Source organism: Bacteroidota bacterium, assembly GCA_016195025.1.
GTDB lineage: Bacteria > Bacteroidota > Bacteroidia > Palsa-948 > Palsa-948 > Palsa-948.
The window spans coordinates 1-43,960 of the sequence record JACQAL010000062.1 but is presented as its reverse complement, the minus strand read 5'-3'; the positions used below and the strand labels follow the sequence as shown (position 1 = coordinate 43,960).

The following is a 43,960-nucleotide window of genomic DNA, read 5'->3' as shown; positions in this document are numbered from 1 at the left end:
TGTGCCTTCGGCAGACCAGTTCAAATACATGGGCGATGCCAAACGCGGATTTTTCACGGTGCATTTTGAAGACAAGGATTTGCGCAAAGTGGCATGGCACAGCGCCCTCTACGAGGATTCTAAAGGAAACATTGGCGAACTATGCGCGCCCGTTCCGGTGGTGATTGGCTGAGCGGAATAAAAAAAAGCCGCCTCGAAATAGGGGCGGCTTTTTGTTTTAAGAAGGCAGGCGTCAGCGAATTCTATTTTCGAAATTCAGCGCCCCTTTGGCAGCAGGAGATGCGGTGTTCAAAGAAGCGAGATTGCTGATGATTGAACTCTTCGTGGATGCAGGAACATGCAGCCGCTCCATCAGGTAAGGTGAAACCTGCGAAGAAAGATTTGATTTCTCCTGTGAGGATTCTGTTTTCACTTTCGCCATTGCAATCCAGTCAACCGATAAATCGGAAGTTGCCATGGAGGCAGCCACTTTGAATCCCTGCGCGCTCTTCTCCGTTACGCTTAGTGTTACAGACGGATTATTGGAAGTAAGCGTGATGACAGGCAAGTTGCCGGAAGAAATTTTTCTGGCAAAGTCCTCAGAGAAATTAATCCATGTTTCAGAGCCGTTCAGGGTAGCATTTCCGAAATCACTTACGTTCACGCTGGAACTCATTCCCAGATAACTTTTGATTTCTTTGATTTCTTTCCTGTTATTTTTTACTCCCGCCAATGATAAGGTGGCAATTCCATAAATATCTACTTTATCAAATGCTTCGCCTAAAATATAATCGGGAGATTCATCTGCAATAACTCCCAAATGCATCTGGTGCCTGTATTTTACATCATTGTCAAGATTATCCTTCTCAGTAATATATTTATAGAAAGAAGGTTTTATTTTGTCAATGTCTTCCATCACCAATTCCGTTAATGCCGCATCGTCATTTACAGAATTAATATTTCTTTTTTGTTCACGCTTGGAAATCACCCAGTAATTATAGGCATTCATTCCCCACCATGCGTTAAAGAAAGGTGCGGCATAATAACCCACATACCCGGTTGCATTATTGGTGGGCTCAACAATGGGATCGGCTCCTCTGTACCAGCCAACCAACACTCTTGATGCGCCATTGGTTCCGAATGAACCGCCTCCTTGCAGAATAGTCCAGAAGTCATTTACAGGACCGTAAGTAGGATTTATGCCTGCATAGGTTCCGTCATCAAACAAGCGGCTGCAAGTTGCGCCTCCGTTATATTTTATAAGATAATTTGTAGTTGCGCATCCAACCGGACCGGTTGGACCGGTTGCGCCATTGGTTCCATTCGTGCCGTTGGTTCCGTTTGTTCCGTTTGTGCCGTTGGTTCCATTCGTGCCGTTTGTTCCGTTGGTTCCATTTGCTCCCGTAGGACCGGTAGGACCTGTTGCGCCATTAGTTCCATTGGTTCCGTTTGTTCCATTAGTTCCGTTTGTTCCGTTAGTTCCATTCGTTCCATTTGCACCGGTAGGACCCGTTACGCCATTAGTTCCGTTTGTTCCGTTAGTTCCATTCGTTCCATTTGCACCGGTAGGACCCGTTACGCCATTTGTTCCGTTTGTTCCATTGGTACCATTAGTTCCGTTGGTTCCATTCGTTCCGTTTGCACCGGTAGGACCCGTTACGCCATTTGTTCCGTTGGTACCATTGGTACCATTTGTTCCGTTGGTTCCATTCGTTCCGTTTGCACCGGTAGGACCCGTTACGCCATTTGTTCCGTTGGTTCCATTAGTTCCATTCGCACCGGCAGGGCCTGTATCTCCTGTGGGACCGGTTACTCCATTTGTTCCGTTAGTTCCATTTGCACCGGCAGGACCTGTATCACCGGTTGGACCCGTTGCTCCATTATTTCCGTTAGCGCCTGCTGCACCCGTGGGACCTTGCGGACCAGTGGCTCCGTTTGCTCCTGCAGGACCGGTGGGACCCATCGGGCCCATAGGACCGGCAGGACCAATTGCCTGCACCCATTGTGTTCCGTCCCAGTACCAGAAACCTAATCCTCCGTTCACCATAGCGGCATTGGTATTATATACCAGTAAACTTACCGCAGGGGAAGGAATAGTTACCACATCGGTGTTCGATAGCAGAGGAACTCTGGGAATCAGCAATCCCTTATTGGTGGAAAGAAGTTCCAGCAGCGCGCTGGCGTTGGGCGTGTTGGTTCCGATGCCAACATTATCCTGCGCGAATAATTTTGCGGTGAAGAAAAAATTCAGGGCGATGAAGAATACGGGTAAAAATTTTTTCATCCGGTGTTTTTTAAGAAGGTGTTTTGAGATACAAACAACAAAGGTAAAATTTATTTGAGATGAAACAAAAATATTTTGGAGAATAATTCTGCGAAAGAATTAAATTTTGTCTTCCATGCGCCTGAGGGTATGATAGAGCAGTTCGCGGGCGCGAAAAAGCTGGGCTTTCACGGTTCCTATGGGCAGTTTCAGTTCTGCGGCTATTTCTTCGTATGTTTTTTCCTGGAAATACCGCAGTTCGATTAACCTGCGGTAACGGAGCTGAAGTTTTTCCACAACTGTATGCATGAGTTTTATTTTTTGCTTCTTAATGGCTTTTTCTTCGGGGTTCAGGAAATTTGATGGCGGTTCAATGGAAACTGTGTTGCCATCCTTCGTTTCATACGTACGGTCAAGAGAAACTGCTTCTTTTCTTTTTCGGATAAAGTCAATGCAGTTGTTGGTGGCAATTTTAAAAAGCCACGTGCTGAAGGAAAAATCGGGAGTGTACTGGCTAAGATTCCGGAATGCCTTTCCGAATGCTTCAATGGTTAAATCTTCCGCGTCATCTTTATCGCGAATCATTTTCAGCAGAGTAAAAAAAATGGTATCCTTGTATCTTCCCATCAGTTCAGCAAACGCTTTCTGGTCGCCTTTTTTCAAGGCGCGCTGAATAAGTTTCCAGTCGTAAACTCCTTTGGCGGAAAGATTGCCGCTTATATTCTTTTCCATTTTTTTCTGCGGAAGAGCGCGTTTGAAATTGAAAGTGCCGGATAAAACACCAGCAAAAACAATTCTGCGAACAACGAAGTTAAGAATAAATCTTTCTCTTTTAATTGAGCAAGGGCGAACTTGAAAATTATCCATTGGGAAATTAACCGCAGCGCGAGCAATCCGAGAATAAGATATAAATCATATTCAAAAAACAGTTCATGTTTGTTCGCAATTAGTAACGCGATAAACGAAAGCCAGAAAATTGCCTGCGAAAACGGATAAAGCCCTAACCGGAATTTATCTGACAGTTTATATTCTTTCCATGTGGTGAGATGCCTTCGCTTTTGTTCAATCCAACCTTTCCAATCTTTTTTCACGCGCGATTCGGTATAACTTCCTTCCGAAAATTCCACCGCCACATTTTTTTCTGTTGCTGCTTCGTTGATGAACAAATCATCATCGCCCGATTCAATGTGGTAATGCGTGGCGAATCCTTTATGCCGGAAAAAAAGTTCTTTCTTGTAAGCGAGGTTTCTTCCGATTCCCATATACGGTTTTCCCGCCATGGCAAAAGAAAAATACTGAAGCGCAATGTGAAACGTATCGAAGCGGATTAGTTTATTCAGCAAGCCGGGAAGTTTTTCATACTTGCTGTAGCCGAGCATAATTTCTTTCCCTGCGGAAAATTTGCTCATCATTTTTTTCAGCCACTGGTTGCTGAGCGGTTTGCAATCGCCATCGGTGAGCAGCAGATAATCGTGCGAAGCGCCTTTAATTCCCACCATGAGCGCAAATTTTTTTCCGTGATAATGTTTGAGGTCTTCCTTAATCGTAATCACTTTCAGGTTGGAATATTTTTTTTCAAACTCGCGCAGCACATCGGGCGTGTTATCCCACGAGCAGTCATCTACGACCACCACTTCATACTCCGGATAATCCTGCGAGAGAATCAGCGGAAGAAATTCCGGCAGGTTATGGTCTTCGTTCTTGGCGCAAATGACAACAGAAACCGGTTGATGGTTGATGGTTGACGGTTGATGTTCCTTATAAAAAGCAAGACGCGCGAAGAAAAAAAAGTAATACCAGAGCAAAACCGCAATGGACAAACAGAAAATAATAAACACAACAAACTGCAAACTGAATTCAGGCACGGAAATATTTTTTTGGCGAAGTTAATTTCATCCGCTCTTGCGATGTAAATTATCTTTTACAGATTTTAACATTCTTCTTAACATTTTCCGGTAACGAATTAACGAATAGTTTTACGAATGTTACAAATCATACGCGAGTGAAAAAATCTTTAGATTCGTAAAATTCGTTACAGATTTGTCATTCGTAACCAGGAAAATGAAATTCAGAATTGAACATACCAATAAAGAAACAAAAGCGCGCGCGGGAGAAATAGAAACGGCTCGCGGAAAAATTCAAACGCCCGTCTTCATGCCCGTGGGAACGCGCGGCACCGTGAAAGCAGTTCACCAGCACGAACTGAAAGATGACATTGGCGCACAAATCATTTTGGGAAACACCTATCATCTCTATCTCAAGCCCGGCATTGATGTGATTGAAAAAGCAGGCGGGCTGCATAAATTCATCGGGTGGGATTTGCCCATGCTCACCGACAGTGGCGGCTTCCAGATTTTTTCGCTCGGTGATGAACGGAGAAAAAAAAATCCGGATGGTTTCAAATTGCCGAAACCAAAAATTTCGGAAGAAGGAGTAAAATTTGTTTCAGAGATTGACGGCTCCACTCATTTTTTCTCTCCCGAAAAAGCCATTGATGTTCAGCGCTCGATTGGCGCGGATATTATTATGGCGTTTGATGAATGCACGCCTTATCCCTGCGAATACACGTATGCAAAAGAAAGCATGGACATGACACATCGCTGGCTGAAGCGATGCAAAAAAAGATTTGATGAAACAGCCCCCCTCTATCCCCCCGAAGGGGGGAAGTTTGCTCAAGCGTTATTTCCCATCGTTCAGGGAAGCGTTTACAAAGATTTGAGAATTCAGTCCGCAGAATTTATTTCTTCCATGAACTTTGAAGGCAATGCAATTGGCGGTTTATCGGTAGGCGAAGAGGAAGAAGAAATGTTTTCCATGGCGGAAATTGTCTGCGGCATTCTTCCGAAAGAAAAACCGCGCTACTTAATGGGCGTGGGAACTCCCGCGCAACTTTTGGAATGCATTGCGCTTGGCATTGACATGTTCGATTGCGTGATGCCCACGCGCAACGCGCGCAACGGAATGCTTTTTACTTCGCAGGGAACAATTTCCATCCGCAATGCGAAATATAAAGATGACTTTTCTGCTATAGATGAAAACGGAACTTCTTTCGTAGATAAAAATTATTCCAAAGCATACCTGCGCCACTTAAACATGGCGGATGAAATGCTCGCTTCACAGATTGCCAGCATTCACAACCTCGCATTTTATGCTTCGCTCATGCGCGAAGCACGGAAAAAAATTATTGACGGAACTTTTTCGGAATGGAAAAATAAAACGGTGAAGCAGTTGAATTATAAATTATGAGAATATAAATAAAAGAAGCAACCGGAATTGCCGATTGCTTCTTCTGAAAGAATTATTTTTCCTACCGCACAATCAATCGCTGCGTAAACGATTTATCGTTTACAATTCCCTGCAGAATGTACATTCCATTCTGAAGTTTTTCATCAAACGGAAGCGTAAATTCTCCTACTGAAACAATTAGTTGCCTGGAGAAAATTTCCCTTCCGGTCATGTCATAAATTTTTACGCTCATTGCATTATCACCGGCAACCGAAAATTTTCCGTGAAGCGTAATTCCGTCAAAGGGATTCGGATAAACCACAAGAGAATTTTCCGCGGCAACTTCAACCGGAGAATTTTTTTCTTCTTCAGCAGTTGATGCGTCTCTTTGGGAAATAATGGGCGGAGCCGCAGGAATGCAGGAAGTAATTCCGCTTCCGCCAATGGCATTCAGTTTTGTGGAGCCGATGGAGTTGATTTGTGAAACAGAGGGAATGGTTCCCTGCCCGTAGCCGGAGTTCGGGAAAATCACATAGTCAATAATTCCCGATGAAGTTCCGCCCGTGCGCGCGTTGGAATTTATTCCGAGTTGATTCGCAAGATAAATGGAGCCCTCTCCCAATTTTCCGGAAGGACCGCCATCGGCAAAAATCGCGTAGCAACTTTTTCCGTTCGAAGTGTTGTACACATACGCCACATCGCCCAACTTCACGCCCATGGAAGTAATTGCCGAAGGAAGCACAAAAAACGGAACGACTTCGGAGTTTACATAGTGCTGGGTTTTTGTGGAAGAGTAGGCACTGTTCACAAGTGAAGTGGTGGAAACATATAATCCCGGATACGGGTCGCTCGAAGTTTGAATAATCGGGTTGCCGTATGAATCGGTAACAACTCCCCACCAGTTTCCGGGATAGCCGGCATTGGCGGTGTAATCCAAACCCGAATCATTCGGACCATAAGCGCGCGGGCTTCCATCGGCATCAATCGCCATCTTGGCGCGGAACATAATGGCTCCCGAGTTATGCTGGTACACATCAAATCCTTCAATCGTGGTCTTGTAAGTTTTGGTGCAGTTCACAGCGGGTGGCGGAGTTGAAGACGGAGCCGTTACGCACACATTAAAGGTGTTCGTTGTTGGAGAAGAAGAGCCGTAAGGATAAATGCGGATATAATAAGCAGAGCCAACCGTTAATCCGCTTGCAGAAATTTTTTCCGTTCCACCGGGACCGCCTCCGTTATCCGAACATCCGATTTGGCTTCCGCTGCAGGAAGTATATAAAGACAAAACCGCGTCCAAGCCGGAGGAAGGAGTGCAGGTAATTGTATGCGTAGTTGCTGTGGCGGTGAATTTATACCAAACATCTTTCAGCGAAGAATAACTGGAAGCATCGCAACTTGCTTTTGAAAGCCCGCTCACGGTTGCATTTGCAAGCGTTCCCGAAGTGGAAACACAACTGGTGTTGGGCGTGAGCGCAATGGCATTCGAACAATTATCATTCGAAGGAGCAGTGGATGCAGGCGGAGCAGTTATGCAGATATTAAATGTGGTAGTGGAAGGCGTGGATGAACCATAACTATACACGCGGATGAAATAGGTGGAGCCAACCGTTAATGCACTTGCAGAAATTTTTTCCGTTCCACCGGGACCACCGCCATTATCTGAACATCCGATTTGATTTCCGCTGCAGGAAGTATATAAAGAAAGAACGCCATCCATTCCTGATGAGGGAGTTAATGTTATCGTGTGCGTAGTTGCAGTGGCGGTAAATTTATACCACACATCTTTCAGCGCGGGAGTTCCAGAGTAAACATCGCAACTTGCTTTTGAAAGTCCGCTCTGCGTTGCGCCTGATACATCGCCCGAAGTGCTGACGCAAGTTGTGCCCGGAGTAAGCGTTTGCGCTGCGGAACAATTATCATTCGCGGGAGCAGTAGAGGGCGGAGGCGAAGAACCGTTCAGCAAATTATAATACGTATACCAGTTCCAGTTTGGTCCCGGGTCATCGTGGTTGGAATTGGGATAATGCTGATGGCCTTTTATTCTGTAAGAAGTGGAGAGGAGGCAGATTCCATTGCAGGAAGGACCGTTCCAGCAAGTGGCGGGATTGATTCCATAGCCGCTGTTGCAAATATCTTTTACAAGATTGGCGGAAGAATTATACATGGCAGTGGTGTACCAGCCGGTTTTCGCCTGGTAGCCCTCGTGTTCAATTCCGATGGTGTAACCATTTTCTGTTCCCACGTGCCACGCCTTATTTTTTTCCAGCACCATTTGCGTTACCTGCCCATCGGAAGAGCGCAGCACATAATGCGCAGAAACAGAGGACGAGCAATCCTGAAACCAGGCAATCGCGCCTGCGTAACTTCCCTCCGTGTCGTGAATAACTACGGCAGAAATTGCAACACTTCTTCCCACCGTATAATTGCAGCTTGCAGCCGCATTCCAGATGGCAGGAGCATAATCGGTGGATTGGGTTACCGGCAAATCATTTTTCAAATTATTCTGCGGAATAGAATTATCATATTCATATTCATTTCCGTTTTCATTGGTTATTTTATAATCGCTTGCTTTTATATGAGAGGAAGAAAGCACTTTGTAATTTTCTTTGCCGAAAACTTTTTCAAGATTGATGCTGTACTGCGGAAAATTATATTGCTTCGAATTATTTTTATCATTGAGAAAATTCAAAACGGAATATAAATTAGTATTCATCGTAAAATTATCCTGCAAAGAACCGCTGTTCGGAAGTTCACTTAAATAAATAATCACCGGAAGTTGTGATTCCACTGTTGATTTTCCATTGGGAAGATTGCCGTTGGGTGAAAAGTTGTTCTGCGCCTGCGCATAAGCCGCTGCATAGGCGAGAATATTTTTTTCCGCGTCATTCAGCATATCGTTCACTGCAATGCCCGACATCTGCGAAACAGTTACCAGATTGTTTCTGAAAACATTTTTCCCGTCTTTCACCAGTCCCATCACGCCATAATAATAAGGAAGCCCCGCGCAACTCTCCGCATCGCCCGGGTTATGCGTGATGTTCTGAATATGCGTGTTCGTGTATGCCACCGCTTCCAGCACTCCGCGCGGAATGGAAGGATACTGCTGGTACGCTTTTTCAAAATAAGCGCTGTAGTTTTCCGGAGAAGAAATTTTGTTTTCTGAAAAAGCGAGAATTGGCAGTGCCAGTAAGAAGAGTAATGCTTGTTTCATGTCAGTGGTGTTTAAAATTTGTAGTGTAAAGGAAAGGGTTCAAAAACCGAAAAGCAAATTTACCTGGTTCAAAACTTAGAAATCTAATTCAGGGAAAATAGGAAATCTTGATTCGCAAAATGATAACTTTCGCTGTTGAGCACTATCGTTGAATAATAATCTTCTTTGTAATAATTCCCTCTCTCAAATAGCTCACATCTATTTTTATTTACTATTGAGCAGGCGGAGCCACCTATGGTGGACAGTTGAAGAAAATAATTTTATTGAGTAGGAATAGGAGTGTTTTTAGGAACATAAGAAGCAGGCGCGGGTTGTGGCGGAGCAGTGCCTGTATAGAAGAAGGGATTTAAAGGGCAGTCCTGCACGTCAATCAACACGGTTGAATTATTATCAATGCTGAATCCTTCATTCAGCAATACATTAACAAAAAGAGTATCATTAGTAATTGACCACGGGTTTGTTGAAGGATTAGCCAACCATAATTCTCCGGCATAAGTCCCCGGCAAAGAATCAGCGGGCTGCATTTGGCTATAACAGCAGTAGGCAGTGGGCAGTAGGCAGTAGGCAATTAATACAAATACCTTTTTCATTTAATGCTGGATGATTATTTTTTTTGTTGCAGTTCCCTGCTCTGTTTTTACTCTGACGAAATAAATTCCATCACTTAAACCGCTCACAGTTATTTGCGTTAACTGATTGTTGCTTTTTACATTTTCAATTGCTTGCGTTCCGTAAACATCAACTAAATTGATTTCAATTTCATCTTTGTTTTTTGATGTTGTCTCTAAATAAAACTTATTTTGCACGGGATTAGGATATATGTTTAGGTCAGCATTTATTGAATAATCAGTTCCAATACCCGCATTTGAACAAAGCGAAGATTCGACTCCGCCCGTACTAACAATAGTTGCAGGTGAGGTTACAATTGTGGAAACATTTGTTTGCGTACTGCCAGCACTTACAGTAGTTACAGGAATGACTACAATAGTATTTGGTGAAGTTTCATTGCAATAAGAGTTTCCGTTAGAATCGGTTTTGATTAAATAAACATCAGTTAACCCAGAACCAAAATTTTCTGTAAACCCTGTTAAAACATAACCTCCATCACTGGTTTGCTGAGCAGAATAACAAAAATCATCACTTGTTCCTCCAAATGTTTTTGACCAAAGATTACTACCGTTAGCATCGGTTTTAAATAAATATACATCCCAACCGCCAAATCCAAAACTCCAGGTACGACCTGCCACAACAAATCCACCATCGTTTACCTCCTCAACGGAATAGCCAAATTCATTGCCTAATCCACCAAAGGTTTTTGCCCAGAGTGCGTTGCCATTTGCATCAGTCCTGATTAAATAAACATCTACATGATCTATATAATTTGGCACGGTTACAGTATCTCTGTATCCTACTATAATAAATCCCCCATCGCTCGTCTGCTTAACCATATTGCCTTCAGCATTTACCCATGTAGGTCCTCCAAATGTTTTGGTCCAAAGTTGATTTCCGGTAGCATCAGTCCTGATTAAATAAACAACATTGCCGGTATACCCTGTAGCAATAAAACCTCCATCGCTGGTTTGTTGTACTGAATAACCGTTGCCGTCACCATAGGTGCTTGTCCAAAGTATGTTCCCGTTTGCATCAGTATTTACTAAATATACTTGATAAAAAGAACCGCCAAAACTATCTGTATATCCCGTAACAATAAACCCCCCTCCATTGGTCTGCCGAACGGAATAACCTTCTTCATCAAGTGTTCCTCCAAAGGTTTTTGTCCAAAGCATGTTCCCGTTTGCATCAGTCCTGATTAGATAAACGTCTCTATTGCCATTGCCAAAACTCTCCGTAAATCCTGATACAATAAATCCTCCATCAGCTGTTTGTTCAACAGAATAACCCACATCGTCACTTGTTCCTCCATAAGTTTTTGTCCAAAGTGTATTGCCATTTGAATCAGCCCTGATTAAATAGACATCAATACCACCATTGCCAAAACCCCAAGTATATCCTGTCACTATAAATCCACCATCGCTGGTTTGCACAACAGAGCGCCCAACATCACTATCTGTTCCACCAAATGTCTTCTGAAAAGTAATTTGTGCAAAGCACATGTAAGAATTGACAAGCAAGAGGTAAGAAGAAAATACCTTTTTCATTTAATGCTGGATGATTATTTTTTTGCTTGCAGTTCCGTCTTCAGTTTTTATTTGTACAAAATAAATTCCGTCTTTCTGATTACTTAAGTCAATTGTAGTTGTTTCAGAATTAATACTTGCAAAGTATATCCTTTCTCCAAGTAGATTAAAAACTTTAATAGTATTTATTTCTTTCCATCCTTTTTGAATTACAAAAATGCCATTTGATGGATTGGGAAAAATTCTTAATTCTCTATTTAAATTGCTCTCTTCAACTCCTGCTGAGCAACTTCCATAAGAACAAGTCCCAAATGTTGTTTGAGTATTATCCGTGAAACAATCTAAATAAAAGGAGTCGCCAAACCCTACTAAATATGTAAGGCAGCCATAATCAGTGTACCATCCATATCTCATATCTCCTACGCCTTCAACCCAAGTAATATGCGGCTGTACATTATTATAAAAAGCACTAAAAAAAATTCTTTTCCTTTGCTTGCTCCCTAATGTAATAGTATCAACGCTGTCAATTGCACATTTATATGATGGTTGGGATAAGCAGTATTTCGTATAAAAAATAAAAGAATCTCCTTTTGCTAAATTGAAATCAAAAGTCAATTTCATTGAATCAGGATTATTTCCAATATAAACTTTGTTAGAATCATAGTAAATAAAATTCCAAAAACTATAACAAGATAAAGAAGAATCAAGTAAATGAGTATTTGAACTGTATAACCTGCCATAATTTTTACCGTTAATAACAGTGTCATTTTTTAATATAAACTGATAATAAGTAGTTACTAAGTGTGGTGGCGGATTTTGCCAAATGTCTGATTCTTGCAACCATTGAGAATTAGTAGGAGCAAATTGTCCTCCGGTAATTTGTGCTGCACAAAAATTTGCAGTTGCAATTGCTATTATACTTAATATCTTTTTCATCTCTCTACTATTTCAACAAAGTTACTTATTCTTCAGCATCTTCTTCGTATCAACCATTTTTCCGTTCACAATGAGCGAATAAGAATAAACGCCTGATGAAAGATTGATGGCTGAAATATTCAACTGCCCCATTCCTTTTTCTTCCACTTTAAATTGGTTGAGTTTGCTGCCGAACTCATCGAGAAAAATAATTCGCTTCCCCTTACCACTTACTAAAAAAATCCCGCCACTTATCATTTTGGTTCAAACTTTGTTTAGTGTTGTTCGTTGCAATAATAATAAAAGTTATACGTTGTTCTTTTTTAAATACCCATGATGGAAAAAGAATTGGCAAAAAAAATTTGCTATGGAAATGGAAAAGAAAATTCCGCTTCACGAACTCGGGCGCACCTCGTATGTTTTTCCTTCCTGCATTGAATTTATTGAAGCCGATGGCTCTTACGTTACCTTTCATTTTACAAACGGCAAACCTCCTAAAACAATCACCGCTACGCTGAAGCAGTATTGCCAGCTTCTGAAAGCGTGCGGATTATTTTGCTCCGTTCACCGTTCCTACTTTGTAAACGTGAATGAAATAGATGGCTTCGATAATTCTCATTACCTTATTATGAACAGCAAAAAACCCGTCCCCATTACCGAAGAAGGAAGAAAAAATCTTGCTCAAATGGGTTTTTCTCTATAGCAGCGCGCTTCTTATCCGAATCATTTCACAAACCGAAACATGCTTTTGGCAAACCTAAAGCGCAGTTTCACAAACTGCGCGTATCAATGTGTCTGTTTTTACGTTCAACTATATAGAATCAGAAACCAAACGGAAAAACAGAAATGAAAACACAGGCAACAGATACAAAAGACAAGAAAGGAGCAGACGCAAAAGTTGCTGATGCCCCGGATTCATCAGTTCAGCACGTGTACTCAGCGCCTGAGAACACGTCCTCAGTTCCTGAGTACACGTCCCCAGTACCGCAGCACACGTTCCCAGTACCGCAGCACACGTTCCCAATACCGCAGTACACGTTCCCAATACCGCAGTACACATCCTTAGTACCGAAGAACACGTTCTCAGTACCGAAGAACACGTTCTCAGTACCGCAGTACACGTTCTCAGTACCGAAGAACACGTCCTTAGTACCGCAGAACACGTCCTCAGTACCGAAGAACACGTCCTTAGTATCGAAGTACACGTCCTTAGTATCGAAGTACATGTCCCCGGAAGCGAAAATCGGGTCAATTTTACACTCATCTTATAAATATAGGACTTACGCAAAACGGTGTCATTCCGAGCGAAGCGAGGAATCTCCTTTGTGCCAAACATACGAGATTTCTCCCTATGGTCGAAATGACAATACTCACTAAACTTCTGCGTAAGTTCTGAAATAATCGAAAAATTAATCAAACATAAACCTTTAAATTTTTCAAAATGAAAAAAACACAATTTCAAGTAACTCAGATTCGGGATGAATTTGGTTACAAACACATCCTTCTGCTGGCAATTACTCCCGCTCTGCCTGTGGTAACCGAAAAACGGGCGGTGGCAGTATTGCACTTGCGTAAATTGAAAACCCTAAGCGGCTACCGGAACAAAATGGAACTCATCCGAACCAGCATGCGGGATAAGCCGGGCGTTTTTATTCCTGCTAATCTTCCCGTTGCGGTGGCAGATACCGGAACATTTGACAACACTATAAAGGCGTATGATGTGGCTGCAAACACTGCGCTGAGCAAGGCGAGGGGAACTGCCGCTGCGCGCACGGTGGCGAAAAAACCAATGACCAACCAGATGCACCTGCTCCAGGGCTATGTGCAGGGGCTGGCGGATGACCTCAACAACACCGAAAAAGCAGTGGCGCTGATTGAAAGTTCGGGCTTTGATGTGGAACTCCGCACCCCGCACAGCAAAGATGATTTCACGGCAACGAACACCAAGGTGAAAGGCACGGTGAAACTTGCGGTGAATGTGAAAAAAGTGATGCACGGGGAAAAACGCTTTTCCGTTCAGTGGCAGCTGACGCTGGATAAAATAACCTTCACCGATTTGCCCGTTACCACTAAAGGAACCACCAAAGTGCCGGGGCTCACGCACGCAACCACCTATTTCTTCCGCTTTCAGGTAACGCTCAAAGACGGAGCGCACGGCTGGAGCCAGTGGCTGGAACTGTTGGTGGATTGAGTGAAGTTGAGCGAATAAAAAATCCTTCTCTGCAAAAATGGGGAGGATTTTTTATTTCCGTATTTCCGCTCCGGCTTTTTCTTTATAGGTTTTCATTAATTTTTCCATCACGCTGTCCACTTCTTTGTCGGTAAGCGTGGCATTTTCATCCTGCAGAATAAAACTCAGCGCGTAGGATTTTTTCCCTGATTCGATTTTGTCGCCTTCATACACATCGAACAGGTTCACATTCTTCAGAAGATTTTTTTCGGTTTGGTAGGCGAGTGATTCCAGCAAATCATATTTCATGTTTCTGTCAACCACCAATGCCAAGTCCCTTCTCACTTCAGGGAACTTTGGAATTTCTTTAAATTGAATGGAAATATTTTTTGACAAATCAAGAATAATATCCCAGTTGAAGTCAGCATAAAAAACATCCTGTTTAATATCAAACTTTTTTAGAAAAGATTTTTTTACAAAACCAAGTTCAACAATTTTTTTATTTTTTGATTCATAAGATAAACCGGAAGAAAGAATTTCCGAACTCATTTCAGAAACCTGCTCTGCTTCAATTCCGACTCTCTCCAAAACATTTTCCACAAAAGATTTCAGATGAAAAAAATCTATGCTCCCCTGCTGGGCATTCCAACTTTCATTTTGCTTTCTTCCGCAGAGAAATAATGCGAGATGATTTGTTTCGATAAAGTTTTCTTCTTCTTTTGACTTTTGATTTTTGACTTTTGACTTACTATACGTTTTTCCAAATTCAAAAAGTTTCAAATCAGAATTTTTTCTGTTCTGGTTGTACGCAATTGCTTCCAGCCCGCTGAAGAAAAGCGTGGAGCGCATCACATTTAATTCGGGGCTGAGAGGGTTGAGCAGTTCAATTGCATTTTCTTTTTCCGATGAAAGCAAATCAAGATAGCCGGAATTTGTGAGCGAGTTGGACATAATTTCCGTGAAGCCCATTCCGCAGAGTAAGTCAGAAATTATGTTGCGAAGTTTTTCCGCATCGGGTTTTGTGATATATGAAAGAGATGAGCGGACAGCCGAAGGAATTTTAATATTGTTGCATCCGTAAATGCGGAGAATTTCTTCTACAATGTCGTGCTCGCCTTCCACATCGGTTTTAAAAGTCGGAACTGCGAGCAGAAGCGTTTCGCCTCCTTCGGTTACAATTTCTATTTGCAGAAGATTTAAAATCCGTTTGAGTTGCGCGCGGTCAATTTGTTTTCCAAGCAGCGTGTCGCAGTAATGAAAAGAGAAAGCGATTTTCTTTTCTTCAATCGGTTTCGGATAAATATCTGCAATGTCGGAAGAAATTTTTCCTCCGGCAATTTCTTTAATGAGCAATGCGGCTCTTTGCAAAGCATAAACGGTAATGTTCGGGTCGGTGCCGCGCTCGAAACGAAAAGATGCATCGGTTTTTAGTGCGTGATGTTTTGCTGTTTTGCGGATGGAAGCAGGGGAGAAGTAAGCGCTCTCCAGAAAAATAGTTGTCGTTTCTCTGGTGATTCCGGATTTCATTCCTCCGAAAACTCCTGCAATGCACATTGGCTCTTTTGCGGAGCAAATCATTAAATCATCCGCAGTAAGTGTTCTTTCAATTCCATCGAGCGTTGTGAATTTTGTTCCGGCAGAAAGTTTTTTTACAATAACTTTTTTCCCGTCTATTTTATCTGCATCAAATGCGTGCAGCGGCTGGCCGATTTCGTGCAAAATAAAATTGGTTGCATCCACAATATTATTTATCGGTTTCAAGCCGATGGACTGCAATCTTTTTTTCAGCCAGTCGGGAGATTCTTTTACGGTTATTCCGCTTATTATAATTCCCGAATATCGCGGACATGCTTCTGCATCTTCAACCTTAACTTCAATTTTTAGTTTGTTATTTTCTGCTGCAAACTCATTCACCGAAGGCACATTCAATTCAAATTTATTTTCAGGAAGATTCCAATTTAATTTCGCGAACAAATCTTTTGCAACTCCAATATGCGAAGCGGCATCGGCACGGTTGGGCGTTAATCCGATTTCAAGAATGTAATCTGATTCTATTTTGAAATATTCTTTTGCGGGAGTTCCTACTTTCACTTTTGCATCCAGCACCAAAATTCCTTCGTGCGATTCACCAAGTCCGAGTTCATCTTCTGCGCAAATCATTCCCTCTGATATTGCTCCGCGGATTTTTGCTTTCTTCAACGTGATGGGTTCACCTTTTGTCGGATATAAAGTTGTTCCGGCAGTTGCCACAATTACTTTTTGTCCTGCGGCAACATTAGGTGCTCCGCAAACAATATTGAGAAGAGTTCCTGTGCCGATGTCAACAGTGGTGACGCTTAACCTGTCCGCATCGGGATGTTTTTCTTTTGTCTTCACTTCACCGATGATGCAACCTTCGAGTCCGCCTTTCACCGCTTCAAATTTTTCTACGCTTTCTACTTCCAATCCTGAATCGGTCAATAGTTCGGCAGTTTTCTCCGGGGAAATGTCAAGAGGAATATATTGCCTGAGCCAGTTGAAGGAAATTTTCATAAGATCAGCAAAAATAAAAATTTAGAGCGCGTAATGTATCAATTCCAATTCCTTAATCCGCCTGAAATCGCTGTCAGCAGAAATGAGCGGAAGTCCGAGATAAATAGCAGTTGCTCCTATTATAGCATCGGGAAGTTTTAAAGAAGAGTTTTTTCTGATTTCTACAGATTTCTTTTTAATGGAATCATTGATGTCAATGATTTTGCATTGAGAAAGAAATTGCTCGGCTTTAGCAAGGTCTGATTTGGAAAATTCACGAAAACTTAAAACCTCTAATTCGGTAATAAAGGATACATACACTTGTTTTTCGGAAAGTATTTCTGCAAGACGTTCGTCACCGTTAAACAAATACAGGATTATATTTGTATCGGCTACGAGATTATTCCCATTCATTTCTTAAATCCTTTTGGATTTGCAAGGCATCGCGTTTGAGATGAATTATTCCGCAATATTTTCTTGCGTTCAGCCCTTTTTTCTTTTTGCTGAAAAGACGGGAAAGAAGTTTTTCCACTTCCCTGAGAGATGAATTTTTATTTATTGTGAGAACCATGTTAAAAGTATTGTGATACAAAGATACGAAATGAAAATCTTACTGGAGAATTAATTTTCTTGTAACAACTCCCGCCTCTGAAATTACTTTAATGAAATAAATTCCCTTGGAGGTTTTGCTTAAATCAATTTCTGACTTGCTTGAATTTATTACCGATGAGTAAATTTTTTCTCCCAAGAGATTTGTAATTTCAACGGCTGTCACCTTGAGCAAAGTCGAAGGGTCTGCAAATTGAATGGTAAAAATTCCGGTTGTTGGATTGGGAGAAATAATAATTTCTTCACTATTAAAATAAGTTTGCACTCCCGTACATAAATCTACAAATACATGCGCGGTATCGCTGTTGGTACAGTTGTTTGCATCGGTGTAGGTGTAAATAATATTGTGCAATCCATTGCCTGCCATACTTGGATTAAAATTTCCAGCGCTTACTCCTGCTCCTGAATAAATCCCTCCGTTTGGTGAACCTCCTGTAAGGGCGTATGCTCCTGAACTTATACAAACTGTATCGGGGTTGAGGGAAAGGGAAACGGATGGTAAGGAATTTATTGTAAGTGCTGTTACAATAACACTATCACACCCATTCACCGTTTGCAAAGTATCATTGTATGTTCCTGCTGTTGTTTGATAATTACCTCCAACCAAGATGCTATCACCATTACAAATGGAAACATTTTGATTTGTAAGAACTGAAGGAAATTGTGAAATTGTAACACTGTCAGAAGAAGTACAGCCATTCGCATCTGTTACTGTTACCGAATAATTTCCTGCTGCCAAATTATTTGCTTGCTGAGTAGTTGCATTGTTGCTCCATAAATACGTATAGGGAAAGGTGCCGCCAGATACAGATGCGGTCGCTGTTCCTGTTGGAGAAGAGCAATTAGTTTGAGTGGTAGAAGTAGTTACGTTGGGATTAGATTTTTGTGTAACAGAAACAGTTGCTGTTTTTGTACAGCCATAGCTGTCAGTTACAACTACCGTATAACTGCCGGCAGCAAGTGCTGTTGCCACCGAAGTAGTTTGCCCATCGCTCCATAAATAAGTATAAGGAGAGGCGCCACCCAATGCGGTGGCTGCTGCTGTTCCGGTCGAAGGCGAGCAATTAGTTTGAGTGGCAGAAGTGGTTACATTGGGGCTGGGCTTTGGTGTAATATAAGCAATTGCATTTTTTGTACACCCGTTTGCATCCGTAATTGTAACGGTATAATTTCCTGTGCCAAGCCCTGTGGTCACTGAAGTTGTTTGGCCATTGTTCCATATAAAAGTATAAGGTGAAGTTCCACCCGAAGGAGAAGCAGAAGCAGTTCCTGTATTTGCGTTACATGCTGTTTGGACAGATGTCATGCTTATAATAAGATTGGGTTGTGTAATGGTAACGATACCCGTCTTTGAACAGTTACCTGCATCCGTTACAATAACTGTATACGTTCCAGCTGAAAGGCCTGTAACTGCAGAAGTAGTTTCTCCGCTGCTCCAACTATATGTATAAGGAGGTGTGCCGTTACTTACTGTGACAGTTGCTGCACCGTTGCCATTACCAACGCAATAAATATTTTGCTGAATAGAGAGTGAAACTAAAAACGGCAGCCCGTTTTGATCTTCATACGCACCCATATCTATCCTGCAAACTACTACGCGTGGATTTCCTCCTAAATCACTGGCAGGATAAAAACCGATTGTGTTGTTCGGATCTCCCATATCAATACAGGGAGAAGTAGTTTGAAGATGCCAGTTTGCAATAAGCCCGTTGAAACCTGTGCCAGCACCCGCTGAAGGAGCAACAAAAAGAGGAACAGAATCTATGTTGTTAGTATAAGAACCCGAATAAGTTCCCGAGTTATTATAAATAGCCGCGCTGCTTCCCTGAATATCACAATAAGAAAAAGATGGATTGCTCAAACTATCATATAAATAAATATTTGCTCCATTGCCGCTGGAGGCGGTGTTACCATATAGAATACAATTAATAAAATCCGGGTCAGAATTATTCTTGAAAAATAATCCTCCACCTCCTCCGCTTGTTCCAGTTGCATCATTATTTGCAATGGTACAATTAGTAACTGTAGGACTACCTAAAAAATAAATTCCTCCGCCTCCTTCACTTGAACTGAATGCGGTATTATTAATAATAGCACAATTTGTGATGGCACCAGAAGAAGAATAAACTCCGCCACCGTAAGAAGAAGAATTATTGCTGATAATACAGTCAGCAATGGTATCCATGCCTCCGTAAATACCGCCACCGTAAGAAAAAGAAGAAATAGAAAAATTGTTGCTGATTGTGGAATTAGTAATAGTACCACCATAGGAACTACAATCAATTCCGGCACCATAGCGCGAAGTGTTATTATTAATGATGCAATTAGTAATGACAGGGCCTGAGTGCAAAGAACCAAAATAAATCCCTCCGCCACCGGAAGAAGATGAGTTGTCTTGGATGGTACAGTTAGTAATAAATCCTCCTGCAAAATTAGAATACGCCCAAGAAGAAAAATAAATTCCTCCGCCATAAGAATAATAAGCATTCGAGCAAGTGTTGTTGCTAATGGTGCAGTTAGTAATAGTACCACCGGTGGGAGGTGGAAATGCGGCACTTAAATCAAAATAAATCCCACCACCATAAGAAGAAGAATAAAGAGAATTAGAAGAAAAAGCAGAGGCGGTGTTATTGCTAACGGTGCAGTTAGAGATAGTGGCTAAAAAAGAAGTTATAAAATAAATTCCTCCACCATAAGAATAAGAACCATAAGAATTAGAAGAAGACGAAAACACTGAGTTGTTGCTAACAGTACAGTTAGAGATGGTGCCCGAAAAAGAACTAAAATAAATCCCGCCACCGTAAGAATAAGTATTAGAATTGGCGGAAGAAACCGAGGCGGTATTATTGCTGACAGTACAGTTAGAAATGGTGCCATTAGAAGAATTAAAACAAATCCCGCCTCCTCCGGAAGAGAAATTATTTGTAATCATGCAATTTGCAATTCTGATTTTAGAAAAATTATTTACCATAATTGCTCCCCCATACAAATCATTTCCGGTTCCGGTGTTTGCTTTTCCATATTGCAGTTTACAATAAACAAAAAGAGAAGAGTCTTGGGTTACTAAAATGCTGTCATAACGCATTCCCCACCATCCAATCGATGTATCAGCAGCAGTAAAAACAACCGTATCGCTTGATGTTCCTGCCGCAAACACCCTGCCTCGCACATTAAATTTATAATGCCCTTGAAAAACAATATTCACTCCGGGTTGTATTGTAAGAGTAGAGTCTTTTGGAACAGTAATGTGTCCGCTCACATTATACGGAGAGCCAGCAAGCGTCCAAGCTCCATATACATTTCCTCCGGGAACATTTGTTTGTGCACCCGCACCTACATAGTAAAAAATAAAAAGAGAAAGTAATTTTGTTTTCAATAGAATAGGATTATACTGCTAAGATAACAAACTTCCAGAATAATCTTACTCTACTGTAACGCTCTTTGCTAAATTTCTGGGCTGGTCAACATTGCAGCCGCGCATTACCGCAATATGATAAGCGAGAAGCTGCAGGGGAATTACTGAAATCAGCGGGACAAGAATTTCATCGGTCTCCGGAATTTCAATTACATAATCTGCGTGCTGCTTCACAACTTTATCGCGCTCGGTAACGATGGCAATTATTTTTCCTTTGCGCGCTTTCACTTCCTGTATGTTGCTCATCACTTTTTCATACCATGCGCCTTTGGTTGCAATCACCACCACCGGCATGTCATCATCTATAAGTGCAATGGGTCCGTGCTTCATTTCAGCAGCAGGATAACCCTCCGCGTGTATGTAAGAAATTTCTTTCAGCTTGAGCGCGCCTTCCAGCGCAACGGGAAAAGTATATCCTCTTCCGAGATAAAGAAAGTTGTGAACGTCTTTGAAAACCTTTGCAAGTTTTTTTACTTCATCATTTTTCTTCAGCATTTTTTCAATCTTCGCAGGAATTTCATCCAGTTCATTTATTAATTCAAAATATCTTGATTCGGAAATGCTGCCTTTCTTTTTCGCAATGCGAAGCGCCATTAAAGTAAGAAGAGTGATTTGCGCAGTGAATGCTTTGGTAGATGCCACTCCGATTTCCGGTCCTGCGTGCGTGTAAGAACCCGCGTGCGTGGTGCGCGGAATTGTTGAGCCGACTACATTACAAATTCCGATAATGGTTGCGCCTTTTGATTTCGCGAGTTCGATGGCGGCAAGCGTGTCGGCAGTTTCGCCCGATTGTGAAATTGCAATCACCACATCGTCTTCGCCAATGATTGGATTTCTATAGCGGAATTCGGAAGCGTATTCCACTTCCACGGGAATGCGCGCGAGGTCTTCAAATAAATATTCTCCGACAAGTCCGGCATGCCAGGAAGTTCCGCAGGCGACAAAAATAATCCGCTTGGCGTTAATCATTTTTTGTTCGTAATCTTTTATTCCGCCAAGGTTCACTTTTACTTTTCCTTCTTTCGTCACCAATCGTCCGCGCATGCTGTCGCGAACCGAGCGCGGCTGCTCATAAATTTCCTTGAGCATGAAATGCGGATAGCCGCCTTTTTCCAGCGCTTCGAGATGAAGTTCGAGTTCATGTATGTAAGGAGTTTTCTTTTTATTGCGAATGGTTTTGATTTCCAATTTTCCTTTTCGCGGGACAACAGCAATCTCTTCATCTTCGAGGTACACAACATTTTTTGTGTACTCAACAATGGGAGTTGCATCCGATGCAATGAAAAATTCATTCTTGCCGATGCCAATTACAAGCGGGCTGGATTTTTTTGCGCAGATGAGTTCATCGGGATTATCTTTTGAAAGCACAACGATTGCATACGCGCCAATCACTTCGTTCAAAGCTTGCCGAACCGCTTCTGCCAGGTCAACGCTTTCGTTCACGTAAATATCTTCGATGAGATGAATTAAAACTTCTGTATCAGTATCGCTCTGGAATTTATGCCCGCGCTTCTGTAATTCCTTTTTCAGCGGTGCGTAGTTTTCAATGATTCCGTTATGAATGATGACTAATTTTTTTGTCTGTGAATAATGCGGGTGCGCGTTAATATCGTTTGGCGCTCCGTGCGTTGCCCAGCGTGTATGCCCGATACCGATGGTTCCGTGCGTGTCTTTTTTGTCTATGTGTTTTTCAAGGTCAGCAACTTTCCCTTTGCATTTATAAACGTGCAATTCCTTATTGAGAATGGCAACTCCCGCGCTGTCGTAGCCGCGATATTCAAGACGGTGCAATCCTTTAATGAGAATGGGATATGCTTCTTTGCTTCCGATGTATCCTACAATGCCACACATATTTCAATTTAATTTTTTGTTAGGTGAAGGTAACAAGAATTTATGAAGAATCTTTCTCAGTACATTCTTTTTTGCGAACGTAACGGAAATAATTGTGAATTATTTTAATCCCAGTTCTTTTTTCAACTTCCCGTCAATGTCAGATGGAGAATCCAGCATGATATCTCGTCCGGAATTATTTTTAGGGAAGGCAATGTAATCGCGGATATAATCTTCGTTGTTGATGACCATAGAGCAAAGGCGGTCAAAACCAAAAGCAATTCCTCCATGCGGAGGAGCACCGTATTCAAATGCGTTCAGGATGAAAGAAAATTTTCTTTCCGTTTCTTCTTTGGTTAAGCCAAGCACTTTGAACATTTGCTGCTGAAGTTCACGATTGTGAATGCGGATAGAGCCACCCCCAACTTCCACACCGTTAATCACAATATCGTATGCATTTGCCTTGGGAGAATGAGAATCTTTTTTCGTATAGCCGTTGAACATCCAGTCAATATCTTCTTTCTTTGGCGAAGTGAACGGATGATGCATCGCAAACCAGCGCTGTTCTTCTTCGTTCCATTCCAGCAATGGAAAATCAATTACCCACAAACATTCAAATTTATTTTTATCGCGAAGCCCAAGTTTGTTTCCCATTTCCAGGCGAAGTTCCGACAATGCTTTGCGTGTTTTATTTTTTTCTCCGGCAAGAATTAAAATCAGATCTCCCGGCTTTGCTTCGAATGATTCGGAAATTCCCTTCAATCTTTCTGCAGAGTAAAATTTATCAAAGGAAGATTTAACCGCTCCGTCAGCATTTACTTTTATATACGCCAATCCTCCTGCTCCAAGCTGCGGACGCTTTACAAATTCAGTAAGTTCATCCAGTTGCTTGCGCGAATATTCCGCGCAACCTTTTGCGCAAATGCCAACAACAATTTCCGATTCATCAAAAACTTTGAAGCCGGAATTTTTTTCATCGTGTTCCAACAGCGCACAGGCATTGGGAGAAATTTTTACATAGGTAAATTTCATTCCGAAGCGCAAATCAGGTTTATCATTTCCGTAATACATCATGGCTTCATCATATTTCATCCTCGGAAATTTTGGCAAATCCAGCCCGCGCACTTTTTTGAAAACGTGCTTCACCATTCCTTCAAACATATTCAGCACATCTTCCTGCTCCACGAAACTCATTTCACAATCTATCTGTGTGAACTCCGGTTGTCTGTCCGCACGTAAATCTTCATCGCGGAAACATCGCACAATCTGGTAATACCTATCGAAACCGGAAACCATCAGCAACTGCTTGAAAGTTTGCGGTGACTGCGGAAGCGCGTAAAACTCCCCCTGATTCATTCGTGATGGCACAACAAAATCGCGCGCTCCTTCTGGAGTAGATTTAATAAGGAAAGGAGTTTCCACATCGGCAAAACCGTTCGCATCAAAATATTCTCGCACTGCCTGCGCAACTTTATGGCGCTGCAATAAATTATTTCTTACCGGAGTTCTTCTTAAATCGAGATAGCGGTATTTTAATCTGAGTTCATCGCCACCGTCAGAATCATCTTCAATCGTGAAAGGAGGAGTTTTGGATTCGTTCAGCACTTCTAATTTATCTACGATGATTTCAATTTCCCCAGTAGGAATTTTCAGATTTTTATTTGAACGCTCTGAAACTTTTCCTGTTGCGCGCAAAACAAATTCACGTCCGAGTTTTCTCGCCTGCTCGCATAAATCTTTATTAGTTTCCATATTGAAAACCAATTGTGTGATTCCATAACGATCGCGCAAATCAATAAAAGTCATTCCGCCTAAATCGCGCGAACGAGCGAGCCATCCGCAAAGCGTAACACTTGTGCCGACATTTTTTATTGTGAGTTCACCGCAGGTGTTTGTGCGAAGCATAATTTCTAAGTCAAAAGTTTAAAAATCAAAATTCAAAAGTGAGAGCGAAGGTAAATGAATTTACAATTCGTAGTTCGTAAGTTCGTATAGATTCGTACTTCGGTACAATCAGGGAGCATATAGCATTATGATATGCGGAATTCCATCTTCATCGTATTCATTGCCTTCGCGCATAAAACCAAAACTTTCATAAAACTTTTGCAAATATTTTTGCGCGCCAATTCGTACAGGAACATTGCCGAATTCTTTTTTGATGAACTCCATTGATTTTTCCATCAGAATTTTTCCCGCCCCGGTTTTTCTTGCTTCAGTGGATGTAACCACTCTGCCAATCGATGGCTCTTTATAGGAAACATTCGCTGGAACAATTCTCGCATACGCAATCATTTTCCCATTTTGCTCTCCCCATAAATGAAAACATTTCAAATCTTTTCCGTCCGCATCCTGGTAAGGACAGTTTTGCTCAACTACAAAAACAGATAAACGCAAATGAAAAATTTTGTAGAGTTCTTCATTTGATAAATCCTTAAAGTGTTTGCAATGCCATGTTATTTTTTCCATCGTTCCAAAAATATAGATTCTTCGCTTCGCTCAGAATGACAATTCGTATTTTCGTATTCAGATGAGTAAGGATGATGAACATTTTATGCGTGAAGCGCTGAAAGAAGCGCGCAAGGCATTTGAACTGGATGAAGTTCCTGTGGGCGCAGTGATTGTTTGCGATGGAAAAATAATTGCGCGCTCACACAATCTTTCTGAAAAATTAACCGATTCCACTGCTCACGCAGAAATGCAGGCGTTCACGATGGCGTCTTCTTTTCTCGGAGGGAAATATTTAAATGAATGCACGCTTTATGTCACCATTGAACCCTGTCCCATGTGCGCGGGAGCAAGTTTCTGGACACAGATTGGAAAAATTGTTTACGGTGCAAAGGATGAAAAACGCGGCTATTCCATGTTCTCGAATAAATTAATTCATCCGAAAACAAAAATCATATCGGGGATTCTTGCGGAGGAATGCGGGGAGTTGATGAAAGAATTTTTTAAGAAGAAACGCAGCGAAAAATAATTTTACACCAACACCATCTCTCTCTTCCCAGCTAAAGAAAATTCTTTCTTCAGCGCATCCACATAATTTAATTCTTCCCAGGGGAAAAGTTTCACTTTCACTTTTTTCTCATCGCGCTTTCCTGCGTTAAAAGTTTTTGTTACTTCCACGGTTTCTCTTCCCATGTGACCGTAAGAAGCAGTTTCAAAATAAATGGGCGAGCGCAAATTGAATCTTTGTTCAATAGAGTAAGGACGCATGTCAAAAACTTTCAGAATGTGCTTTGCAATTTCTCCGTCATTCATTTTCACTTTGGAAGTTCCATAAGTAGTCACATTCAGTCCAACGGGCTGCGCAACTCCGATTGCGTATGCAACCTGCACGAGCACTTCATCGCAGATTCCTGCAGCCACCATATTTTTTGCAATGTGGCGCGTTGCATACGCTGCCGAGCGGTCAACTTTGGAAGGATCTTTTCCTGAGAAAGCTCCACCGCCATGCGCGCCTTTTCCTCCGTATGTATCTACAATAATTTTTCTTCCGGTAAGTCCAGTATCTCCGTGCGGACCGCCAATCACAAATTTTCCTGTGGGATTTACGTGATAGGTTATTTTATTGTTGAACAACGCCTGCACACGCTTCGGAAGTTTTTTCATCACGCGCGGAACAAGAATATTAATCACATCGGTTTTAATTTTCGCCAGCATTTTATCATCGTTCGAATCAAACGCATCGTGCTGTGTGGAAATAACAATTGTATCAATGCGCACGGGCTGGTTCTTGTCGTTGTATTCAATCGTTACCTGAGATTTTGCATCGGGGCGGAGATAGGTCATTGTTTTTTCTTCTCTGCGGATAATCGCAAGTTCACGAAGCAAAGTGTGCGCGAGTTCGAGCGGAAGCGGCATGTAATTATCTGTTTCGCGGCAAGCATAACCGAACATCATTCCCTGGTCGCCTGCGCCTTGTTCTTCTTTTTTCTTGCGCACCACGCCTTGGTTAATGTCGGGGCTTTGCTCGTGAATGGCAGAAAAAATTCCGCATGAGTTCGCCTCGAACATATATTCTGATTTTGTATAGCCGATTTTTTTTATTACATCGCGCGCAATATCCTGCACATCGAGGTAGGCATCCGATTTTACTTCGCCCGCCAAAACAACCTGCCCGGTTGTTACTAAAGTTTCGCAGGCAACTTTTGAATTTGCATCATAGGCGAGAAAATGGTCAATGAGCGCGTCAGAAATCTGGTCGGCAACTTTATCGGGGTGGCCTTCAGAAACGGATTCGGAAGTGAAGAGGTAAGACATAGTTTAAGTTTGAAGTTAGAGGTTTGAAGTTAGAAGTTGTGCGAATCGCGAAAGGTTCGAATATTCGAATTTACAAATGGAGCAGCAATTCGGATATTCGTATTCATTCGTGTTTCGTACAACGGAGGACGAAGTTAAAATTATTTTATGATAGGAGAAACGAGAAATTTACCCTGCCAATTCTTTAAAAATGTCTTCCAGTTTTTGTTCTTCCTTTTGAATGGTGAGCACGGCAAGATTATTTTTCACAGCGAAATTGAACACATCGGCACGAATATCTTTTTCCGAAGAAGAAATAATCTGCCACACGTTGCCAGAAATATTTTTTGCATCCTGAACGCCTGAAATGTTTGTGAGCGCTGAACGCGAAGTGGGTTTATCAAACTCAACAGTCACAATTATTTTATCAGAAGAAGATTGTTTTAATTCTTTCGTGGATTTATCCGCCACAATATTCCCTTTGCTGATAATAATTACTCTGCCGCACATGGCTTCCACCTCCTGCATGATGTGCGTGGAAAGCATGACGGTTTTTTCTTTGCCTATTTCTTTTATCACGTTTCTTATTTCCACCAGTTGAATCGGGTCAAGTCCTGAGGTAGGTTCGTCAAGAATTAAAACTTTCGGGTTGTGAATTAATGCTTGAGCAAGTCCTACGCGCTGTTTATATCCTTTCGACAGCGCGCCAATTTTTTTTCTCTGCTCAATTTCCAATCCTGTAACAGAAATAATTTCTTTTACTCTTTCAGCAATATTTTTTAGTTCGTGAAGTTCCGCAACGAAAGAAAGATATTCTTTCACATACATTTCATAGTAGAGCGGATTGCTTTCTGGAAGGTAGCCGACATTTTTTCTTACTTCGAGTGATTGCTCGCTCACATCAAACCCGCACACGCTTGCAGTTCCCGATGTTTGCGGAAGAAAGCAGGTGAGAATTTTCATCATGGTGGATTTTCCAGCGCCATTCGGTCCGAGGAAACCAACCACTTCTCCTGCGTTCACTTCAAACGAAACATCGTTCAATGCTTTTTGCTTTCCGTAAATCTTGGTGATGTTTTGTACTTTGATAGACATAATTTCATTGCTAATATACGAATGAATGCAAATGAACGAATAATACATTTATATATGGAAAAAATATTTTAATCTTGCACGCAATGAACTTCTCCGAAATAGCCCGCCTCAGCGTTCAACAGCGAATTGTTTTGATTGACGCCATCTGGGAAAGCATTACTGCCGACCGCAAAAAAAATCCTCTCAGCGAAGAAGCGATGGAAGAAATTCAGCAGCGGATTATTTCTGCGGAGAAGAAGCCATCGTATTTAAGCCAGTGGGAGAAAATGAAAAAATTACAATCAAGAAAAAAATAATTTATATGTCCTTTCAAAACCTCCTCACAAAAACCGAAAACGGTGTTCTCACCATCACCGTTAACCGCCCCGATAAACTCAACGCGCTGAACAAACTCACCGTGCAGGAAATCGGGCAGGCAATACAGGAAGCAAAAAATAATTCCGAGGTAAAAGCAATTATCATCACCGGTTCGGGAACAAAAGGATTTGTTGCGGGCGCGGATATTTCTGAGTTTATTGATTTATCGGTGGAAGAGGGGAGAGCAATGGCGAAAGCCGGGCAGAATGTTTTCAAATTAATTGAGGACTGTACCAAGCCGGTGATTGCTGCTGTGAATGGTTTCGCGCTCGGTGGCGGCTGCGAACTTGCAATGGCTTGTCATTTAAGAGTGGCAAGTGAGAATGCAAAGTTCGGACAGCCCGAAGTGAATCTCGGTTTGATTGCCGGCTACGGAGGCACGCAGCGATTGATTCAATATATAGGAAAAACAAAAGCAATGGAACTTCATCTCACTGCGGATATGATTACTGCGCAGGAAGCATTGCAATTGGGTTTGGTGAATTATGTGGTTGCACAGGAACAACTCATTCCAAAATGTTTGGAGTTAGCAGAGAAAATAAAATCTAAATCACCGAAAGCAATCGGCAGCGCCATCACTTCCATGAACGCTTACTTTGCTGAAGGCGTTGACGGCTTCTCGAAAGAAATAGAAGAGTTCTCCAACTGTTTTGCCACGGAAGATTTTAAGGAAGGGACTTCTGCATTTTTAGAAAAGAGAAAACCGAATTTTACCGGGAAATAATTAGTTTAATCTTTCCCCGATTTCCACATCTTTCTCCGGCTCCACTAAAATTGTTTCATTGTTTTTATCCGGCACGCCAAGCGTGAGCACTTCGGAAATGAATGGACCCACTTTTCTCGGAGGAAAATTTACAACTGCAAGAATTAATTTTCCTTTCAGTTGTTCTTTGGAATAGTTCTTTGTGATTTGCGCGCTGGAATTTTTAATGCCAATTTCTTTTCCGAAATCTATTTTCAATTTATAAGCTGGCTTTTTTGCTTCGGGAAAATCATTCACTTCGATAATTTTCCCCACGCGGATGTCAAGTTTTTTAAAATCGTCAATGGTTGCCATAAGTATTGCATTTTGTATTTCACTTGTCCCTTGTCCCCTGTCCTTTGTCCCTTGCAGTTTTGCAACTTGTTTTTGAATTACATCATCTTCAATTTTCTCAAATAAAAGTTTTGCCCGTTCGAGTTGATGCCCGCTTTTCAGAATGTCGTTTCTTCCGGCATCGCGCCAGTTTAATTTTCCAAGATGGAGAATAGAAAAAAGACTTTCAGAAGTGCGCGGAAGAAACGGCTCGCACACAATGGAAAGATTCGCGCAAAGCTGCAGACAAATATTCAGAATGGTTCCAATTCTTTTTTGGTCGGAAAGTTTCCACGGTTCGTTATCGGCTAAGTATTTATTTCCAAGCCGCGCAAGGTTCATCATTTCCGCCAGCGCTTCGCGGAATTTAAAAGCATCTAAAGCAGAGGAAATTTTTTTCGGATGTTTGGAAATTTCTTCCATCAGCAAAATATCTCCCTTTGTAAATTCTTCCGCTGGCGGAACTTTATTCTCAAAATATTTTTGAGTAAGCACCAATGTGCGGTTCACAAAATTTCCGAGAATAGCAACGAGTTCGCTGTTATTCTTCTGTTGAAAATCTTTCCACGTGAAATCATTGTCCTTTGTTTCAGGCGCATTTGCTGTGAGTACATAGCGCAGCATATCCTGCTTGCCGGGAAATTCTTTCAGGTATTCGTGCAGCCACACCGCCCAGTTGCGCGAAGTGGAAATTTTATCTCCTTCAAGATTCAGAAATTCATTTGCGGGAACATTGTCCGGCAAAATATATTCTCCGTGCGCCATCAGCATTGCCGGAAAAATTATGCAGTGAAAAACAATATTGTCTTTCCCGATGAAATGAACCAATCTCGTTTCTTTATCCATCCAATATTTTTTCCACTCGTCCCTTGTCCCTTGTCCCTTGTCCCTTTCAAAAAATTCTTTCGTTGCTGAAATATATCCGATGGGCGCATCGAACCACACATACAAAACTTTTCCTTCTGCATCGCGCAGCGGAACTTTTACTCCCCAATCCAAATCGCGCGTCATTGCACGCGGCTGCAATTTTTGGTCGAGCCACGATTTGCATTGACCGTACACATTTACTTTCCAATCCTTGTGCGTCTCAATATATTTTTCAATCTGCGGCTGCATTTTATCCAAAGGAAGAAACCAGTTTTTTGTTTTCTTGAGAACAGGTTTTTCTCCGGATAACGTTGATTTCGGATTTATCAAATCAGTCGGGCTCAGAGAACTTCCGCATCTTTCGCATTGATCGCCATACGCATTTTCATTTCCGCATTTCGGACAAGTACCCACTATATATCTGTCGGCAAGAAACTGATTTGCCTTCTCATCAAAATACTGCTCGGTGATTTCTTCCGTGAAATTTTTTTTATCGTAAAGTGTTTTGAAAAATTCCTGTGCGGTTTCATGATGAATTTTATTCGATGTGCGTGAGTAAATGTCGAATGAAATTCCAAATTCCGCAAAAGAATCTTTCATCATCTTGTGATACTTGTCCACCACTTGCTGTGGAGTAATTCCTTCTTTCTTCGCCTTAATGGTAATCGGAACTCCGTGTTCATCCGAGCCGCAAATGAATTTCACATCTTCGCCTTTGCTTCGCAGGTAACGCACAAAAATATCGGCAGGAATATAGCAGCCCGCCAGATGCCCGATGTGCAAAGGGCCATTCGCGTAAGGAAGCGCGGCAGTTACGGTATGTCTTTTGAAATTCAAGGCAGAAGTTTTGTTGATAAAAAACTATTAACGATTAACGATTAACGATTAACTGATTTATTTTAGCGGTAAAGATAAATAAATGAGCGCACCTCCTTTTTTAAAACGTGGCGACAAAATAGGAATTGTTGCTCCGGCACGAAAAATTTCCAAAGAAGAAATTCAACTGGGGATTGACACATTTGAAAAATGGGGATTGAAAATTGAATTGGGAAAAAATATTTTCGGAAATGAAAATCAGTTTTCGGGAAGAGATGAGCAGCGTGCAGAAGATTTTCAGACAATGCTCGATGATAATTCCATTCGCGCAATAATTTCTGCGCGTGGCGGCTACGGAACGCTTCGCATCATAGATAAACTTGATTTCAAAATTTTTTGCGAAAAACCAAAATGGATTATCGGTTACAGCGATATTACGGTTCTTCATTCACACATTTACCAGAACTTCGATATTGAAACGCTTCATGCCACCATGCCCATTAATTTTCATAAGGACGAAGAATCGGTTGGCACGCTGAAAAAAATTTTGTTCGGAGAAAAAATGAATTATAAAATTTCTTCTCACACGCTAAACAAAAAAGGAAAAGCCGAAGGAGTTTTAGTGGGAGGAAACCTTTCCTTATTATATGCATTGAAAGGAACCAAATCAGGAATTTCCACCAGCGGAAAAATTCTTTTCCTTGAAGATGTGGATGAATACCTTTATCACGTTGACCGCATGATGCTTTCCCTCAAGCGCGCAGGAAAACTTTCTCACCTCGAAGGATTAATTGTTGGAGGGCTGAGCGAAATGAAAGACAATCAAACCCCCTTCGGAAAAACGGCTGAAGAAATTATTTTCGATACAGTGAAAGAATTTGATTACCCAGTTTGTTTTAATTTTCCTGCAGGACATGATACAAAAAATTTAGCCCTTCCGTTTGGCAGAAGGGCTAAACTCAGTGTGGGAGAGAAGGTGACTTTGTCATGCTGAAAGAGATCCCTCACTTCGTTCGGGATGACTTTGCTTCGCTCGTCACTTCTGAAACTTCTGATAATCTTTCGGAATCTCAAACATGCTTGCATCCACAGTTTTTTTGTCAACCTTTGTTACTTCCATTTTCACTTCTTCTTCGTTCGTAGCAAGATTCACCTGGCTGGAAAGAAAAGGAAACGTTCCTTCAACACCGGTCAACTGTTGGAAATAAACTGCTGATTTATCTTTGCGGTTCAGGATTTTTAAAAGTTTTGAAAAGAAAGTATAGTTGCCGTTTGCGAGCCAGTAAGTAACCTGAACTTTTTCATCCGGATTTTTTACAACATACTCGGTGCAATTCTGACCCAGAACTTTTTTAGTGTTGCCGGTTTTCTTCACTTCCGGTTTTCCATTTACTACGGGCGGAGTTCCGGGCGCCTGCTCGATGTAAAGTTTGCGGTCGTGGCTGAGTGAAACCATGCTGCTTGTTTTTAAGTCAATCAAAAAACTGCCTTCCACTTTTTTTGATTTGCTTCCGATTTCATCAAGGCGCACTTTGTCGCCTTTCACATAGTAAACATAGTTCACCGTATCGGTGAGAGTTTTCTTTTTGAATTCAATAGTGCCTTCAAATGATTGCGAGAACAGATAAGAAGAAAGAAGGCAAAGAGCGATAGAAAAATTTTTTTTCATGTTGTTGATTTTTTAGTGGGACGAAAATAATCTTTTTTTAGAAACCCGAGGAGTAATTTCAACAATCATACCAAATCATCGAAAAGCGAAATGCGTCCCGATAAATCGGGATTCAAAGCAAAAAAATACGAAATGTATTTTTTCGTAGGTTCGTACAAATTCGTTTTTCGTTGATTCATGGCTGAACATAACGATACAGGCATTCAGGGCGAAGAACTCGCTTCGGCTTATCTGGAAGGAAAGGGTTACACCATTCTGGAAAAGAACTGGCGGTTCGGGCGGGAAGAAATTGATATTATTGCGCAGAAGGACGAAACCCTTGTGGTTGCCGAAGTGAAAACACGCAGCGGAAATTTTTTCGGAGAGCCCGAAGAATTTGTAAACCGCCAGAAGCAGCGCAACCTCATTAAAGCCATCAACGCCTACGTAGAAAAAAATAATCTCGATTTGGAAGTGCGGTTTGATATTATCGGAATAATCCTGACAGGAAACAATCATCGCGTTAATCACATAGAAGACGCATTTCACCCCATCGCATAGGTATGGCGCAACGAATATTATTAGTGGAAGACGAAAAAAACCTGCGCGATACTATTCGTTTGAATCTTGAACTGGAAGGATACCATGTAACCGAAGCACGCGATGGAAAAATTGCGTTCGATACTTTCCGCTCTGCGCATTTTGATTTGCTCATTCTCGATGTGATGCTTCCTGAAATGGACGGCTATACGCTTTGCCGGAAAATAAGAATGGAAAATACCGAAGTGCCGGTGCTTTTTCTTACCGCAAAAGGTTCAAGCGATGAACGCGTGCAGGGTTTAAAATTAGGAGCGGATGATTATCTCGCCAAGCCGTTCAACCTGCAGGAACTTTTGCTGAGAGTAAGCAATTTGCTGAAGAGAAAAACTAAAAGCAGCGAATCGAGAATTCAGAACCAGCAGTATAAATTCGGAGGGAATGAAATTAATTTCGCCACGTATGAAATAAAATCTTTCAGAGGAAAGAAACAAACTATTTCAAAAAGAGAAATTCATTTGCTGAAACTCTTAATCGAAAAAAAGAACGAAGTGGTTTCGCGGGAGGAAATTCTGAAAAATGTCTGGGAATACGATGTGTATCCTTCCACCCGCACCATTGATAATTACATTGTGAACTTCCGGAAATATTTTGAAAAAAATCCCCGCGAGCCGAAACATTTTTTTTCGGTTAGGGGAGTAGGATATAAATTTTCTGAATGAAATTTATTGCGTGGTTTTTTTAGTCAGATTCTCCCATGTAATTTTTAATTCATTCCGGTAAATAAGCAGTACAAAAATTCCGACAAGAATAATTTCTCCTGCAGAAACAAGAAGGATATAGTTGAAAGGAATAAATCTATCTGCAAGGATTACCAGCATTGAAAAAATTACCGGAAGCAACAGCAGTTTTGTTTTGTTAAACCGGAATTGAAAAATTTTCCGGCTCTCCAGCCAGAGAAAAAACACCTGCACCGGTTTTGTGAGCAAGCCCGCCCACACCACTCCCCATACTCCCCATTGCTTAATAAATAAAATCATGAGTGCAACCTGAATTACAGAAGAGAGAAAAAAAACTTTCGTGAGCACTTTTGTCTTTTTGAAAAAATAAACGGGAGCAAGATACATGTTGAACAATCCCCGGAAAACAAATCCAAGCGCGAGCAGCGGCAAATAATTAAATGCATCGTAATACTGCGGCTTGTAAACCAGCAGCGGAACTACAACCGGCATGATGAATACTGTCGCAGGAATTAACAATACAGTAATTGCAGTGAATGCATTGAAGTAGCGGTTCACTTCCACAGTGCTTTCGCTGATATTTTTTTCTTTCCAGATGGAAAAAATTTTCGGTTGAATGGCGTTGCTCAGCCCCATCTGCAAAAAATCAATTCCCAGCGTGCATTTCATCGCGAAATCATAAATGCCCACATCGGAAGTGGTGAGATAGTCATTAATAATGTAGCGGTCAATGTAAGAGACAATCCACATGAGGATGAAATACGCGGCAACCGGAAAACAAAAACTCCACATACCTTTCAGCAAGTCAATTTTGAAATGAATGCCGAACTCGCTGGCGAAAAAATAAAAGGCAAGCAGAAAAATTCCAACACCCGAAAGCAATCTTCCCCACATAGGACCAATCAATGAATGAGGATATAAGTACAATCCCGCAAGCGAAATTCCAATGGTGAGAATGAAATTGAAAAAGTTTACCCAGAAAAAAAGTTTCGGGCGCTGCTGCGTGATGAGAAGATTGGAATAGGTTTTGAAAAAACTGTTGAAGATGGCAGTAAGCACCGACATGAATCCGAATGGGAAAAAAGAAATTTCACTTCCGGCAAAAACTTTTTCAAATGCAAGATTCCCTGCGAGAAGTGAAACAGCAGTAAAAAAGATTCCGATGAGCAACAACAATGCAACCACTGTTCCTATGTATTCGCTCAGTTCTTTTTTATTTTCCCTGTATTCAAAATAATGCACCCCAATGGAAGTATCCAATCCGAAATTCACAACAACCTGGATGAGAAAAGTGAACCCGATATAAAGGGCAAGTTCGCCAAACTGAGAAATGGAAAGAAGATTCGTGTAGAACGGAAGCAGGATAATGCTGGATGCCAGCGGCAGCGCACCGATGAAAGTGTAAATAAAAGAAGAGGCAAGAAATTTTTTTGAAATCATTGAATCAACGAAAAACGAATGGGTGCGAATTTACGAATGAACTGCAAAATGCCATATTAAGATAAGTATCAGGTTTAATTTTTTGTGTATGTTTTTTTGCCAAGCAGTTTTGCCAGCCATTCCACATCCAGATGGAAAAAACTTAAAACATATCCCATGCCCGCGCGCAGCCGCCATGAGAACTGAGAAAAACCTTTATAACAAATCGCTTTCGCATAGTCCTTCCTTGCTCCTGCAAAATCTTTGGCAATGAGTTTATACCTTCCCGCCCTGGCGTAGCCGGTTAAAATAATTTTCTGAAAATAATTTTCCACTTCTGAAAAATTTATTTCCAGTTGCGGGCGGTATTTTTCATAATGCGCTTTTGCCGCTTCAAATCTTCCTTTTATTATTTCCACCGGGTAGGTTTTTGTAATTTGTTTTGCATACACCCTCCATTTGCCGAAATCATGATTATCGAAATAAAAATTTCCTTTCATGCTTAACTCCAGCAGCGTGGGTAAATCCACCAGCGGCAAACCGAATCCTTGTTTGAAACCGCCAATTTCTTCCAGCGTTTTTTTACGAATCATGAGGGTTAAAGCGCCCATGCAATTTTCAAAGTAAAGAAGATTGAGAATAGAACCAACGGGTTCGTTGTTATAATATTTTACTTTTTCAGGATTCTGAGATGGATACTCGCCAGGAATTTTTGAAATGTTAGCAGTAAACGGATATGATGGTCCCCATGTTAGTATAATTTTTTCATCGGTCTCCATTGTTTTTACCTGCCTTTCTAATTTATCTTTTTCCCATTTATCATCTCCTTCCAAAATTGTAATATATTTTCCCTGCGCTTTTGACAGCGCAAAGTTGTAGGTTTCCGCCAGGCGGAACACGCCTATATTTTTCTGATTGAAAACCTTTATGCGCGAGTCCTGCTTTGAAAAACTTTCTGCAACTTCCAGCGTTTTATCCATGCTTCCGTCATTCACAAGGAGCATTTCCCAACCGGAAAAAGTTTGCGCCTGCACCGAGCGGATGCAATCCGCAATATATTTTTCGTGATTATAAGTAGCCGTGATGATGGAGACAAGAGGGGAAGGCATTTTCAACTTAACTTTTTAATGCATAAAATTGAAAAAGCATGTTTGGGATTTTTATGAGTGAAGAGTTGAGTGAAGTAAGAAAAATATTTCCAGAAGATTCGCGGCTTGTATTGGATGGCTGCGCGCTCGCCACGCAGGGTTTTATATCCGCCAAAGCCAAGCACCTTGTAACCGCAGCCCTGCATTTCATTCCAATCCCAGCCCGATTTATGTTCCTGGTAAGGATTGTTATCGTAGGGCTGCTGGGGAACAAATCCGTTCGGAGTAAAGAGCACTACTTTCTTTTTCGCCACGCGCTCCATTTGCTGCATGAGCCATTTGCCTTCTTCTTTGGTGAGATGCTCAATGAGGTCGAGCGCCATCACGGCATCAAAACTTTGAGCAGGCAGTTCAGTCAGATATTTTTTAATGTCGGAGCAAACGTATTCGGAGTAGATATTTTCTTTTTTTGCTTTTTCCAAACTGGGCGCGTGGGCATCCACACCTACAGAAAAATTCATTGCCTGCGTAACTTTTTTCAGCGTGGGATAAAACCCGCAGCCAATATCGCAAAGCGTTTTGCAATCATTGGTTTCTTTTTTTATTGTATCGGTGAATTGTCTGTAAAATGGACCAAGGAGGAACTCGTCCAGATTTTTTTTAAGGTTGTACATAATTCATCTGCTAAAGTAAGAATCTGTACGAATGTGCATGCGGAGGATTGGAAGGTTGGAATAATGGAAGGATGGAAGGAAGAGTGATTCATTTTTTGTTTTTACTTTTGGCGCGGAAAAAAAAATGTACATTAGCATAAATTTATATTTATAGTATGTCATGAGTCAAGATATAAGATGGAAACAACGGTTCGAAAATTACTGCGCAGCATTAAAAACACTCGAAGAAATTATTCCGCGATATAAAGAGTTGAGTGAATTGGAAAAAGACGGCTTGATTCAGCGGTTTGAATTCACATTTGATTTGGCATGGAAACTAATGCAGGATTACCTGAAATTTATTGGCTACAATGATTTAAAGGGACCAAGACCCGTCATTACCCAAATGGCGCAGGATGGAATGTTAGACCCGTTTATTTGGGAGGACTTACTGCTTGCCAGGAATGAACTCAGCCATATTTATAATGAAAAGAAAAGCAGAACTTATTTGGATAAAATTATTTTTGATTATTTTCCTGCTTTGAACGAGTTAAAAAATAAAATGGCGGCAAAAAAATGATTACATATAATACAAACTCGTATGGCTTGCGCGAAAAAGATATGCAATACATCCAACGCCTTTTCGCTGAAATTCCTGAAATTGAAAAAGTAATTATTTATGGAAGCCGTGCCACGGGCAATTTTGAAAAGGGCTCCGATGTGGATTTAGCCATTGTTGGAAAAAAAGTAACCCATCAGAATATTGCTCACCTGCATTTTATGTTTGAAAACGAAAGCCCTGCACTCTTATGGTTTGATGTTTTGCATTACGACACGCTTGATAACAAAAAATTAAAAGAGCAGATTGACAGGCAGGGCAAAATAATTTATGAGCGAGGCGCCAACATCGGCATCGCTGTTGAACCCGTTGTCAGGTACAGGAAAAGTTAATCTTTTCTCCTATTTGTTTCAGGGCTTACGCAAAAATTCAATTTTACCACTAAGGCACAAAGAACACTAAGATTCACAAAGAATTTCTTAGTGTTTCTAAGTGGACTTAGTATCTCAGTGGTGAAAATGCGTAAGTCCTGCTTCCTTATCATTCTGAAACCTGATTTCATTTAGTGTAGTAAATTAGCCGATGAAAATAGTAACATGAACATTCTCTTCCTCACCTGCTGGTATCCCACCAAAGAAATTCCGAGCAAAGGAATTTTTATTAAAGAACATGCGAAGGCGATTCACAGCGCGGGAAATAAAATTGTGGTGGCGGCTCTGAATGTTTGCTGGGGGAAAAGTTTTTTTGAAAAGGAAATTGAAAAATTTACAGATGAAAACGGAATTGAAACGCATATTATTCATATACGTTCCCTGTTTTATAAATGGATTTATGTTAATCCCTTTCATCTCTATAAAATTTTGAAAACATATTGTAAAAAAAATATTCTTGCTGATTTTTCTCCCGCTCTTATTCATTCCAATATTTTGAGCCCCTGCGCCATTCTTGGCGACTGGCTGGCAAAGGACTTGAAAAAGCCGCACGTGATTACCGAGCATTGGTCGAAAGTAGATAACTACATGAAGAAAAATATTTTTTCCCGCTATGGAAAACGCGCGTATCAAAATGCGAAAGCCATTACCGTAGTTTCAGGTTTTCTGAAAAAGAATATTGAAAAATATGTGAATGATGCTTCTAAAATTAAAATCGTTCCCAATGTGGTTGATACAAAAACATTTTTCTATAAACCTAAAATAAAATCCGACAAAGTGATTTTTACCGCAGTTGCCCACTGGAGACCTCCCAAAGAACCGATGTTGTTTATTGAGGCATTAAATAAAATGGAAAACAAAAATAGTATTCTGAATATGGTGGGCGAAGGAGAACAACTCGAAGCAATCAAAAAACTGAATTTGAATTTTGAAATTCACTATCATGGAAACATTCCCAGGACAAAAATTGCCGAACTGCTTTGGCAGAGTGATTTTTTTCTTCATGCTTCGCAGGTGGAAACATTTTCCATAGTGATAGCCGAAGCGCTTTCTACCGGAACTCCTGTGATTGCTTCCAATGTGGGAGCGATTCCTGAATTGGTGAATGAAACGAATGGGATTTTAACGAACAATAATCCCGATGACTGGCAAACCGCCATTGAGCAAACTATGAATAAAAAATTTGATTATGCCAGATTCAGCGGGGATATTAATAGCAGATTCTCGGTTGAAAAAATAGCAGGGCAATTTAATGAGATTTATTGTGCATGAATCATTTCGTATATGTATTTTTGAGTTAGAAACATTCAAAAATATTTCCCGTGTCAATTGTTAAAACAGTATCAAGGAAAATAATTTTTCCAACTATTACTATGATTGGAATAGAGAAATTTTTTTCTTCTATTGCCCGAAATAATTATTTGGTGTTATGTTATCATGGATGTTCTTATGCTCCTGATTTTTCAATCAACGGAAGACATATTTCCAGTAAGCAAATGGAAGAACATTTAATTTATTTCAAGAAAAATTTTAATATTGTTTCTTTATCCGAATGTTTTTTCTCTCTTAGAAATGGAATTGTTCCGAAGAAAAAAACAATCGCGTTAACTTTTGACGATGGTTATGTGAATAATTTTACAACATTATTTCCTCTTTTAAAAAAGATAAATATTCCAGCGACATTTTTTATTATTAGCCAATCTTTAGTAGATGATAATTTTATTAATTGGCCTGATATTTTAGATATTATTAAATCGTATTCTGGAACCAAAACTTTAGAAATAGGAGACGAAAAATTTAAGCTTAATGGAAATTTTTTTTCAAATAAACTTTCTCTATCGGCTTCCGACTACATAAAAAAAATGGGTTCTGATAGAGATGCAATCCTTAGAGATATTATGAATAAGTGTGGATTTGCAAAAATTATTCCAAGAGCAAATAGAGAATATTATAAAATGATTAATAAAGAACAACTGAAACAAATTTCGGAAAATGCCCTGATTGAAATTGGCTCTCATTCGCACAGTCATTATAACTTAGGAAATGTAAATAATGAATTAGCAAAAGAAGAATTAATTCAATCTAAAAAAATCATTGAAGAGGTTATTCAAAAAGAAGTAGAAACTATTGCATACCCCGATGGCAGTTATACAAATGAAACCAAAAGAATTTCAGAAGAAGCAGGATATAAAAATTTAGTAGCTGTTTCTTATCAATGCACAGATGATTTGCAGGATAAAAGAATACTTCCCCGCTTAACAATAAGCAACACTACTACTTTTGAATCAAATATGATTCAGGTAAATCTTGGTTTTGGCAAAAGAGGATTTTAATCAATTATAAATTTCCCGGAACCGATTCTTTTGCTGCCGCTTAAAACCTCATAGGCATATACTCCTTGCTGCAAGCTCTTTCTTGCGAAAGAATAATTTTTAGTATTTATATTTTCTTCTCGTACTAATTTCCCATTTATATCGAATACTTTTAAAAATGTATTATCCAAATTTTTATCTGATTTAATTATTAATTCTGCTTTGTCATTAATTATTGTTGGATAAAATGAAATCAAATTTTCAGATTCAAATTGTTCATTTGTTCCTGCATTATCACAGGTGTATTCCCACCAGTCATTATAATAATTTGTAAAATCATATCCTGTTCCACAATATCCAATTCCGTTAATAACAAAACTTGCCATTAGCCATCTGTTTCCTCCGCCAAAATTTGCTTTCTGTGTCCATGTATCAGTTACCGGGTCATATTTCCAAATATCCGAAAATGCTATACTGTTATTTTGTCCGCAACCGGCATAATAATTACCGCAACTTGCGAAGGCGACTCCATAACTTCTTCCTGTCAAAGGAAAGTTTGTTTTTTGTGTCCATGTATCGGTTGTTGGGTCATACTCATAAAAATCAGATGGCCAAGTCATAGTATTATCCAATCCAAATCCTAAATATCCTTTATTTCCAACTGCCCATCCCATGTGCGTCAAGCCATATCTCGGAGTTCCGGGGAAATTTGTTTTTTGTGTCCATGCATTTGCTGCCGGATCAAATTCCCAAAACTCATTTGTAAATGGACCTGAAGCGCTGCCTTCATTTCCGCATCCTACGTATCCCTTCGTTCCGATTGCAATACCCGATGCACCATATCTCGGGGTGCCGGGAAAGGTAGCTTTTTGTGTCCACGTATTATTGGATGGATTATATTCCAAAATATCCGTATAATAATTCCCGCTTGGAGGAATACCCATACATACATAACCGTAATTTCCTATGGAAAAAGCGCTTGCTGCTCTTCTTGCAGGAATGGATGCAATTTGGCTCCAAGTGTTTGAAGCAGGATTATATTGCCAGAAATCTCCGTAATTAGTTCCATTATTATATCCTGACCCAACATAACCCATTGTTCCAACAGAAAATCCAACTGCTCCCCATCTTGCAGTAAATGGAATGCTTGCTCGCTGTGTCCATACTCCTTGGCAATAGGAATTTTGATTTTGAGAAATTAAAATTGATAAAATAGAAAAGAGTAATAATTTTTTCATGTTGAATTGATTAGAATATCAAAGGTAATAAAAAATCAGAAAGTGTCAAAATCACCGCCAGTAAAAAGAATTTTGTCAAGATTTATGTTGCTGTTTAAATCAAGATATCCAATCGGCAAACCTTCAGAAGAAGAAAATTCTTTTTGCAATAAAACATCCCAGTAAGAATTAGGAGAAACATTTAAAATTATTTCCGTGCATCCAAGCCAAAAACATATTCGTTGCAATTTATTTAATGCTTTCTTGAACTGTTCAAGTGAAGATTTTTCAATATCGCCTATCCATAATTTTCCATCAAGCTTTATCCAGATATTAACCCCTTCCAAATCCAGGATAAAACTTTTCGTGTATGTTTTGTAATTCAAAAATAAATCATCGTGTAATAATCCCCCGTATTCAGAAGCAATCAAAGAATTAGAAAAAGATTTTTTTTTCGAAAGATATTTTTTCAGAAATGCAAATGCAAATGATTCATATAATGATTGCAAGTTAAACTTCTTTGCAATTTTTATTAAAGGCAAAGTATTTATTCTGAAAATATATGACTTCATATTTTCTTTATGAATCCAATTAAGTTTTTTTGTAAATCCGGGATATGAATTTTTATTTGGAAAACCAAATATGAATTGTATTCCTTCTTGTGCTGCCAATTCATAGGTTGCTTTTGCCAATTTTGTAAAAAGACCTTTTCCCTGGTGCAAAGGGTGTGTCATTGTATCGCCCGATTGAGCAGCTAATATTTTTTTATTCTGAAACTCAATCATACAAGGGAATACCCCATAATAGGCAGCAGGTGTTCCATCTTCCGCGAAAGCCATGTATCCGATATACTCGCATTCTGCAAAAGAGGTATTAAATTTTTTTTTAACAAAATCATCAGAAAGATATACGTTAAAAACATTTTTATATAAATCTTTAATGACAGGCAGCGTATCTTTTGAAATTCTATGAAAAGTGTATTTATTTTCTGAATGACCGCTCATTTTAATTTTTAATCTGATACAAGAATAGTAAAAATATTATCTTTATACGACAAACAATTTTTTCATTTGGTTTACAAGTAATAAAAAACTAAACTTCAAAAAATGAAAACAAAACTACTCATCTTCTCAATTATATTTTGTGGGACTGCAATCGCACAAAATCTTGTTCCCAATAATGGTTTTGAAACAAACACCGGCTATCCTTCCGCTGGTAATCAATTAAATCTCTGTGTAGGATGGTCAAATGTCAATGGAGTTTATTATCCTTCTTTCAATACCGGCAGTCCTGACTATTACCATACCAATGGAACCGGAGGCGTACAACTACCGAACGCAGGTTATGCTTATTTAAATGCAAATACCGGAAACGCTTGTGCTGGCTTTGTAACTTGGAATGATAACGCAACCGATTACCGCGAATATATTTCGATTAAGTTGAATGACCCGGGATTGGTTATAGGAAAAACGTATGATGTATCTTTTTACTTAACGAATGGAACCAGTTGCACATATATTTATCAGACAAATAATATTGGCACACGGTTTTCTAAAAACCCCTTAAGCCAAAGCGGATGGCAATTTATCAATGTTGTTCCGCAATTAGAAATTACAAGTGTTCTCAATATTCCGAGTTGGCAATTATTTTCTTTTCAGTTTACCGCTGATTCCGCTTATCATTATATTACCATAGGAAACTTCAGAACAGACGCTAATACCACACACATTCAATTTACTTCCGGAAGTAATCCTTATGGTAATTATTTTATTGATGATATTTCGGTATCTGATGTAACTGCAGTTCCTGATTATCATTCACAAAGTGACATTACTATTTCCCCCAATCCATTTTCTGATGAAGCAGCCATTTCCTTTAATGAAAATAAAACCTTTGAGTTAAAAATATTTAATATGAATGGTAAAATGCTTCGCGCAGTTCCTATTAAAAACAATGACAAACTTGTGCGTGGAGAATTATCAAGCGGAACTTATTTATTTGAACTTATAGATAAAAACAAAATTGTTAGTTCAGGTCAATTTATTATCAGGTAATTTTTTTCCCTTCATTAATGGCATTGCATTAGTCAAACCCTCTCCCCCAAAGGGAATGTTTCAATTCTAAAGTGACTATTATAAATATTCATAGTTTGCCATAATTGCACCTTCCAGCAGTAATAATTTTATAATTCTTATAGGAAAAACCAGTCAATGAGAAATTTTTGAAAATTACTTATTGCTGTGTTTCATTCGGAAAACTGTATTTTCAAAATTCTTCAAAAAAAATTCGGAGATCTTTTTCTTCAATTTTTCACCCTGAGAAAACAACATTTCTTTTTATAGCAATTTCAAAGCATTCTGACAAAAACAATATGCATCGGTCCCAAAAATGTAAACATAAAGTGAAAAAATGTCAATGATTTGCGGACAGACATTAAGATAAAGTGAAACAACCGTTACATTTTGCGGACAAACGTTACGATAATGTGGACTGACGTTAATGTGGTGCATTCAAGGCCTTAGCGCAACAAGGCGATTTTTGGTTTAGAGTTTAAAGTTACATTTTTTGTTTTAGAGCAACAGTATTAATGTTCAGAATAACTCGTGGCGAGTTATTACCGAACATTAACACTACATCATCA

General features: G+C 40.3%; 40 protein-coding genes. 15 read left to right on the top strand and 25 right to left on the bottom strand.

What is annotated here, in order from left to right:
• Positions 1 to 172: hypothetical protein (locus HY063_12700; protein ID MBI3502642.1), on the top strand; the 172-nt coding region annotated here is incomplete at its 5' end.
• Between the two features lie 60 nt (positions 173 to 232).
• On the opposite strand, the gene HY063_12695 is transcribed toward HY063_12700, so the two are convergent.
• The 3 genes from HY063_12695 to HY063_12685 form a co-directional block, all read right to left on the bottom strand.
• Positions 233 to 2,263: a collagen-like protein gene (locus tag HY063_12695; protein ID MBI3502641.1), complete on the bottom strand. Its 2,031-nt coding sequence runs from the start codon at positions 2,261 to 2,263 to the stop codon at positions 233 to 235.
• Between the two features lie 99 nt (positions 2,264 to 2,362).
• Positions 2,363 to 2,974: a sigma-70 family RNA polymerase sigma factor gene (locus HY063_12690; GenBank protein MBI3502640.1), complete on the bottom strand. Its 612-nt coding sequence runs from the start codon at positions 2,972 to 2,974 to the stop codon at positions 2,363 to 2,365.
• Entirely contained in the window at positions 2,959 to 4,107 is a 1,149-nt protein-coding gene (locus HY063_12685; protein MBI3502639.1) for a glycosyltransferase, read from the bottom strand. Before HY063_12685 ends, HY063_12690 begins: the two co-directional genes overlap by 16 nt.
• Positions 4,108 to 4,303: 196 nt before the next feature.
• On the opposite strand from HY063_12685, the gene tgt reads away from it, so the two are divergent.
• Positions 4,304 to 5,488 carry a tRNA guanosine(34) transglycosylase Tgt gene (tgt, locus tag HY063_12680; GenBank protein MBI3502638.1) on the top strand — a complete coding sequence of 395 codons (1,185 nt, stop codon included), beginning with the start codon at positions 4,304 to 4,306 and terminating at the stop codon, positions 5,486 to 5,488.
• 61 nt (positions 5,489 to 5,549) lie between these two features.
• On the opposite strand, the gene HY063_12675 is transcribed toward tgt, so the two are convergent.
• From HY063_12675 to HY063_12655, 5 genes are all read right to left on the bottom strand, one after another.
• Positions 5,550 to 8,678: an N-acetylmuramoyl-L-alanine amidase gene (locus HY063_12675; GenBank protein MBI3502637.1), complete on the bottom strand. Its 3,129-nt coding sequence runs from the start codon at positions 8,676 to 8,678 to the stop codon at positions 5,550 to 5,552.
• A 260-nt stretch (positions 8,679 to 8,938) separates the two neighbouring features.
• Positions 8,939 to 9,268 (bottom strand): hypothetical protein, encoded by a 330-nt coding sequence (locus HY063_12670; protein ID MBI3502636.1) that lies wholly within the window; start codon positions 9,266 to 9,268, stop codon positions 8,939 to 8,941.
• A complete protein-coding gene (locus tag HY063_12665; GenBank protein MBI3502635.1) occupies positions 9,269 to 10,837 on the bottom strand; it encodes a T9SS type A sorting domain-containing protein in 1,569 nt (522 codons plus the stop codon).
• Complete coding sequence (locus HY063_12660) at positions 10,838 to 11,752, bottom strand: T9SS type A sorting domain-containing protein (protein MBI3502634.1); 915 nt, start codon at positions 11,750 to 11,752, stop codon at positions 10,838 to 10,840. It lies immediately after the preceding gene.
• 21 nt (positions 11,753 to 11,773) lie between these two features.
• Entirely contained in the window at positions 11,774 to 11,989 is a 216-nt protein-coding gene (locus tag HY063_12655) for a hypothetical protein (GenBank protein MBI3502633.1), read from the bottom strand.
• 115 nt (positions 11,990 to 12,104) lie between these two features.
• On the opposite strand from HY063_12655, the gene HY063_12650 reads away from it, so the two are divergent.
• Positions 12,105 to 12,434 carry a LytTR family transcriptional regulator gene (locus tag HY063_12650; protein ID MBI3502632.1) on the top strand — a complete coding sequence of 110 codons (330 nt, stop codon included), beginning with the start codon at positions 12,105 to 12,107 and terminating at the stop codon, positions 12,432 to 12,434.
• A 220-nt stretch (positions 12,435 to 12,654) separates the two neighbouring features.
• Here HY063_12650 and HY063_12645 read toward each other — a convergent pair whose 3' ends face one another.
• Positions 12,655 to 12,957: a hypothetical protein gene (locus HY063_12645; protein MBI3502631.1), complete on the bottom strand. Its 303-nt coding sequence runs from the start codon at positions 12,955 to 12,957 to the stop codon at positions 12,655 to 12,657.
• Positions 12,958 to 13,172: 215 nt separating this feature from the next.
• Between HY063_12645 and HY063_12640 the strand changes: the two genes are divergently transcribed.
• Positions 13,173 to 13,922, top strand: coding sequence for a hypothetical protein (locus HY063_12640; protein ID MBI3502630.1), 750 nt, complete (start codon positions 13,173 to 13,175; stop codon positions 13,920 to 13,922).
• Positions 13,923 to 13,973: 51 nt separating this feature from the next.
• Here the strand turns inward: HY063_12640 and HY063_12635 are convergent, their stop codons facing one another.
• The 7 genes from HY063_12635 to HY063_12605 form a co-directional block, all read right to left on the bottom strand.
• Positions 13,974 to 16,433, bottom strand: coding sequence for a phenylalanine--tRNA ligase subunit beta (locus HY063_12635; protein ID MBI3502629.1), 2,460 nt, complete (start codon positions 16,431 to 16,433; stop codon positions 13,974 to 13,976).
• A 21-nt stretch (positions 16,434 to 16,454) separates the two neighbouring features.
• Positions 16,455 to 16,826: a type II toxin-antitoxin system VapC family toxin gene (locus HY063_12630; protein ID MBI3502628.1), complete on the bottom strand. Its 372-nt coding sequence runs from the start codon at positions 16,824 to 16,826 to the stop codon at positions 16,455 to 16,457.
• The gene (locus HY063_12625; protein ID MBI3502627.1) at positions 16,813 to 16,983 is read right to left on the bottom strand and encodes a hypothetical protein; all 171 of its coding nucleotides are present in this window, start codon (positions 16,981 to 16,983) and stop codon (positions 16,813 to 16,815) included. The genes HY063_12630 and HY063_12625 overlap by 14 nt, the downstream gene beginning before the upstream one ends.
• Before the next feature lie 39 nt (positions 16,984 to 17,022).
• Positions 17,023 to 20,397, bottom strand: a complete 3,375-nt coding sequence (locus HY063_12620; protein ID MBI3502626.1) for a right-handed parallel beta-helix repeat-containing protein — start codon at positions 20,395 to 20,397, stop codon at positions 17,023 to 17,025.
• Positions 20,398 to 20,442: 45 nt separating this feature from the next.
• Positions 20,443 to 22,287 carry a glutamine--fructose-6-phosphate transaminase (isomerizing) gene (gene glmS / locus HY063_12615; GenBank protein ID MBI3502625.1) on the bottom strand — a complete coding sequence of 615 codons (1,845 nt, stop codon included), beginning with the start codon at positions 22,285 to 22,287 and terminating at the stop codon, positions 20,443 to 20,445.
• Between the two features lie 99 nt (positions 22,288 to 22,386).
• A complete protein-coding gene (aspS, locus tag HY063_12610; protein MBI3502624.1) occupies positions 22,387 to 24,171 on the bottom strand; it encodes an aspartate--tRNA ligase in 1,785 nt (594 codons plus the stop codon).
• Between the two features lie 108 nt (positions 24,172 to 24,279).
• Positions 24,280 to 24,732, bottom strand: coding sequence for a GNAT family N-acetyltransferase (locus tag HY063_12605; GenBank protein ID MBI3502623.1), 453 nt, complete (start codon positions 24,730 to 24,732; stop codon positions 24,280 to 24,282).
• A 61-nt stretch (positions 24,733 to 24,793) separates the two neighbouring features.
• Between HY063_12605 and HY063_12600 the strand changes: the two genes are divergently transcribed.
• Positions 24,794 to 25,240, top strand: a complete 447-nt coding sequence (locus HY063_12600; GenBank protein MBI3502622.1) for a nucleoside deaminase — start codon at positions 24,794 to 24,796, stop codon at positions 25,238 to 25,240.
• 2 nt (positions 25,241 to 25,242) lie between these two features.
• Here HY063_12600 and HY063_12595 read toward each other — a convergent pair whose 3' ends face one another.
• Positions 25,243 to 26,526 (bottom strand): methionine adenosyltransferase, encoded by a 1,284-nt coding sequence (locus tag HY063_12595; GenBank protein ID MBI3502621.1) that lies wholly within the window; start codon positions 26,524 to 26,526, stop codon positions 25,243 to 25,245.
• Positions 26,527 to 26,694: 168 nt separating this feature from the next.
• Positions 26,695 to 27,600: a gliding motility-associated ABC transporter ATP-binding subunit GldA gene (gene gldA / locus HY063_12590; GenBank protein MBI3502620.1), complete on the bottom strand. Its 906-nt coding sequence runs from the start codon at positions 27,598 to 27,600 to the stop codon at positions 26,695 to 26,697.
• A gap of 83 nt (positions 27,601 to 27,683) precedes the next feature.
• On the opposite strand from gldA, the gene HY063_12585 reads away from it, so the two are divergent.
• On the top strand, positions 27,684 to 27,896 hold the full coding sequence (locus HY063_12585; protein ID MBI3502619.1) for an addiction module protein: 213 nt from the start codon (positions 27,684 to 27,686) through the stop codon (positions 27,894 to 27,896).
• A gap of 5 nt (positions 27,897 to 27,901) precedes the next feature.
• Entirely contained in the window at positions 27,902 to 28,681 is a 780-nt protein-coding gene (locus tag HY063_12580; protein ID MBI3502618.1) for an enoyl-CoA hydratase/isomerase family protein, read from the top strand.
• On the opposite strand, the gene metG is transcribed toward HY063_12580, so the two are convergent.
• On the bottom strand, positions 28,682 to 30,736 hold the full coding sequence (gene metG, locus HY063_12575) for a methionine--tRNA ligase (protein MBI3502617.1): 2,055 nt from the start codon (positions 30,734 to 30,736) through the stop codon (positions 28,682 to 28,684). It abuts the gene before it with no gap.
• Positions 30,737 to 30,818: 82 nt separating this feature from the next.
• On the opposite strand from metG, the gene HY063_12570 reads away from it, so the two are divergent.
• A complete protein-coding gene (locus HY063_12570; GenBank protein MBI3502616.1) occupies positions 30,819 to 31,709 on the top strand; it encodes an LD-carboxypeptidase in 891 nt (296 codons plus the stop codon).
• Between the two features lie 42 nt (positions 31,710 to 31,751).
• Here the strand turns inward: HY063_12570 and HY063_12565 are convergent, their stop codons facing one another.
• The gene (locus HY063_12565; GenBank protein ID MBI3502615.1) at positions 31,752 to 32,384 is read right to left on the bottom strand and encodes a DUF4412 domain-containing protein; all 633 of its coding nucleotides are present in this window, start codon (positions 32,382 to 32,384) and stop codon (positions 31,752 to 31,754) included.
• 177 nt (positions 32,385 to 32,561) lie between these two features.
• On the opposite strand from HY063_12565, the gene HY063_12560 reads away from it, so the two are divergent.
• Entirely contained in the window at positions 32,562 to 32,924 is a 363-nt protein-coding gene (locus tag HY063_12560) for a YraN family protein (protein ID MBI3502614.1), read from the top strand.
• A 2-nt stretch (positions 32,925 to 32,926) separates the two neighbouring features.
• Positions 32,927 to 33,622 (top strand): response regulator transcription factor, encoded by a 696-nt coding sequence (locus tag HY063_12555; protein ID MBI3502613.1) that lies wholly within the window; start codon positions 32,927 to 32,929, stop codon positions 33,620 to 33,622.
• A gap of 3 nt (positions 33,623 to 33,625) precedes the next feature.
• Here the strand turns inward: HY063_12555 and HY063_12550 are convergent, their stop codons facing one another.
• The 3 genes from HY063_12550 to HY063_12540 form a co-directional block, all read right to left on the bottom strand.
• Positions 33,626 to 35,080 (bottom strand): polysaccharide biosynthesis C-terminal domain-containing protein, encoded by a 1,455-nt coding sequence (locus tag HY063_12550; GenBank protein MBI3502612.1) that lies wholly within the window; start codon positions 35,078 to 35,080, stop codon positions 33,626 to 33,628.
• A 74-nt stretch (positions 35,081 to 35,154) separates the two neighbouring features.
• Complete coding sequence (locus HY063_12545) at positions 35,155 to 36,168, bottom strand: glycosyltransferase family 2 protein (protein MBI3502611.1); 1,014 nt, start codon at positions 36,166 to 36,168, stop codon at positions 35,155 to 35,157.
• Positions 36,169 to 36,170: 2 nt separating this feature from the next.
• Positions 36,171 to 36,821 carry a class I SAM-dependent methyltransferase gene (locus HY063_12540; GenBank protein ID MBI3502610.1) on the bottom strand — a complete coding sequence of 217 codons (651 nt, stop codon included), beginning with the start codon at positions 36,819 to 36,821 and terminating at the stop codon, positions 36,171 to 36,173.
• Positions 36,822 to 36,981: 160 nt separating this feature from the next.
• Here HY063_12540 and HY063_12535 point away from each other — a divergent pair, with 160 nt between their 5' ends.
• The 4 genes from HY063_12535 to HY063_12520 all read left to right on the top strand — a co-directional run bounded on the left by HY063_12535 (position 36,982) and on the right by HY063_12520 (position 40,123).
• Positions 36,982 to 37,380, top strand: coding sequence for a nucleotidyltransferase substrate binding protein (locus tag HY063_12535; protein ID MBI3502609.1), 399 nt, complete (start codon positions 36,982 to 36,984; stop codon positions 37,378 to 37,380).
• Positions 37,377 to 37,751 carry a nucleotidyltransferase domain-containing protein gene (locus HY063_12530; GenBank protein ID MBI3502608.1) on the top strand — a complete coding sequence of 125 codons (375 nt, stop codon included), beginning with the start codon at positions 37,377 to 37,379 and terminating at the stop codon, positions 37,749 to 37,751. The genes HY063_12535 and HY063_12530 overlap by 4 nt, the downstream gene beginning before the upstream one ends.
• Positions 37,752 to 37,955: 204 nt before the next feature.
• Positions 37,956 to 39,062 carry a glycosyltransferase family 4 protein gene (locus HY063_12525; protein MBI3502607.1) on the top strand — a complete coding sequence of 369 codons (1,107 nt, stop codon included), beginning with the start codon at positions 37,956 to 37,958 and terminating at the stop codon, positions 39,060 to 39,062.
• Between the two features lie 101 nt (positions 39,063 to 39,163).
• Positions 39,164 to 40,123 carry a polysaccharide deacetylase family protein gene (locus HY063_12520; GenBank protein ID MBI3502606.1) on the top strand — a complete coding sequence of 320 codons (960 nt, stop codon included), beginning with the start codon at positions 39,164 to 39,166 and terminating at the stop codon, positions 40,121 to 40,123.
• Here HY063_12520 and HY063_12515 read toward each other — a convergent pair.
• Positions 40,120 to 41,340: a T9SS type A sorting domain-containing protein gene (locus HY063_12515; GenBank protein MBI3502605.1), complete on the bottom strand. Its 1,221-nt coding sequence runs from the start codon at positions 41,338 to 41,340 to the stop codon at positions 40,120 to 40,122. The genes HY063_12520 and HY063_12515 overlap by 4 nt on opposite strands.
• A 35-nt stretch (positions 41,341 to 41,375) precedes the next feature.
• Positions 41,376 to 42,323 (bottom strand): GNAT family N-acetyltransferase, encoded by a 948-nt coding sequence (locus tag HY063_12510; GenBank protein ID MBI3502604.1) that lies wholly within the window; start codon positions 42,321 to 42,323, stop codon positions 41,376 to 41,378.
• 102 nt (positions 42,324 to 42,425) lie between these two features.
• Between HY063_12510 and HY063_12505 the strand changes: the two genes are divergently transcribed.
• Complete coding sequence (locus HY063_12505; GenBank protein ID MBI3502603.1) at positions 42,426 to 43,373, top strand: T9SS type A sorting domain-containing protein; 948 nt, start codon at positions 42,426 to 42,428, stop codon at positions 43,371 to 43,373.
• Positions 43,374 to 43,960: the final 587 nt, after the last annotated feature.

Coding starts and splice junctions, on each gene's coding strand:
- HY063_12640 (MBI3502630.1), top strand. CDS start 13,173: ATGAAAAAAACACAATTTCAAGTAACTCAGATTCGGGATGAATTTGGT.
- HY063_12625 (MBI3502627.1), bottom strand. CDS start 16,983: ATGGTTCTCACAATAAATAAAAATTCATCTCTCAGGGAAGTGGAAAAA.
- HY063_12550 (MBI3502612.1), bottom strand. CDS start 35,080: ATGATTTCAAAAAAATTTCTTGCCTCTTCTTTTATTTACACTTTCATC.
- tgt (MBI3502638.1), top strand. CDS start 4,304: ATGAAATTCAGAATTGAACATACCAATAAAGAAACAAAAGCGCGCGCG.
- HY063_12665 (MBI3502635.1), bottom strand. CDS start 10,837: ATGAAAAAGGTATTTTCTTCTTACCTCTTGCTTGTCAATTCTTACATG.
- aspS (MBI3502624.1), bottom strand. CDS start 24,171: ATGCTTCGCACAAACACCTGCGGTGAACTCACAATAAAAAATGTCGGC.
- HY063_12525 (MBI3502607.1), top strand. CDS start 37,956: ATGAACATTCTCTTCCTCACCTGCTGGTATCCCACCAAAGAAATTCCG.
- HY063_12690 (MBI3502640.1), bottom strand. CDS start 2,974: ATGGAAAAGAATATAAGCGGCAATCTTTCCGCCAAAGGAGTTTACGAC.
- HY063_12585 (MBI3502619.1), top strand. CDS start 27,684: ATGAACTTCTCCGAAATAGCCCGCCTCAGCGTTCAACAGCGAATTGTT.
- HY063_12535 (MBI3502609.1), top strand. CDS start 36,982: ATGAGTCAAGATATAAGATGGAAACAACGGTTCGAAAATTACTGCGCA.
- HY063_12670 (MBI3502636.1), bottom strand. CDS start 9,268: ATGAAAAAGGTATTTGTATTAATTGCCTACTGCCTACTGCCCACTGCC.
- HY063_12560 (MBI3502614.1), top strand. CDS start 32,562: ATGGCTGAACATAACGATACAGGCATTCAGGGCGAAGAACTCGCTTCG.
- HY063_12565 (MBI3502615.1), bottom strand. CDS start 32,384: ATGAAAAAAAATTTTTCTATCGCTCTTTGCCTTCTTTCTTCTTATCTG.
- HY063_12555 (MBI3502613.1), top strand. CDS start 32,927: ATGGCGCAACGAATATTATTAGTGGAAGACGAAAAAAACCTGCGCGAT.
- HY063_12510 (MBI3502604.1), bottom strand. CDS start 42,323: ATGAGCGGTCATTCAGAAAATAAATACACTTTTCATAGAATTTCAAAA.
- HY063_12540 (MBI3502610.1), bottom strand. CDS start 36,821: ATGTACAACCTTAAAAAAAATCTGGACGAGTTCCTCCTTGGTCCATTT.
- HY063_12570 (MBI3502616.1), top strand. CDS start 30,819: ATGAGCGCACCTCCTTTTTTAAAACGTGGCGACAAAATAGGAATTGTT.
- HY063_12545 (MBI3502611.1), bottom strand. CDS start 36,168: ATGCCTTCCCCTCTTGTCTCCATCATCACGGCTACTTATAATCACGAA.
- HY063_12695 (MBI3502641.1), bottom strand. CDS start 2,263: ATGAAAAAATTTTTACCCGTATTCTTCATCGCCCTGAATTTTTTCTTC.
- HY063_12650 (MBI3502632.1), top strand. CDS start 12,105: ATGGAAAAGAAAATTCCGCTTCACGAACTCGGGCGCACCTCGTATGTT.
- HY063_12635 (MBI3502629.1), bottom strand. CDS start 16,433: ATGAAAATTTCCTTCAACTGGCTCAGGCAATATATTCCTCTTGACATT.
- HY063_12580 (MBI3502618.1), top strand. CDS start 27,902: ATGTCCTTTCAAAACCTCCTCACAAAAACCGAAAACGGTGTTCTCACC.
- HY063_12645 (MBI3502631.1), bottom strand. CDS start 12,957: ATGTACTTCGATACTAAGGACGTGTACTTCGATACTAAGGACGTGTTC.
- HY063_12605 (MBI3502623.1), bottom strand. CDS start 24,732: ATGGAAAAAATAACATGGCATTGCAAACACTTTAAGGATTTATCAAAT.
- HY063_12520 (MBI3502606.1), top strand. CDS start 39,164: ATGATTGGAATAGAGAAATTTTTTTCTTCTATTGCCCGAAATAATTAT.
- HY063_12660 (MBI3502634.1), bottom strand. CDS start 11,752: ATGAAAAAGATATTAAGTATAATAGCAATTGCAACTGCAAATTTTTGT.
- glmS (MBI3502625.1), bottom strand. CDS start 22,287: ATGTGTGGCATTGTAGGATACATCGGAAGCAAAGAAGCATATCCCATT.
- HY063_12505 (MBI3502603.1), top strand. CDS start 42,426: ATGAAAACAAAACTACTCATCTTCTCAATTATATTTTGTGGGACTGCA.
- HY063_12675 (MBI3502637.1), bottom strand. CDS start 8,678: ATGAAACAAGCATTACTCTTCTTACTGGCACTGCCAATTCTCGCTTTT.
- gldA (MBI3502620.1), bottom strand. CDS start 27,600: ATGTCTATCAAAGTACAAAACATCACCAAGATTTACGGAAAGCAAAAA.
- HY063_12655 (MBI3502633.1), bottom strand. CDS start 11,989: ATGATAAGTGGCGGGATTTTTTTAGTAAGTGGTAAGGGGAAGCGAATT.
- HY063_12600 (MBI3502622.1), top strand. CDS start 24,794: ATGAGTAAGGATGATGAACATTTTATGCGTGAAGCGCTGAAAGAAGCG.
- HY063_12515 (MBI3502605.1), bottom strand. CDS start 41,340: ATGAAAAAATTATTACTCTTTTCTATTTTATCAATTTTAATTTCTCAA.
- HY063_12595 (MBI3502621.1), bottom strand. CDS start 26,526: ATGTCTTACCTCTTCACTTCCGAATCCGTTTCTGAAGGCCACCCCGAT.
- HY063_12530 (MBI3502608.1), top strand. CDS start 37,377: ATGATTACATATAATACAAACTCGTATGGCTTGCGCGAAAAAGATATG.
- HY063_12630 (MBI3502628.1), bottom strand. CDS start 16,826: ATGAATGGGAATAATCTCGTAGCCGATACAAATATAATCCTGTATTTG.